Below are 55245 nucleotides of genomic sequence, written 5' to 3'. Positions count from 1 at the left end.
GTCCACTCCGGTTGGAGACAAGCCGGAGTACACCGCGCTGAAGGCAGCGCTCGGCGACCACGTTTCCAACGTTGCCGTCTCGGCGACCAAGTCGCAGACCGGCCACCTGCTCGGTGCCTCGGGCGCCGTGGAGTCGGTGATGACCGTGATGGCCGTCTACGAACGCCGCGCACCGGCGACGATCAACCTGGAAAACCAAGATCCGGAGATCCCGCTGGACGTGGTCACTTCCGCCCGCGACCTGCCGCAGGGCGACATCATTGCGTTGAACAACTCCTTCGGCTTCGGCGGCCACAACGCCGTCGTCGTATTCCGCAACGTCTAATCGCAACGCCTGATTGAGTGTGCCGCCCGCGGGCAGCACGAAAGGGAGGGCGGCCGGTATTTACCGGTCGCCCTCCCTTCTGCGTTGCTGGAGGAGGGTTCGAAAGCCCGCGGGCTAGCCGACCTGGTGCAGCCAGCGCACGGGGGCGCCTTCGGCTGCATGGCGGAACGGCTCGAGTTCCTCATCCCAGGCCTCGCCCAGGGCGAGGGACAGTTCGTGATAGACAGCGGCGGGATCTCCGGCACCGGCTTCGTAGGCGTAGCGGATGCGGTCTTCGCTCACCATGACGTTTCCGTGGACATCGGTCATCGCGTGGAAAATACCGAGTTCGGGCGTGTGCGACCAGCGGCCGCCGTCGACGCCGGGGCTCGGTTCTTCAGCCACCTCATAGCGCAGGTGCGCCCAGCCGCGCAGGGCAGAAGCCAGCATGGCGCCGGTCCCCTGGGGCCCGACCCACGACAGCTCGGCCCGGTACATTCCGGGCGCGGCAGGCTGAGCGGTCCACTCGAGATCCGTTCGCTTATCCACGACGGAGCCGACGGCCCACTCGATATGAGGGCACAATGCCGAAGGTGCTGAATGCACAAACAGCACGCCACGAGTCATCACAACAGACATCCCATCCTCCATTTGCTGTAGGTACGTCTTCCCCAACGACCTTCAGCCTTGAGACAGATGGAACTTGTCAGTACTGCTGTTTCCGACGCTTTCGATCCTCATTCTGCCGTACGGCGGCGAGTTGCGCCAGTGTAACTACCAATGTGCCATTCCGTGTCGGGATTTCTGGCCCAGCAGGCCTGTTCAGGGCGCGCGACTTCCCTCGATTAGCACCTGGTCTTGGCTCGCCGCACCCGCGGCCAGCGGCTTCCGCAACCCGGCTCGCCGCTCCCTCCCCCTTGGCTCGCCGCACCCGCGGCCAGCGGCTTCCGCAACCCGGCTCGCCGCTCCCTCCCCTTTGGCTCCCGCTGCCTGCGGCCTAAGCCCGCGGATGCGCCTGCTGGTAGCTGCGGCGCAACCGGTCCACCGAGACATGGGTGTAGAGCTGCGTGGTCGCCAAGGTGCTGTGTCCCAGAATTTCCTGCACGGCACGCAGATCCGCTCCCCCGTCCAGCAAATGGGTGGCAGCGCTGTGCCGCAGTGCATGTGGTCCGGTGGCGGAAGTATCCCCCAGCAGCGCGAAGAGGCTGGCCGCAACGGAGCGTACTTGGCGCGGGTCCACCCGCTTGCCCCGCTGGCCCAGGAAAGCCGCCGGGCCGCTCTTCGCGCCGGCGAGTTTGGGCCTCCCCCGGCGCAGCCAGTCGTCCATCGCGACGGCGGCCGGCAGCCCGAACGGTACGGTGCGCTCCTTGTTGCCCTTGCCCAGTACCCGGATGGTCCGCCGTTCGTTATCCACGTCGTCGATATCGAGGCCGGCGAGTTCGCTGACCCGGATGCCGGTGGCGTAGAGCAGTTCGATCATCGCCCGGTCGCGGAGCGGCAGCGGCTGGCCGTCCGCCGCTTCCTCCGCGAGGGTGCGGAACAACTCGTCCACTTGGGCCGGCCGCAGCACGGTCGGCAGCGAGCTGTTGCGTTTGGGTGCCTTCAACCGCAGCGACGGGTCCGTGGGGATGAGTTCCTCGCGCAGCGCCCAGGCCATGAAGCTGCGGGCGGTTGCGGTACGCCGAGCCAGCGTGGATCTGGCCATCCCTGCACTGTTCATCGCGCCCAGCCAAGAGCGCAGCGTTCCGAGAGTGATGTCCGGAAGGGCTCCGGCTCCGGCCTCCGCGGCGTGGCCGAGCAGATGCCTGACGTCCGCCAGATAGGCCCGGACGGTGTGTTCGGAGCGGGCACGTTCGGCGCTCAGATAGCGGGCGAAGCCATTTAGTGCCCTGTCAAAAGCCTCAGGGAGTGCGGGTATGCCCTGCTGTTCGGGTTTGTCTGCAGAGCTCATCCCTTCACTTTGCTGGCCGGGGCGGGCGAACTCAAGCAGGCGCACGGAGGTGCCCCTGAAGTTTCGGTCCCGTCCGGCCCCGCCCCGCCGCGGAGGGCACCCTGAGTCCCTTCGACTGGCCCTCAGCTCGTCCGTCCTCGTTCAGTCCCTCCTTCCGCGCCGCCAGCCGCCGGCATCCTGTACGGCGAGCCCTGCAGCCTCCAGCCGGCCGAGGCCAGCCAGCACCTTGCGGACCGGTAGCCCGGCGACTATGGCGAGTTTGTCCACGGTGCTTCCTCGGCGGACCGGCAGGGCGTCGAGCAGCAGCAAGTCGTCAACGCCGAGACCATCGTGGTCCGCGAGGACTTCCTGGTTATTAGCCTCCTGAACCGACCCGATCGGACCCGCGAGTTCGGCTGCTTCCGCAGCGTCGGTAATGGCCGTTGCGGTTCCCTCGCGTAACAGGCGGTGGGTGCCGGCCGAGTTCGCGCTGTAGACGGATCCGGGAACGGCACCCACGCCCCGGCCGAGGCCTGCGGCGTGGTGCGCCGTGTTCAGAGCACCGGATCGCCAACGGGCTTCCACAACAATAGTGGCCGCCGCCAACGCTGCGATCAGCCGGTTTCTCTGCAGAAACCTCCAACGCGTCGGTGCTGCGCCGGGCGGCACCTCGGCCAGCAGGATGCCCCGACTGGCGATGGCGCGGAGCAGTTCCTCATTACCTGCCGGGTAGTACCGGTCGAGGCCGCCTGCCATGACCGCCATGGTCGAGACGTGGTCCATCTCTGCGGCGAGGGCCGACCGATGTGCTTGGGCGTCAATGCCGTAGGCGCCGCCGGAAATGACGCAGTAGCCCCGCTGTGCCAGTCCGCTGCTGATGTCGCCCGTTACCTGGTTGCCGTAGTTGGTGCTGTCACGGGAGCCAACGACGGCAACCGTTGTTCCGACCGCCGGAACGCCGTCGGTGAACCGGCCCCGTGCCCAGAGGCAGAGCGGTTCACCGAGCCCGAGATCGGCCAAGGCTGCCGGCCAGATGGCATCTCCGGGAATGAGCAGCGCGCCGCCGAGCCTGCCCATGACATCGAGGTCGCGTTCCGGCGCCAGGTCCTTAACTCGCGGCGCCCACCGTTCCATGGCATCGGACAGCGGCTGCGTGCCCGTCGCGGCTTGGCGGTCCAGAGTCCTGAGCAACTCCGCCTGCAGGCCGTGCCCGGCGCTTACCTGTCCGCTGGCGATGCGCAGGGCATCGATGGGTCCGGCAACGGCAACCAATGCCAGTCCAATCCAGTCCGACGGTTCCATCAGCCGGGAAAGCGACGCCCTGGCCAGACGCTCGTCGTCGGAAGGCAATTGCGTCATTCTGGTCATCTCCTCGTAGCTGACTGGCGCTGATGGGGAAAGCACGCTCAGGCCGCCTTGACCTGTTGGCGGAAGGTCAGCGCGGTGCTGACTGCGTCCCGGTCCGGCCGCTCCAAACCGGCCAAGTCCGCGAGCGTCCACGCCACGCGCAGTACCCGGGTGTAGCCCCGCCCGGTCAGCACAGCGCTCTCCATTGCCCGGTCCAGGTCGCGGGTGACGGCCGGCGAAGGCCGCAATTTGCCGGTGAGCAGTTCCCCGCTGATCTCCGAGTTCAGCCCGATCCCCCACCGGCGCAATCGCTCCTGCTGGGCCGTCCGGGCGGTAGCGACCCGGGCAGCGACGGCCGCGCTGCTTTCACGGCTGGTGCCGGCGGTCATCATTCCCACCGTCAGCCGCTGCAAGGTCAGTTGCAGGTCGATACGGTCGGTCAAGGGATTGGAGAGTTTGCCAAAGTAACGGCGCTTCTGCTCAGCCGTGCAGGTACAGTCCAGCCCCTTTCCTCCGGAAAGCCCGCACGGACAAGGATTGGCGGCCATGACCAGTTGGAAGCGTGCGGGGTAGGCGGCGCTTCCGGCGGCCCGGTGCACCACCAGCTTCCCGCTCTCGAGCGGCTGGCGCAGGGCGTCGAGGACCTGCCGGTCGTACTCCGGTGCTTCGTCCATGAAGAGCACGCCCCGGTGGGCCCTTGAGGCTGCGCCCGGTCGGGGCAGGCCGGAACCGCCGCCGATGATGGAAACGGCGGTGGCTGTGTGGTGGGGGCTTTCATAGGGTGGGCGTCGGATCAGTTCGGTGAGCGGCCCTCCTGTGGCGCTCAAGGAGTGGATGGCCGTGACCTCCATGGCGTGATGGTCAAGGAGGTCGGGCAGGATACCGGGCAGCCGTTCAGCCAGCATGGTCTTCCCAGCACCAGGCGGTCCGACCAGCAGCAGGTGGTGGCCGCCTGCTGCTGCCACTTCCAACGCCATTCGGGCTTCGTGCTGTCCCGCAACCTCCGCCAGATCCGGTGCCGGACCGGCAGGGGCAGGGGCTGGGGCTGTGGATTCAAACGGCGGTACCGACGCGATGACATTGAGCCGGTCATGATCCGCTCCGAACGCCAGCAGCACCTGGGCCAACGTCTCAAAGCTGCGCACTTCTGCGCCCGGCACCAGCGCGGCCTCATCGGCATTGGCTGCTGCGACAACCACCTGTGAGTAGCCTGCGTCCACGGCCGCCATGACCGCCGGCAGGACCCCGCTCACCGGGCGGAGCCTCCCGTCCAGGCCGAGCTCGGCGAGGAACACCGTACGGCCGGAGGGGCGGATGTCACCCGCTGCTTGAAGGGCTGCCAGCACGATGGCAAGGTCGAATCCCGACCCCTTTTTCGGTAGCGAGGCCGGTACCAGGTTGACAGTGATCTTGCGCCGGCTGAGCGGGACGCCGGCGTTCTTGGCGGCGGCTTTGATCCGCTCCTTAGCTTCGGACAGGGACGCATCTGGCAAGCCCAAGAGCACAAACGCCGGGAGGGTTTGGCCGATGTCCGCTTCCACCTCGACGATGTGTCCGTTGAGCCCGACCAAGGCCACGGAGAACGTCCGCCCAAGTGCCATCAGCCGACGTCCCTCAAGTGCTCGATCACGGGCCACCGGGCCTGTCCGTAAAGCACTGCGACGGCGTCCACGCGCATGCAGGTGCCGGCCATTCCGTGGTCCCGAAGCCACTGGTGCCCCAGAGACTGGAGCCGCCGGACCTTGGCGGCGGTGATGGCTTCGAAGGGATGGCCATAGTCGGAGCTACGCCGGGTCTTCACCTCGGAAACCACAACGGACGCTCCGTCGACGGCGATGATGTCCAGCTCACCATCGGGGCAGCGCCAATTCCGGTCGATCACGCGCTGACCGGCGCCGGAAAGGTAGGCCGCGGCCATCTCCTCGCCGCGTCGGCCCAGTTCATCTTTCGCTCTCATGCCTCCAGCGTGGCGTGCCACTGTTTGAATGAGCAGGGCAGAGGCGACGGATGTGGACGCCACACCAGTGTGGGTTACCTGTGGAGGACTGCTTGCTTAGCGGCGCGCCGGCGGCCCTGCAATCGAGTGCCGGGCGGGCAGCCGGCCACTAAGCATCCAGTCAGCCGCCGAGGCCGTCCTTCGGCAGGGTGAGGTCGTCGTTCTTGGTGAGTTCCTCGACGTTGACGTCCTTGAACGTGATCACGCGGACGGACTTCACGAACCGGGCGGACCGGTAGACATCCCAGACCCACGCATCTTGCAGGGTCAGGTCGAAGTAGACCTCGCCGTCGGCAGAGCGGGCTTGCAAGTCAACGTGGTTGGCCAGGTAAAAGCGGCGCTCCGTCTCCACGACGTAGCTGAACAGGCCGGCGACATCGCGGTACTCCCGGTAGAGCTGCAGCTCCATATCGGTTTCATAGTTTTCAAGGTCTTCGGCGCTCATGTTCCCATCCTGCCCCAGATTGACTGGCGGTGTTTAGTTAGCAATATCTACAGCGGGCATGAACGGCTGCTCCGGGGTCAGCCGCCAACTCCGGCGGTGAAGGTCGGACGGGCCAACCCCTAGCAGGGCGGCGCGATGGGCGGGGGTGGCGTAGCCCTTGTTGATCTCCCAGGCGTACTCCGGATATTCCGTCGCATAGCCAGTCATCATGGCGTCGCGCTCCACCTTTGCCAGCACACTGGCGGCAGCCACGCTGAGGCACTGCAGGTCAGCCTTGATCCGGGTCAGGACCGGCGCGTCGCAGCCCGGGTGGGCGGCGTCGTCGAACAATGACGGCTCCCCGGCGGAGAGCCAATCGTGGTTTCCGTCCAAGATCACGATGTCCGGCCGGGCGGTGGCCACTACCTGGCCCCAGGCGCGGGCGCCTGCGAGCCGCATGGCCGCCATCAGGCCCAGCGCGTCGATTTCCGCTGCGCTGGCGTGGCCCACCCCGTAAGCCAGCGCCCACTTCTGGATCTTGGGCACCAAGGCCACCCGATCCGCCGGTGTGAGCAGCTTGCTGTCGCGCACGCCGCGGATCTGCTTGGCCGAGGTTGCGTCGATAGCGACCATCCCTACACTGACAGGACCGGCGAGGGCGCCGCGGCCCACTTCGTCCGCGCCGGCGACCAAGCGGTGTCCGGCCTCGACGAACGAACGCTCAAAACGCAGCGTGGGGGCTTTGCTGGTCACTGGGACTCATTCTGACGGGTGATGGCGGACGGTTCGGTGCCGATAGCCGCGGAAGGCGCCGGCACGCCGTCGAACACTTCGGGGTAGTTGCCCAGGAAGCCCAGCCGGTCCAGCGGCCACGCGATAACGCTGGCCTTGCCCTCGACGGACTCTACGTCCACGAAGCCCTTCGAGGCTTCGTCCTGGTGCTCGCGCGAGTCCGCGGAGTGGTTCCGGTTGTCGCCCATGACCCAGATTTTACCCTCGGGCACGGTCACGTCGAAGGGAACCCGTGTGTTGTCCGAGCCCGGCGCCAGGTAGGGGTCCTCGTCCAGTGGTTCGCCGTTGACCGAGACCCTGCCGTCGGCGTCGCAGCAGACCACATGGTCTCCGCCCAGTCCGATGACGCGCTTGACCAGGTGCTGCTGCGAGGCATCGGGCATCAGGCCCACGAAGGTAAGGAACTGCTGGAACCAGTTGCCGGCGTTATGCGCCCCGTTGGGCGGCAGCCAACTGAGGTCGTCCTGGAAAACCACCACGTCGCCGCGGGTCAGCGCAAACGGCTGCGGCACCAGCAGGTTGACGAAAATCCGGTCGTCCACCTCCAGCGTGTCCTCCATGGAGGTGGACGGAATGAAGAAGGCGCGGAAGAGGAAAGTCTTGATCAGGAAAGAAAGGACGACGGCGACCGCGACGATCGTGGCGATCTCCTTCAACCACGACACCAGGGAGTTCCGCCCGGTGTTGTTACGTTCACCGTTCTTGCGTTCGCGGTTCTTCCGTTCACGCTTCTGCGGCCCTGAGGCGTCCGGCTGGTACCCGCCAGTGTCCTTCGGGTCGTCCTGGTCCATGCTCACTATCCTCAATTCTCCGCGGGCTGGTCCGCCGGCTGGGAACCCAACTGTATCCGGTCCAACCCGGCCGCCCGGTCCAGCGGCCAGATGATGCTCAGCGGCCGGCCGATGACCCGCTCAACTGGAACCATACCCCCGCCCGGTGCACCCAGGAGCGCACGCGAATCGGCCGACGCGGAGCGGTGGTCCCCCATCAACCACAATCTATCTTTGGGTACCTGCACGGAGAACTGCACATCGCTGGGCGCGTCGCCGTCGAAAATGTAGTCCTCCTGCACAGGTTCGCCGTTGACCTGCAGGCGGCCGTCCGGCCCGCAGCATTCGACGGTGTCCCCCGGCAGGCCGATCACGCGCTTGACGTAAATGGTGTCGCTGCCGGCAACGCCCAGCCACTGGCCGGCCTGCTGCACGAGGTCGACGAACGGGGAGTTGCCGCTGTTGAAGGGCGCAAACGAGCCGCGGCCGTCGAAAACCACCAGATCGCCGCGCCGAATTTCACCGAAGTGGTAGTCGGTGCGCGAAACGAGCACTCGGTCGCCGGTCTCCAGCAGCGGTTCCATCGACCCCGAGGGGATGTAGTACACGTCCACCAGCGTGGCCCGTACGACGGCGCTGAGCACCACCGCACAGACCACGACGGCCAACACAAAACGCCAGCCCGGAAGTCCGGACCGGCGTCTTGGCGGTTCCCCGAAAGCGTCCGGGGAACCAGAGATTTGCTGCACTGCCTAAGTCAAGAAGCTGCTGGTGAGCAGCTTTACTTGGCGGTGCCGAAGTCGCGCTTCTCCTTGATGCGGGCAGCCTTGCCGTGGCGCTTGCGCATGTAGTACAGCTTGGCGCGGCGAACGTCGCCCTTGGTTACGACCTCGATGTGGTCGATGATCGGGGAATGTACCGGGAAGGTACGCTCCACGCCCACGCCGAAGGAAACCTTGCGGACCGTGAAAGTCTCACGGACACCATGGCCCTGGCGGCCCATCACGAAACCCTGGAAAACCTGGATACGCGCGGTCTTGCCTTCGATGATGTTCACGTGCACCTTGACGGTATCGCCGGCGCGGAACTCGGGAACGTCGCTACGCAGCGAAGCTGCGTCGACAGAGTCGAGGATATGCATTTCTCACTCCTGGTGAACGCCACAGGTCATTCACTTTGGTTACGGCGCAACGGTCAGGCCGGAGCCTGCAACAGTCGCTGCCGAAATTCAAGAACCGGCTCGTCCGGGAATCGGCGGCCGGCGAATCCAGCTGTTGGCAGCGCTCCCCCTGTGGCAGGATCGCGCCCAGCGGACACAATCCTCTATTTTGCCACATGGCGCGGCCGAAGCTCTAATTCCGCCGGAAACTACGGGGTCGCCTCGGCGCTAGCCCCTGACTGCGGCCCAGCCGGAAGGACCTGCGTGGGCGTGATGGTGTAGCCGAGCGAGCTGAGGGTGGCGCGGTCGGCCTTGTCCAGCGTCTCCGGATCCAGCGCCAGGATCAGGTCCGGGCGGCGTTCAGCAGTGCGGCGAAGTTGTTCGTCGCGGCGGTGCCGGGCGATCTTGGCGTGGTTGCCGCTGAGCAGTACCTCCGGAATGCCGCGCCCGCGCCAGTCCGACGGTTTGGTGTAGACGGGGTACTCCAGCAGCCCGTCCGAGTGGGACTCCTCCACCAAAGATTCGGGATTACCGACGACGCCGGGCACTAGCCGCCCCACGGCTTCAACCATGGCCAGCACGGCAACCTCTCCCCCGTTGAGCACGTAGTCGCCGAGGCTGACCGGCCGCACACGGAAGTGCTCGGCGGCCCATTCGAGGACACGCTCGTCGATGCCTTCATAACGGCCGCAGGCAAAGACCAAATGGTCCTCGAGGGCGAGCTCGTAGGCAAGCGCCTGGTTGAAGACTTCACCGGCGGGCGACGGGACGATCAGGACCGGGCGGGCGGCGGGAGGCTGTGCGGGGTTCAACGCGGGGGTCTCCACGCGTTCGCTGGCGCTCACTTGGTCGACCACCGGGGTGGAGCTCACTTGGTCGACCACCGGGGAAGCTGGCTCCGCTCGGGTCTCCACGCGTTCGCTGGCGCTCACTTGGTCGACCACCGGGGTGGCGCCCACTTGGTCGACCACCGCGTTTGTGACCACTGCTTCGAGGGCTTGGGCCCAGGGCTCCGGCTTCATCACCATGCCGGCGCCGCCGCCGTACGGGGTGTCGTCCACGGTGCGGTGGCGGTCGGTGGTGAAGTCGCGCAGGTCATGCACCTTCAGTTGCAGGAGTCCGTCCTGCCGGGCTTTGCCAATCAGCGACAGGTCCAGCGCGGCCAGATACTCCGGAAAGATGCTGACGACGTCGATGCGCACCTAGCGCTCCCCCTCGCCGTCGTCTGGGGTCTCCTGCGCTCCGGGAGCGTTCAGTTCAAACAATCCGGCCGGCGGCGTGAGCCGCACGAAACCGGCCTCCACATCGACCTCCGGCACGATGGCTTCGACGAAGGGCACCAGCACTTCCTCGCCGTCGAGGTTTTCCACCACCAGCAGGTCTTGGGCGGGCATGGTATTCAGTCCGGATACCTTGCCGACCACCTCGTCGCCCACGCGCACGGCGAGGCCGACCAGTTCGTGTTCGTACCAGGCGTCGTCGTCGTCCTCGACGTCGTCGGTGTCGATGAAGAGCTTGGCGCCGCGGAGTTCTTCGGCACCGTTGCGGTCCGCGACTTCATGGAAGCCCAGCAGCAAGATGTCCTTGTTCCAGCGGGCGCTGCGCACGGTCAGCGGCCCTAGCCGCGCCGGCTCCACGGTCAGCTCAACGTCGGGCACGAAGCGATCGGCCGGAGCATCGGTCAGCACCTGGACGGTGACCTCGCCCCGAATGCCGTGCGGTTTGCCGATCCGGGCAACTTGTAGCTGCATGCAGACTCCTTGGAAAAACGTCCGTCGGGGTGAAAAACGTCCGGCCCCTGAACCATTAGCTGGTACAGGGGCCGGAGGTTATGGAATGGGTGCCTGGCCTGAAGCCGGGCAGCGCCGATCCGGATCAGCGTCGGCGGTCGGTATCCACCACGTCGACGCGGACCTGCTCATCGGCCAAGGCGTTTACCACTGTGCGCAGTGCGCGGGCGGTGCGGCCCTGGCGGCCGATGACGCGGCCCAGATCCTCCGGGTGAACACGAACCTCGATGATGTCACCGCGGCGGCTGTTCTTCTGCGTGACCTTGACGTCCTCGGGACTGTCAACGATCCCGCGGACCAGATGATCGAGCGCTTCAGCCAGCATTACTCAGCCTTTTCGGCTTCGTCTGCAGCTTCCTCGGCCGGAGCCTCGGCAGCTTCTTCCTTCTTGGCCTTCGGGGTGATGGCCTCGGGGATGATGACGGAGTCCTTTTCGGGAGCCACGAAGGTTTCCTTGGCTTCCTTGGTCTTGAGAGTGCCTTCCTGGCCCTCAATACCCTTGAACTTCTGCCAGTCGCCAGTGATCTTGAGCAGGACTGCAGCCTGTTCGGTCGGCTGGGCGCCGACGCCGAGCCAGTACTGGGCGCGCTCGGAGTTGATCTCGATGAACGAGGGCTCTTCGGTCGGGTGGTACTGCCCGATCTCTTCGATGGCACGGCCGTCGCGCTTGGCTTTGGAATCCATGACAACGACGCGGTAGTGGGCAGAGAACTTCTTACCGAAGCGCTTAAGGCGAATCTTTACGGCCACTGTTGTGGTCACTCCTGGTTCTGAAAATGGGCGAACCCGTATGTCTGCTCCCGTGGGGCGGGCCATGGTTGGGGTTCAAAGGACAAGATGCATACACGGAGAGAGGGGCCGCGCAGATCGAGTACCTGACTATTGTGCCAGATGGAAACCAATCCGCGCGACTCGACGTGCGGTTTGGGTTTTGCGGCGGATCTCCACGCGTTAGCTGACGCTCACTTGGTCGACCACCGGAGGGCTCACTGGGTCGACCGCCGGGGAGCTTAGGCTTCGGCGGTGCTGGACCAGACGTAGAGCTGCTGGCGTTCGGCGTGTTCGGCCTGCGACGCGAGTTGCGCGATGCGGCGGACATGATCCTCGGCGATCTCGCCGCTGAACGGCATGTCCTCTTCGGCAGCCCACAGCGAGGCGACCTCCGGGATCAAGGAGGCACCGGCGTCGTCGGTGTGGGTCAAGAGTTCGGCCAGCGACTGGACCATGGCATCCGGGACCACCATCAGGTAGTCGCTGGAGACGTCGGCCATGTCCAGCGCCTCGCCGCCGGCGGCGCCGACGGCCTTGGCAGCAAGACCGCCAAGGATCTCAATCTCCAGGTCGGTGACCCCATTAAGGCGGAGGCTCGGGGCATCGCCGACCGCGGCCATGGGTCCGTCGGTTCCGCGGGATTCGACGCTGGCCTCAAGTTCTGCGGCGCGCCGGACGGCGACATCATGGGTGGCAACGAAGATTTCGGTGGTTCCGGACATGTGCAAGCCCTTCCGCGGCTAGACCGATGGTTCTCTTTCAGCCTAGCCGCACCGGGCGGGTTTCTGCTTAGCCGACGGCGATGCGCAGCTGGTTGCGCCACGGGTCCTCGAAGCGCAGCTCGGCACCGGTGTGGTGGTGCGAGATGCCGGCGCTGGTCAGCCGTTCCGCCAGGGCGCCCACCTCATCATCGGTCGGCACGTGGATCAGCACTTCGCCCAGGCCCAGGGTGTCCTTGCGCGGGCCGGCGCCGCGGCTGTTCCAGACGTTCATGGCCATGTGGTGGTGGTAGCCGCCGGCGGCGACGAACAGCGCCTGGCCGTGCCAGCCGGCGGTGCGCTCGAAGCCGAGGGTCTTCACGTAAAACTCTTCGGCGGTATGGGTGTCGCCGACCTGCAGATGCACGTGGCCGATGTCCGCACCGGACTGGCGCTGGCTGGAGAGCGCCTCCTCAGTTAGGTGGCTCTGCAGGTAGGTCTGCGGGTTCAGGGCCAGGCTGTCCATGTGGACTTCCTTGCCCTCGGCGGTTTCCTTCCACGACCACTGCTCGCGCGGGCGGTCCCAGTAGAGCTCGATGCCGTTGCCCTCCGGGTCAGTGAAGTAGAACGCCTCGCTGACCAGGTGGTCGGCGCTGCCCGTGAACCGGGACGGGTCGGTCTGCGCAGCGGTGGCAACGGTGGCGGCCAAGTCCGACTGGCTCTCGAACAGGAAGGCGGTGTGGAACAAACCGGCTTCGCCGCGGGACGGCAGCTGCAGCCCGGTGGCCGGAGCCAAGTGCAGCAGCGGCGTGGTGCCGCGGCCCAGGAAGACGCCGCCGAGTCCCTCGGAGACGGGATCCAGCCCCAGCGCCTGCTGGTAGTAGTTAATCATGTTCTTCATGTCCCCCACCTTGAGCATCACGGTGCCCATGCTGAGGTCGGCGGAGAGCAGGTCCTGGGCGTTTACTTGAAAGTTCATGTAAATAGAATACTTGAACCTTCACGTTTATTCCAGTCCCTTGTTCTGGGGCTGGTGGGACTTGCAGCCCATCTCGCCACCGCGCCGGCCGGTACGCTGATCCTTAAAGGGTCAGCACGAGTCAGGAAACGCATGCACTGGTGGGAACCGGTCCTCGCCGTGGCCGGCGGGCTGGCGCTGCTGTATGCCCTGATGCTGTTGGCCTTGTGGCGGTACGCGCGGCGCCATCCGGACACCGTCCGCATGCGCGATGCCTTGCGCCTGCTGCCCGATCTGCTCCGCCTGCTGCGCCGGCTGGCGGCTGATTCGGAGCTGCCGGTCCGGACGCGGGCGCTTCCGCTGTTGTTGCTGGTCTATCTGGCCTCGCCCATCGACTTGGTTCCGGATTTCGTTCCGGTTCTTGGCTACGCCGACGACGTGCTGGTGGCCGCCTGGCTGCTGCGCGCAATGGTCCGGTCGGCCGGACCGGATCCGCTGCGCCGGCATTGGCCCGGCACCGAGGCCGGACTCGCCGCCGTCGAACGGCTGGCCGGGGTGGATCAGCGGCGCCGCCGGTAAGCCAAGTAGCTGCCCAGCGCCACGTCACTGGCGGCCTGCAGCACCAGCCCCAGCGCGCCGGCGCGCAGCAAGCGGGCGCTGGCCGGCCGGCGGCCCGCGGCCCGGAACAGCAGCGCGGCACCGGTGGCCGCCGCGGCGGCGCTGCCGGCGAGCATGCCGGGGCGTGCGACGACGGCGCGCTGCCAGGCGGCGAGGGGCCCCCTCCCTTCGGCGGGGGCGCTGGCCAGTTCAAGCAGGGCCTTGCCGATGGATTGCGCCGGGAAGGTCTCCATCCCGGCGACCCGGTCAGGCTGCAGCGTTCCTTCGGCCAGCCGTGCGGCGACCGGCGGCAGTTCCAGGAGGTGGCCGGCCCGGGCCAGGATCCCCGGCTCATCCGGTGAGGCCATCAGCTCCTCGAGCCCCTTGACGGCGTCCGGTTCCAGACCGAGAACTTCACAAAGACGCCGCGGGTCGGGACCTTCAGGATGCACAATCCGGCCGAGCAGTCGCAACGCATCGGCGTCCGCGCGGGAAGTCGAGGGGAACGGCTTGGCCGCCCCCTCCCAGGCGTGCCAGAAACTGGTGTCAGGATCGCGCCGGGTTCCGGGCAGCCAGGCCTCGACCGCGCGGAAACCGTCAAAGTCCATCAGCGCCACGATGGGTTTGGCGGAGGCCGGCCAGTTGTAGAGCCCAGGCGCCGCCTCGCCGTGCACCAACACGACCCGCTGTCCAGGTGCAGGCCCGTCCGGGCTTCCGGCGCTGGGCTCCAGGACGTGGACTGCCACGCCGTTGAGGGCACCGAACATCAGCAAGTCCTCGCGCCGGAATTTCCCCACCAGTACCGTGCGCAGCTCGGCGGGGTCCGGCGCCTCAAGCTCCTCGGCATCCTCGGGCGACGGCACGGCGTCCAGTTCCAGCGCCGCCTCCGGTGCGGGCGCCTCGTATTCGATGCCGTCAATCTCGACGGCTGCGCCCAAATCGGCGGAGAGCCCGCGGACCAGGGCGGCGACGTCCGGGCCCGGGACTGCCTTGCCGGCGGTATCCAATACTGCCGCTCGCTGCTCCGGGTTCACCGCCAGCAGCACGGAGACCACGCTGTCGCCGGGCTGCGGGACTCCGCCGGCGAAGGCACCCAGCAGGGACCGGTTGGAGAGTTGTTGCTGCAGTGCTGCCACTCCAGCTTCGTCCAGCGGCCACGGCCACCACAGTTGTCCGGACGCCGGTTCCCAGCCTGTTTGGTTCATAGCTCAACGCTAGCAACACCTGATGGGTGCGGCAGCGCAGCCACAAGCGGAAATCCTCCGGTCAGTCCGGCAGGGCCTTTCCGGCCAGAAACGCTTCCAGAAGTGCATGGCCCTGGTCCGAATCCTGGGGGCGATGGTGGCCGCCCGCATGGCGGTGGATGGCGCCGGTGCCGGCCAGGTAGTGGGCCACTTCCTCGTACAGCGGTTCCCAGCCGCCGGTGATCACAAGCGTGGGCAGGCCCGGGACAATGTGCAGCGGCGCGTTCCACGGCGGCGCCTGCAGCCGGGCCCGTTTAGCTTGTGCCCGATCGGCCGCGGTGGCCAGCGGCAGCGCTTCGGCGCCGACCACCAGCCGGACAAACTCGCGCTGGTACTCCTCGTCGGTCAGCTCACGGCGGGCGGCGAATAAGGGCTCCAGCCGCTGGCGATACGCGCGCGTGGCAGGCAAGTCGGCGGTCAAGGACAAACACGCCGGCTCGAACAGCGTCAGCGAAAGCACCTTGTCCGGGTGCTCCACGGCGGCCATCATGGCAGCGACGGCGCCCTGCGCATGCGCCACCACGTGGGCACCGGCGCCGAGATGCCGGCCAACGATCCGGGCGTCTTCATCAAAGTCGGTGGGCAGCGGATCCGCTTGCAGATCAAACCCGTGGCGGCGGAGGAACAGGCAGTCGTAACGTCCGGCCAGTCGGTGCTGATGCGGCCAGGCCGCGGCCCCAAAACTATCGGTGCCGTGGACAAAGACCACCCGCTCTCCGCTGCCGATTGCCATGGGAGAAATACTAAACGCCGGACCCGACAGTCCCTTTGGACCCGCCGGCAGGCTCGGGATCCCAGACCTGCGGCGCCAACTCGCGTTCCGGCACGCGCGCCTGCGCGGTCCGCAGCACCTGCCCGTTGCGCAGTTCCACCACGGTGAGGAGCTCGTGGGCTCGGAGCCCGGCGGCCAACTGGGCGGACTGCGCGCTGTCCAGGACGGCTTCGGCCTGTTCGACCGGGAGGAAGACCGCCTGTCCCCCGGCACCCGCGGCGAGCTCACCGCCGTCGTACGTGCCGCCGTCGTACACAAAGGTGATGGCTTCGGCGGCCGCGGCAGCCACCGGCTGGTAATCGAGCGCCAGAATGCGCCCGGGCGGCACCGGCAAGGAGGATTCGGCGAGCACGCGGGCCGCGGCGGCGCGCGGGTCTTCACCGGGTCGGACCGCGGCGGCCGGAAGCGCGGGGCGGTCAGGACCGTCCACCAGCACCACGGAACCGCCGACGCTGCGTACGATGACCACGACGGCGCCCTGCCGCCTTCCGGCGGAGCAATCCACGCCGCTGTGTGCCTGCTCTGCCACAAAACTCCTTCGCTGCGCTGCCTCACCGGTGGGGCTTCAGACCCTCGTCGTCGTGGCCGTCGTCGTGCCTAATCGATTCAGCAACCCAGCTTACCTTCCGGTTTCACGGCAAGTGCCCCACCGGACAACCGACGGGGCACTCAACGCTGCAGGTGGAACTTGGCGGACTACTTGCCGAGGAACTTGTCGAAGCCCTTGGGCAGGTTCAGCGCTGACGGATCAAAGTCCTGCCCGTCCTGCGGGGCACCGAAGGCGCTTCCGGCCGGCACCGATGCCTTGTTCTTGCGCCGCTCCTCGGCCTCGCGCAGCTCCTGCGCCGCCTTGGCCGGGTTGCCGGAGCGGGCCTTCTTCTTGCCCTTGGCGGCCTGCTGCTTCTTGCGGGCGCCGCCGAAGCCGCCGGGACCAGCCATGCCCGGCATGCCCGGGATGCCGCCGCCCTGCGCCATCTTCTTCATCATCTTCTGGGCCTGGCCGAAGCGCTCCAGTAAACCGTTGACCTCGGAGACGTGGACGCCCGAGCCCTTGGCGATGCGGGCGCGGCGGGAACCGTTGATGATCTTCGGGGCAACCCGTTCGTGTGGGGTCATCGAGCGGACGATCGCTTCCACCCGGTCAATCTCGCGCTCGTCGAAATTCTCCAGTTGCTGGCGCATGTTGGCGGCGCCGGGCATCATCATGAGCATCTTCTTCATCGAGCCCATCTTGCGGATCTGCTGCATCTGGGCGAGGAAGTCGTCGAGCGTGAAGTCTTCCTGGTCGGCAAACTTCTGCGCCATCCGCTCGGCTTCGCCCTTGTCCCAGGACTTTTCCGCTTGCTCGATCAGGGTGAGGATGTCGCCCATGTCCAAGATGCGGTTGGCCATCCGGTCCGGGTGGAAGATCTCGAAGTCGTCCAGGTTCTCGCCGGTGGACGCAAACATCACGGGCTTGCCGGTCACCGACGCAACGGAGAGCGCGGCACCGCCGCGGGCATCGCCGTCGAGCTTGGAAAGGACGACGCCGGTGAAGTTGACGCCTTCATTGAACGCCTGCGCGGTATTGACGGCGTCCTGGCCGATCATCGCGTCGATCACGAAGAGGACTTCGTCCGGGTTGATGGCGGCGCGGATGTCCGCGGCCTGCTGCATCATCTCGGCGTCGACGCCCAGCCGGCCCGCGGTGTCCACGATGACCACGTCGTACAGCTTCTGCCGTGCTTCGGCGACGCCGTCGCGGGCCACTGCCACCGGGTCGCCGGTCACGGAGTCAAACTCCGACTGCACGCCCGGGTGCGGGGCGTAAACGGGCACACCGGCGCGCTGGCCGTTGACCTGAAGCTGCGTCACGGCGTTGGGGCGCTGCAAGTCCGCGGCAACCAGCAGCGGGCTGTGGCCCTGGCCCTTGAGCCACTTGGACAGCTTGCCGGCCAACGTGGTCTTACCGGCACCTTGCAGGCCGGCGAGCATGATCACCGTCGGCGGGTTCTTGGCCAGCTTGATGCGGCGGGTCTCGCCGCCGAGGATATTGACCAGTTCGTCGTTGACGATCTTGACGACCTGCTGGCCCGGGTTCAGGGCGCCCGAGACTTCCTCGCCCAGAGCGCGTTCCTTAACATGGGCGGTGAACGCGCGCACCACGGGCACGGCAACGTCGGCGTCTAGCAGGGCACGCCGGATCTCGCGCACGGTGGCATCGACGTCGGCCTCGGACAGGCGTCCCTTGCCGCGCAGATTCTTGAAGGTTGAGGTCAACCGGTCAGAGAGTGAATTGAACACGCGCCGTGTCTACTTTCGTCGATCTGGTTCACAATCCCCGGGCCACGCCGGAGTTCAGCTCTTAAGGGTATCAACTGGCGGTGGCCGCAGTCGCGCCCTTCTCGCTCGCCTTCTGAGGGCGCGGGCAGCACGTCGCTATGTTCGCAAGTTTCACGGCTAATTCCGAGTGGTACGGGACGGCGGGCGGCTGACAGCGCTGTCCGGTCCGTTTGCCGTGCCCGGCTGGTGCGGTTTCCAGATCCGTTTCCGTCCTGCCCGGCTGGTGCGGGTCCAGGTCCGTTCCGCCGTGCCCGGCTGGTGCGGGTTCCAGTCCCGCCTTCCTCGCAGCTGCGATAGGACCGTTCCCTCCGCGTCGCTGCCATGGCAAGGTGGGAAACGTGAGCGCTGAACAGACGGAGACCAGGGACGCTTCCTCCCCCTATGCCAGCGGGCCGATGCAGATCCGGACATTGCTGATCCTGGGGGCTTCCGGCGATCTAACCGGCAGGCTGCTGCTTCCTGGGTTGGGCAGGCTGATTGCCCAAGGCAAAACCACCGGGCTGAAACTGGTGGGCGCCGGCTCCGATGACTGGGACTCTGCACGCTGGCAGCAACGCGTCAGCGGCGCCTTTGATCCCTGCGCCGGCGCAGCGAACGACGACGGACGGCAGCAACTGCTCGACATCCAGCAAGACACCCGATACCACTCGGTCGACGTGACGGCCGAAGGAGCCCTGGCCAAGCTGCTGGCGGCACTGGACGGACCGGTGGCCGTATTCTTCGCCCTGCCGCCGGCTGTCAGCCAAAAAGCATGCGAAGTGCTCCAACCCGAGGATGTGCCAGAGGGGACCCGTCTGGTGCTGGAGAAACCGTTTGGCACGAGCCTTGAGTCGGCCGTGTTGCTGAACAAGACATTGCTGAAACTGGTGCCTGAGGACCATATCCACCGGGTGGACCACTTCCTGGGCAAGTCAACAGTCTTCAACATCCTTGGCCTGCGCTTCGCTAATCGCTTGTTGGAACCACTGCTCAGCAATGAACACGTAGCGAAAGTGGAGATTTTCTACGACGAAGCCCTGGCCCTGGAGGGACGCGCCCGCTACTACGACGGCGCCGGCGCGCTGCGGGACATGATCCAAAGCCACTTGCTGCAGGTCATGGCCCTGACGGCGCTGAACCCGCCGTCCACCCTTAAAGAGCGGGACCTGCGCGACCACATCGGCACCATAATGCGGGCCAGCAGCGTCGACCCTGACTTTGCCAAAAGCACCCGGCGAGCCCGCTATACTGCGGGCCGAATCGGCGATCGGGACATACCCGACTACACCGCGGAACAGGGCGTAGACCCCTCACGGAAAACGGAAACCCTTGCTGAGGTTGAAGTTTCGATCAACAACAACCGCTGGGCGGGCGTCCCATTCATCCTGCGTTCAGGCAAGGCCTTGGCCCAACCGAAGAAGGAAGTCATCATCACCTTCAAGCCGGTCAGCCACCTGCCCACGGGATTCAAAGGCATCGACAGTCCAACCCGGCTGAGGATCGGTCTGGGGCCAGAGACCCTGCAACTGGAGATCGATGTCAACGGCCCGAGCGACATCTTCACGCTGGACCGTGCGGTCATGGCAGCAGATCTTCACGCGGCTGACCTGCTGCCCTACGGCGAAGTCTTGGAAGGCGTGCTGCACGGCGACCCGCTTTTGTCTGTCCGCGGGGACATCGCCGAGGACTGCTGGCGGATCGTAGAACCAGTACTCAAGGCTTGGGAGAAAGACGTGGTGCCGCTGGAAGAGTACGAGGCCGGCAGCGACGGTCCGGCCGGCTGGGAGACATCCCGAAGCGACAACCCGCTCCCCGGGTAGGCGGCGCCGCAGGCCGCAGGAAGGCAGCGCCCCAAGTAGCAGGCGCCGCAGGTGGGCAGCCCGCGGCCCTTCCATCAGAACGGCGGCGTCGTTTCGTCGCATCGTTCGCCTTCCTCTCCGTCTTGGAATCCTCCTGTTGCGCTTCTCCCCTTGCCGGTTGGGGGTTCGGCGTCGTCTTTTGGTGTGGGGTAGGTGAGGGCCCAGCCTTCGTCGGGGGTGGTGGTGTGGGTGTGTCCGGAGCGGGTGGTGAAGTGCAGGGTGCCGTCGGGGTCTTGAACCGTACTGGGTCTGGTAGAGACTCTTTCCTCACCGGAGAATGAATCATGACCAGCGGAATCAAGTACGAACAGGAATTCAAGGACCGTGCAGTGCGCCTGTATATGGAGCGGCGCGCGGAGCACCAGGAGGAGTCCAAGGCGGCCACGATCAGGCACGTGGCCAAGATCGTCGGGATCCCGGACGACACCTTGCGGACCTGGTCGCGGAAGGCGGAGGTCGACGCCGGGGACCGCCCCGGGGTGACCAGCGATATGGCCGCCGACCTGCGCCGGCTGCGGCGGGAGAACGCGGAGCTGAAGCGGGCCAACGAAATCCTGAAAACCGCATCGGCTTTTTTCGCAGCGGAGCTCGACCGCCCACGGCAATAATCGTTGAGTACATCGATGCTTTCAGGCACCGCTTCGGGGTCGAGCCGATCTGCCGCGTTCTGACCGCGAACGCCGGAATAAAGATCGCCCCGTGCACCTACTACGCGTACAAATCCCGCCCGCTTTCCGCCCGGGCCGCGTCGGATCTGGTGATGACCGAAGTGATCACCGGCATCCATAAGCAGAATTTCAGCTGCTATGGAGTGCTCAAGATGTGGCACGCGCTGAACCGGCAGGGTCACCGGATCGGCCGCGACCGGGTGGGCCGGCTGATGCGCCAGGCAGGCCTGGCCGGCGCTGTCAGGGGACGGCACCGCACCGTGACCACCCACCGGGACCGGGAAGCGCCGCGGCACCCGGACCGGGTCAACCGCGGCTGGGACATCACCGTGCCGAACACCGTATGGGTCGCGGACTTCACCTACGTCTGGACGTATGCCGGATTCTGCTACGTCTCGTTCATCACCGATGTGGCCTCGCGGATGATCCTGGGCTGGAAAGCATCCACGTCGAAGGAAACGTCGCTGGTGACCGGTGCGCTGGCCCAGGCGCTGTTCGCCCGCCGCCGCGGCAAGGTCCGGTTCACGTCCAACGGACTGATCCACCACTCCGACGCAGGCTCGCAGTACACGTCCATCGCGTTGACCGAGAAACTGGCCGAGGCAGGGATCGCCGGTTCGATCGGAACCGTGGGAGACGCCCTCGACAACGCGTTGATGGAGTCGACCATCGGCCTCTACAAGACCGAGTTGATCGATGCCGGTCCGGCCCGCACATGGACGTCGCGGCAAGCCGTAGAGACCGCGACCGCCGAGTGGGTGCACTGGTTCAACCATCAGCGTCTCCATTCATCCATCGGCTACCAGACCCCGATAGAGTACGAACACCATTTCCACCTGAACCGCACCCGGGAACCCCTGAGTGCGTGAATCCCGAGCCTCTACGAAACCCAGCACGGTTCAGGCCGGTTGCGGCTGGTTCTGTGGCCGGTGCTGCGGTGGCGGGTTGGTAGGCGTGGTCGGGGTAGCGCAGGAGCATGTCGGTGAAGACGTCGGCGCGGAGCTGGCCGAGGGTGCGGGTCTCCTCGGCGGTTCGCAGTTTCCTGGCATGGGCCTGCATCAGGTTGTAGGCCAGCAGGGCTTTGTCCGCGGAGGTGCGGATGTAGAGTTCGGCCATGCCGTCCTCCTGCGGCAGGTATTGGACGGTGCGCCGTTGCATTGCGGCCCGGTGCCGGGTCTCGAGGGGTTCGGGGTGCAGCCGGTCGCGGGCGGTCCGGGCGCGGGCGTGGACGGATTCGAGGGTGATGGCCCCGGCACCGGGCAGCACCGCGTTCTCGAACTCGGCCAAGGTCTCCGGCGGGAGGTCGGCGCCTTTGCGGGCGATCGCGGCGGCGCGGGGCAGGTCGATCGCGCCGTCGTCGAGGGCGGCGAGGGTGGCGGGCAGGTGGGTGCCGATCTGGTGCGCGTCGGCCAGTTCCGCGGCGGCCTGTTTGCCGGGCACGGCGAGGATGGGGGCGAGTTCCTGGGCGGCGTGCCGGCTGATCCCGTCCGGCGCGCCGGCATCGGTGCCGGTGGCGGGCCGGAGCACGGACATCTGGTGGATGGCGCGGGTGCGGCGGGACTGGGTCCAGGCCTCGTGCTTGCGCACGGCCTTGAGGTATTCGAGCACGGACCAGTCATCGAGGCTGCCGGGGTCGGTGCCGGCGAGCAGCCCGGCCAGTTCCGCCGGTTCCAGCTCCCGCCAATCCTCCTCCCACAACTCCCGACACGCAGAAACCGATGGGGTGCTGTCCTCCGGTGTGACAGCATGGGCGCCAGCATCTACCGCGGCTTCTTCACCTGGAGTGGCGCTTGTGCCCGAGCCGCTGTCCGAGCGGGCGCCATTGTCCGGAGCTGCAGCCGCGTCATCCGGTGCGGCAGCACCGTCCGGCACGGCGGAGGCGCCGGAGTGTTCGTCCGGCTCCTGTGCCTCGTCCCACGGTCCCGCTGCCATACTTCAACGCTATGCAGCGCAAGCTCGGACTAGAACGGGCGTTCGACGTATGTGCACAACCATCGACCGGGGCGGCCCTGTGGAGGGCAAGACGCGTCTGTGCGGGAAGGAAGACGTCTTGCGTGGGAGGAGTCAGCCTTGCAGAGGACAGGACGCGTTTGTAGGGAGAGCTCCTTGTGCAGGAGGAGACGGCTTTGTTGAGGGTTTAGTGACGTCCGTGAGGAGGAGAGGGCCCTGTGGAGGGTAAGTGTCGCCTGTGGAGGACAAGACGCGTCCGTATCAGAGGATGCCGGCCTGCAAGGCCGGCGGGGGAGCTCGTACGGCCCCCGATGGTCCGAGCAAGAGGGGAAGGTGGGAGCGGAGACGCTGGCAATGGACCGCCGTCGCGCTGGGGAAGCGGTGTACGGCGGGCCGAGGACCTCACCGAGGACTCAACAGCAGGAGCCCGCCCCGCGAAGGGACAGGCTCCATAAGCCGTGTGTCACCAGCTCTGCCGGCTGCCCTATAGGGGCGCCTGGCTTAGAGGTTGCCGGTGGCGATCCGCAGCATGCGTCGCAGCGGCTCCGCGGCGCCCCACAGGAGCTGGTCGCCGACGGTGAAGGCGCTGATGTACTCGGGGCCCATTTCCAGCTTGCGGATGCGGCCGACCGGGATCTCCAGGGTGCCGCTGGCCGCCACCGGGGTGAGCTGCTCCATGGTGGCTTCCTTGGTGTTCGGCACCACGCGGGACCACTCGTTGTCGGCGTCGATGATCCGCTCGATTTCGGCCACCGGGAGGTCTTCGGTGAGTTTCAGGGTGAGGGCCTGCGAGTGGGATCGCATGGCTCCGATACGCACGCACAGACCGTCGAACGGGATGCGTTTGTCATCGCTGAGTCCCAGGATCTTGTTCGTCTCGGCAGGCGCTTTCCACTCTTCCTTGGACTGTCCGTTGCCCAGATCCTTGTCGATCCACGGGATCACGGAGCCGGCCAGCGGTACGCCGAACTGGGAGGAATCCAGCTCAGGATTGCGCTGCAGGGCCAGGACCTTGCGGTCGATTTCCAGGATGGCAGAGGCAGGGTCGGCCAGTTCGGCGGTCACGGCAGCGTTGAGCGAACCGAACTGGTTCAGCAGTTCGCGCATGTGCCGGGCGCCGCCGCCGGAGGCTGCTTGGTAGGTCATGGAGGTTCCCCACTCCACCAGGCCGTTCTTGAACAGCCCGCCCAGGCCCATGAGCATGCAGGAAACGGTGCAGTTGCCGCCGATGAATTCCTTGACGCCGCGCGCCAGGCCGGCGTCGATCACGTCACGGTTCACAGGGTCCAGCACAATGATGGAGCTGTCCTGCATCCGCAGCGTGGAAGCGGCATCAATCCAAAGTCCGTCCCAGCCGGCATCGCGCAGCTTCGGGTAGACCTCGGAGGTGTAGTCCCCGCCCTGCGCGGTGACGATGATCGGCAGCTTGGCGAGCGTCTCGACGTCGTACGCGTCCTGCAGTTTGCCCGCGCCTTCAGCGAAGGCCGGGGCGTCGCCGCCGGCGTTCGACGTGGAAAAAAAGACGGGGTTGATGAGGTCGAAGTCGCCTTCATCCTGCATGCGCTGCATGAGGACGGAACCGACCATGCCGCGCCAACCGATCAGGCCGACGGACTGTGCAGAGGAATTGGCTACCGGGGAAGTCATGCCATCTAGTTTACGGGCAGGGTCAATTCGGGCACTGGTGAGTTACGCGACTCCGGCGGCATATCAAGGGGTACGCGTACGACGGCGGTGCTCGGGTTGGGTGCCTCGCACGGCCTGAGTGCCATCCGGTCTCGGTGCCGCACGGCCCCGTGCCGCCCGGCGGTTGACCGTCCGCATTCACCCCGAGGCCAACCAGAATGTGCGCGTGGTGCTACTGCGCCCGGCTGTCCTCCCCGCGGACCCAGAGCGAGATGCGGTAGCGGGTGCCGTTGGCCGCGGTGCTCCAGCCTTCGGTGGGGGAGACGCCGTCGAACTTCCATTCCGGGCCCAGTTGCGGGGCGTAGGTGTCGCCGTCGGTCTCCATATCAATAACGGTGACCGACGCCGCGTTGGTATGCTGTGTGGTGAGGTTGAAGATCTCGCCGCCGCCAAGGATCCAGATTTCGTCGCTGCCTGGACTGGCTGCGGCCTCGGCCATCGCGTCCTCCACGGATTCGACCACCACCGCCCCCTCGGCCACAAGCTGGCCGCGCATTTCCGGCCGGCGGCTGATCACAATGTTGGTGCGTCCGGGCAGCGGCCGATATTTGTCCGGGAAGGACTCCCAGGTCTTGCGGCCCATCACCACAGGATGGTTGAGGGTGGTCCGCTTGAAGTGCGCCAGGTCCTCGGGCAGGTGCCAGGGCATGCCGCCGTCGCGGCCGATTACGCCGTTGGTGGTCTGCGCCCAGATCATGCCGACCACCGGGGCTGCCAGCCGCTGCGGCTGCCCGCCGCCGGTGACGGCTGCGGCGGACACTGCCTCGGCGACGCTGTCCGGATAGGGACGCGGGCCGTCGACGGCGTAGGTCGCGCCGGAGGAGCCGGCGTTGGCTGCGCCTGCATCAACGGCGCCTGCGTCAACGGCGCCCGCGTCAACGGCGCCCGCGTCAGCGAAACCAGGGATGTCGTCGGCGCTCATACGGCCACCGGCGCCTTGATGGCCGGGTGATGCTGATAGTTCGCCACGTCGAAGTCCTCCAGCGAGTAGTCGAAAATGCTCTCCGGCTTTCGCAGGATGTTGAGCGTGGGGTACGGGTAGGGTTCGCGCGAAAGCTGCTCGCGGACCTGGTCCACATGATCGTCGTAGACGTGCACGTCGCCGCCGGTCCAGATGAATTCACCTGGCTCCAGGCCCACCTGCTGCGCCAGCATCAGGGTGAGCAGTGCGTAGGAGGCGATGTTGAACGGCACGCCCAGGAACATGTCCGCGCTGCGCTGGTACAGCTGGCAGGAGAGCTTGCCGTCCGCCACGTAGAACTGGAAGAACGCGTGGCACGGCGGCAGCGCCATGTTTTTGATCTCCGCCACGTTCCATGCCGAGACGATGTGCCGGCGCGAGTCGGGATTGTTCTTCAGGTCTTCCACCAGGTTGGCGATCTGGTCGATATGCCCGCCGTCGGGCGTGGGCCAGGAGCGCCACTGCACTCCGTAGACCGGGCCGAGCTCGCCGTCGGCGTCGGCCCATTCGTTCCAGATCTTGACGCCGCGTTCCTGTAGCCATTTTGCGTTGGAGTCGCCGCGCAGGAACCAGAGCAGCTCCAGCGCCACGGACTTGAAATGCACGCGCTTGGTGGTGATCAGCGGGAAGCCCTGGGCCAGGTCATAGCGGATCTGGCGGCCGAAGACGCTGCGCGTGCCGGTGCCGGTGCGGTCCGATTTGGCCGTGCCGTTGGCCATCACGTCGCGCAGCAAGTCTTCATACGGGGTGGGAATGGCGTTCACAGCGTCCAGTGTAGTTGAGGGGTGCTTCGGCGGCCGCCGGCGGGCATGAAGCCTTGCGGCGCGTCCGGCCGGGGCACCTCAGGGCTGGTCCGGTGCGTCGGGTCGAGGCGGCTCATGGCTGGTGCGGCACCTCAGGGTGGTCCGGTGCCGGTGCCGGTGCCGGGGCCGGTGCCGGTGGCTTCTCGCGCTGCAGCTGGCCGCGGACCAGGTTCAGCACCGTCTCATCATCCAGTCCCGCGTCCCGGGCGGCGTGCACCAAATGTACGACGGCGAGGCCCACCTCGGTGGAGCGGGTTGCGGCTTTTTGCGTGGCGGCTGCCGTATCGGCCACCGTAGTGCCATGGCGACGCCGGCTGATGAGCAGGCCCGCGGACTCGAGCTCCTTGTACGCCCGGGCCACGGTACCTGCGGCCACACCCAGGTCTGCGGCCAGACTGCGCACCGGGGGCAGACGCTGCCCGGCCGCCAACGTGCCGACTGCTATGAGCGAGGCGATCTGGCCGCGGATCTGCTCGTACGGGGGCGTCGGTGCCGTCAGGTCCACCTGGATTTGGGTGCTCATGGCGTGCGGTCCCGGCGGACCGTGGACTGGTCGTGGTGCTGGTCGAGGCTGGCTGGAGCGCCGTCAGAGTCTCTGGAAGGGCGCGGGACAGGGTGGCCGATTTGGGCGGCCACGGACCGGCGCGGCCGCGATGGTCCCGGGAGAAGCGCCAGCACGATCGCCGCCGCGTAGAGCACGGCCGTGGTGATGCGAAGCGCGGTGTGCAGGCCGGGGGGAAGCTGGTATAGGGACAGCGAGATGCTGCCATTCAGGAACCAGCCCCAGGCCGCGGGGTGCGCCAATAACAGTTGGGCAGTCAGGGCAAACAGGCCGGCGGCGGTCATCCGCGCAAGGCGGAAGGCGGAAACGCGGCGGAGCAGGTCGTCGGCGTCTGGAGTCGCCTCGGACAAGGAAGGCCGGCGGTGTACCAGCGCAACGACGCCCGCGCCGAGCAAGAGCAGGGCGGCACCGGCCACAGCGAAGGCAGAAAGCAGATCCGGCTGGCGGCCGGGGGCGGCCAGATTTAAGCCGATGGTGGCGGCCAACAGCACGCTGCCGGCGGCCACAGCGGCCAAGAGCGGCCGCGGAACCAGTTGGACTGCAGGTGTGCCGGACGGTAGCCAACCGCGGGGCCGGGCGATGGACGGGGCAGGGGAAGACTGAAAACGGGGGCCGGTGTGGTCCCGCCAGAGGTGTATCTCGCCGGAGGCAATGGCGGCGAGGAATATGGCCGTTGGTATGGCGACGGCCAAGGGCATGAACAGCGGGGTGGTGGCTGAGTCGAAAGCCGTGAGGGCAGACAGCGGGATGAAGGCCAGCACAGTGACGATAAGACCAGCGGTCCGCGCCGACTCCGTAATCTCCTGCCCGGCGGCATAGCTGCCGCGGTAGATCATCGGCTGGGCGGTGCCGTCCGGGGGCATGCGGCCGTCGGAGATCAGCAGGGGAGGGCGCCACAGGGCCATGGTGATCATCAGGGCGACGGTAAGCCAGCCTGCAAGCTGCTGGACCGGTTCCCAGCCGGTGGCCGGTGCGGGGCCGTCGAGGATGAGGCCCGGCGACTGTTGATTGGCGAAGCTGACCGCCATGGTCCCGAGCGAAGCGAAGAGCAGGGTGGCGGTACGGAACAGTCGGTTGATCAGGATGCGGCGCAAGGTGTCGTTGTCCTGGCGGTTGAGCGCTTCCACGGAGCGCCTGCGCACGATGATTGCCGTCGCTGCGGCGACGCCGGCCGCGAGCGTCAGGATGCCGATCAGCAGGATTGGTGCGAAGTAGCTGCCGGGCTGGCGTCCGTTGTGTTCGCCGGATACTTCAACGCCGTCAAAGGTTTGCGTGCCGCTGAATCCGTCAATCCCCGGGAGCTCCCAGATGGCCGTCGCCGCGGTCACGGCTAGCACCGCTGCCGTGGCCATCACCACCAGCAGCGACCGCGGGATGTAATCGCGAATGCGCCTGATGGCGATGTCGGCACGGCGCACGCTGCCCCGGGGTCTTGGCCAGGTGTACTGGCCAATGATGTAGATCCCGGCCAGGCTTACCAGCGGAACCAGCAGGATCAGCAGTCCGGCCAGCCAGGACGGTTCCGGTTCGCGGCCCGGGGCGTAGTAGTACGCGGGGACAAGGCCTACGTCGGACGCCGCGGACAGGCCGCTCGCGAAGAATGCGATGAGGGCGGTCCAGAACGCGTGCATCCGGGCCGTACTCAGTGCCGAAGCATCGGAACCAAGCGAGGTGGCTGGCGCATCAGAGGCCGCGGCTGGATCCCGGGCGTCGTTCCGCGCCGCGATGAGTCGCAAGACCGCATAGATGATGACCGCCCCGATCAGCAGGCCGGTCAGAGTGCTGGTCACCGAGTCCACGTTCCCCCTCGCGGTGTATCAATGTATCAAGTATTTGATACAACCCCACAGGGGTCAAGGGGTCATGGTTGCCCGGCAGCACCAGCGCCGATCAGGTGCGGCTAGTCGTCGTAGGCGTCGAGGATCTCCATCGCAACAATCTTTCCATGCTGCTTTCTGGAGATGTGGCAGACCAGCACTGAACCCGGCCGCAGGTAGGGGTCCTCGGTGGGCAGTTTCGCGGCGAGCAGCGGGTCCATCCGGTCGGCCAGTACTTTGAACAGGTTCGGCAGCACGGGCCGGTGCGTGCAGACGGCGGTCGGCTTGCCCTTCTCCAGCAACTGGAACAGCGCGGCCCGGGCCTTCTTCGGGTTCCGCTCATTGTTGTGTTCGGTGATGGCCTCGACGGTCCGCAGCTTGGTTTGGGTGTGCAACACATACGGGGTGACGGTCTGCACGCAGCGCAGCCAGGGGCTGGAAACAATTCGTTTGGGTTTCCAGGCGGACAGCATCCGGCAGACTGCCAGTGCCTGCCGCCGACCGGTGGCCACCAGCGGACGCTCGCCCTCGGCCTGGGACCACGCTGAGCGCGGTTTGGCCTTGGCATGGCGGACGACGACGAACGGGTAGGTGTCGAGCTCGCCCCGCCGGTGTGCGGCCTCGAGCGCGTCCAGCGGTTCGACGTCGGAGGGGTTGGTCAGCAGTTCGCGCGCCTTGGCCGGCTGGCACCAGAGCACGCGGTCCACTTCGTTGCCGTCGGGAACCGGTTCCTGCTTTTCCAGCTTGGCCGCCCAGTACAGCACCTGCTTGAGCCCGGTGTTCACCCGGTAGTAGATGGTGGGCAACGGAATGCCCAGCCGGATCTGGACGCCTATTTCCTCGTCGACCTCGCGGACGGCGCACTCGGGAGTGGTTTCGCCGCTGTCCAATTTGCCCTTAGGCCAGGACCAGTCGTCGTAGCGTGGCCGGTGGATCAGCAGCACTTCAAGCCGACCCTGGCGGACGCGCCAACACAGAGCCCCCGCAGCGGTGACTTTGACGCCCGGGGGAGCACCGGCGTCGTCGGTTTTGTTCTGCGTCATCAGCGGCGGGTCAGGGTGCGCTGGCGGGATCTGGAGGCGAGCAGCCAGGACTGGATATCCGAGAGCGGGTTGCCGTCGTCGTCCTTGTGGTGGCGGGTCCAGTCGCCGTCGCTGTCCAGGTGCCAGCTGGCGGTGCCGGGGTCCATGTACCGGTCCAACAGGGCCAGCAGATCGTAAATGTCCTCGCGCGAGTTCAGCTGCACCAAGGCCTCCACCCGGCGGTCCAGGTTGCGGTGCATCATGTCCGCAGAGCCGATGTAGACCACCGGGTCGCCGCCGTTGGCGAAACCGAACACCCGGGAGTGCTCCAAGAACCTGCCCAGCACGGAGCGGACGCGGATGTTCTCGCTGAGCCCCGGCACTCCCGGGCGGACGGCGCAAATGCCGCGGACAATCACGTCCACCTTCACGCCGGCCTGCGAGGCACGGTAGAGCGAATCGATGATGGCCTCGTCCACCATTGAATTCACCTTGATCGCCACGCGGGCGGCCAGACCGGCCTTGCTGTTGGCGATTTCTTTTTCGATCCGGTCGATCAGCCCCGACCGCACCGACCGCGGTGCCACCAGCAGCCGCTTGAAGGTGGACTTCGGCGCGTAGCCGGAAAGCTGGTTGAACAGCTTGGAGAGGTCTTCGCCCACTTGGTAATTGGCCGTCAGCAGGCCCAGATCCTCGTAGTACCGGGCGGTGCGCGGATGGTAGTTGCCGGTGCCGATGTGGCAGTAGCGCCGCAGCCCGTCGCCCTCCTGGCGCACCACCAGCGACAGTTTGCAGTGGGTCTTCAGGCCCACGATGCCGTAGACCACGTGGACGCCGGCCTGTTCCAGCTTCCGGGCCCAGTCGATGTTGGCCTGCTCGTCGAACCTGGCCTTGATCTCCACCAAGGCCAGCACCTGCTTGCCGGCCTCGGCGGCGTCGATCAACGCATCCACGATCGGCGAATCGCCGGAGGTCCGGTACAGCGTCTGCTTGATCGCCTGCACCTTGGGGTCTGCCGCTGCCTGCTCCAGGAAGGCCTGCACCGAGGTGGAGAACGAGTCGTAGGGATGGTGCAGCAGGATGTCGCGCCGGCGCATGGCAGCGAACACGTCCGCGGCCTTGGAGGTTTCGCTCTCGTTCAGGTGGCGGCTGGTGTGGGCCAGCTGCTTGGGGTACTTCATGTCCGGCCGGTCAATCCCGTAGATGGCCTCCAGCCCGCGGAGGTCCAGCGGCGCCGGCAGCGCGTACACTTCGGATTCCTCGACGCCGAGTTCGCGCACCAGCAGTTCACGCACGCTCGGGTTGATGTCCGTGGCCACTTCCAGCCGCACGGGCGGTCCGAAGCGGCGGCGCAGCAGTTCCTTTTCCAGCGCCTGGAGCAGGTTCTCGGCGTCGTCCTCTTCAACTTCCAAGTCCTCGTTGCGGGTGACCCGGAACGTGTGATGCTCCAGCACTTCCATGCCCTGGAAGAGCAAATCCAGGTGCTGGGCGATGACGTCTTCCAGCGGGATGAACCGCGCGGTGCGGCCGGGCACCGAGCCGGCGCGGGGGCCGTCGACCGAGATCAGCCGCGGCAGCTGGTCCGGGACCTTGAGCCGGGCGAAGAGTTCCTTCTCGCTCACCGGGTTGCGCACGATCACGGCCAGGTTGAGTGAGAGCCCGGAGATGTAGGGGAACGGATGGGCCGGATCCACCGCCAGCGGGGTCAGGATCGGGAACACCCGCTCCCGGAACATGACGGACAGCTCGGTGCGGGCCGCTTCGTCCAGCTCATCCCAGCGCACAATGTGGATGTGCTCGTAGGCCAATGCCGGGCGGATCTGCTCGGCAAAGATCCGGGCGTGCCGATGCTGCAGCTTGTGCCCCGCGATCTTGATCTGTTCCAGTTGCTCGATGGGGGAGAGCCCGGCGGCGGAAGGCACGGCCAGGCCGGTGGCGATCCGGCGCTTCAGGCCGGCCACCCGGACCATAAAGAACTCGTCCAGGTTGGACGCAAAGATGGACAGGAAGTTCAACCGCTCCAGCAGGTAGAGGTCCTCGTCCTCGGCCAACTCGAGGACGCGTGCATTGAAGTCCAGCCAGCTGATTTCCCGGTCCAGGAACCGTTCCAAGGTGAAGTCCCCGTCGGGTGCCAGCGAGGGGGCGAACTCCGGAATGTCGATGCGGTCCTGGGTGGCGCGGGCAGGCACCATCTCGGAAGACCCTAAGCGGGGAATGGCTGCGGCTTCAGGTTCGGTGACCATGCTCTCTCCTGCTTACGTCGGCGGGCCGGGCTGCCTCCCACAGAGGCGCCCGGGTACCTCTAAGATTAGCGACTATTCGGCGCCAGCCTGAGCCTGTGCCGCATACATCACGTCCACATCCCAGCGGGTGAAGCCGAGCTTGCGGTACAGCCCCACCGCGGGCTCGTTGTCCGCGTCCACGTAAAGCATGATCGCCTGTTCGCCGGCGTCCTGCAGGTGCTTGATGCCGGCGATGGTCAGCGCCTTGCCCAGCCCGGTGCCCTGCGCCTGCGGCGTCACCCCGACGACGTAGACCTCGCCGATGGACGGGTGGCTGCCGGTCCGCGGATGGACTTTGGTCCAGTGGAAACCAAGCAACTCGCCGCCGTCCTGGCGCACGGCCAGCAGGAATCCTGCCGGATCGAACCAGTCCTCGGCCATCCGGGCCCGCAAATCGGAGAGGGTCATGGCACCTTGTTCCGGGTGGTCGGCGAAGGCGGCGGCGTTCGCGGCAAGCCATGCTTCCTCATCCTGGCCGGGCACGAAGGCGCGGATGACGACGCCGGCCGGCAGCTCGGCGTCGGGCATTCCCGCAGGATGGGTCAGCCGCATCCGCCACAGCTCGCGCACCGGCGCGAAGCCGAAGCGGGCGGCCAGCCGTCCCGCTGCCTCGTGTCCGCCGTGCGACCAGGCCCTCACATCGGGCAGTTCGGTGTGCTGCTGCACGGCTTCGGCCAACCGCAGGCCCACACCCTTGCAGCGGTAGGACGGGTGCACCACCAGTTCCAGGATGCTCTCGGCGCCGGCAACGGTGGCCAGGCTGACGACGGCGACGCCCGCCAGCGCGCTCGCGGTGGCGGGATCGGAGCGCTCTTCGCCGGCGTAGGTGGCCAGCACCAACAGGTCGGCGGAGTCCGCGGTGCGCAGGTTCACCCAGGTCTGCTCGGAGAGCGGCGGGTTCCCGTCGGATTCTTCGGCGGCGGCGGCCAGCGCCTTGATGTCCGCGAGGGTCTCGGTGTCAGGGGCGCCCTTGATGGTCAGCACGGGCCACAGGTCGGAATCCGATGCAGTCATGAGCACAGACTATCCGAGCAGGCAGCGACGGCGGAGAAGCGTGGCCCGCCGCATGACGAAAGCGCACCAAGCCGGGTCAGCCGGTGACGTCGGCGGGTGCTTCTTCCGCGCCGCGCACCAGGGTAAAGCGGTAGCCGACGTTGCGGACGGTGCCGATCAACTGCTCGTGGTCGGAGCCCAGCTTGGCCCGCAGCCGCCGCACGTGCACGTCGACCGTGCGGGTGCCGCCGTAGTAGTCGTATCCCCAGACCTCATGCAGCAGCTGGTCGCGGGTGAAGACCCGGCCGGGATGCTGGGCCAGGTACTTGAGCAGTTCGAATTCCTTATAGGTCAGGTTCAGCGGCTGCCCGCCCACACGCGCCGTATAGCTGGCCTCGTCGACCACCACCCCGGAGGCATGGATTTCCGTGCTGGTTTGCTCATCGTCGGCGTGCGCCCGGGCGATCACCAGACGCAGCCGCGCCTCCACTTCGGCCGGACCTGCGGTGTCCAGGACCACGTCGTCGGCCAGCCAATTGGCGCTAACGGCGGCCATCCCGCCCTCGGTGAGCACCAGCACCAGCGGTGCGCCCAGTCCGGTGGCCTTCAGCAGCTGGGTGAGCGAGCGCGCGCCGACCAGGTCCTTGCGGGCGTCTACCATGACCACGTCGGCCGGGTCGGTTTCCAGCAGCGCCGTGGGTTCGGCCGGCAGAATGTGGACCTTGTGGTTCAGCAGCTCCAGGGCCGGCAGCACGCCAACCGACGAGCCGTGGCTGTTGGTCAACAGCAGAATGTGCGGCATGGTTCCTCCAAGGGGGTTGCGGCGCACACCATCGGGCTGGGCCCGGAAGGTCCTTACAAGCAGGCGAATCCTGCCGGACGGTGGCACAAGTATAGCGCCCGCAGCCCGTGGAGGCGCGGGTTCTCGCACCGCCCCTGCGTCATAGGGCAGTATGACTAGCGTGAAAACGTGGATCGTCGCCGTAGCCGCGGCCGCCGTACTGTGCGCTGTCATCGGTGCCTCCTACCTGTCCCTTCCCGTGCTGACTGCCGTGGTGTGTGTTTCCGCTGTGGTGATCGGCTTCGGCTGGCCGGTGCTGCTGGATGTGCCGGCCAAGAAGACCTTGGCCGTGGTCATCTCCTTGGCAGGAATTGCGACGGCGGTGCTCGCCACTGTGGCGCCCGCCGGCATGCCGCTGCTGTGGATGGCGGTGGTGATTGCCCTCGGCGTGATGGCCGTTTTCCTGATCCAGTTGATCCGCGGCACCGGGCAGCCGCACCGGCTCGAATCCACCTTCGGCACAAGCACCGGTCTGGTGCTGACCTCGCTGGGCGCCGGCTGGGTGGCTGCCGAACGGCTGGCGGCCAATACCGCCAACACCGGCATGATGCTGGTGACGGGCATCAGCATGCTGCTGGCCATCGGCGCCTGCCTGCTGCCCTGGCCGGACCGCATTGTGGCGCCGCTGGGCGTGGTGCTGGCCACGCTGGCCGGTACGCTGGCCGCCCCGATGTTCTCCAGCGTGCCGATGGTTCCCGCAGCGGTGGTGGGCGCCGTCGTCGGCATCATCCTGGTCTGCTTCAGGCGGCTGATCCTGGCCGACGGCGGCCCCACCCGGCTGCCGGCGATGCTGGCGGCCGGCGCGGCACCGGTCATGTCCGCCGGTTCGCTGGTCTATTTCCTGGAACGGATGCTGCTGCGCTGATCCGGCCGTGACCCGGGAACATGCCGCGCCGGTGCCGTGAGATGCGCGCGGGTTTGATCGAGGTCACAGCGGGTGGTTACGTCGCAAGCAGGCATCCTTCCGCCCGGGCCGTTACTATGGAGCCATGTCGTATCTCGGTCTTGAAATCGCCTTCCTTTCCCTGCTGGTCCTCGCCGGCCTGTCCATCGCGGCTGTCGCCTCGCTGGTGGTTGTCCGCCTGTTCAAGGGCCAGAAATAAGCGGCCCGTCGCTTCATCATGCCGATTGAACTCCCCACGGAGCTGACCCCGGAACTGGTGCCGCTGTCATGGCTGCTCGGCACCTGGGAAGGCGCTGGCCGGTTGGGGGCGGGCGAGGAAGAGGACGAACACTTCGTCCAGAAGGCCACGTTCTCGCAAAACGGCCTGCCCTACCTGCAGTACACGGCCGAAAGCTGGCTTACCGATGAGGACGGCAACCGGTTGCGGCCGTTGTCGGTGGAAACCGGCTTCTGGGCGCTGGACCGCAAACTCAACGACGCCGACGTCGGTCCGGGCTTGGTCCCGGCGGAGATTGTGCCGGCGTTGAAGTCAGCGGACGAGGTCGAAGAGCTGCGCAACGCCGACGGCGGCTTCGACATTACGGCCACCATCGTGCATCCCGGCGGCATCTCCGAGCTGTACTACGGGCAGATCAAGGGCCCGCGCGTGCAGCTGAGCACGGACATGGTGATGCGCGGTTCGCAGTCCAAGGATTACAGCGCGGCCACCCGGATCTTCGGCCTGGTCAACAATGACCTGTACTGGCGCTGGGACGTGGCCGCAGCCAAGGGCAACGAGCTGGCCCCGCACGCCTCGGCGATCCTCACCAAGCGCCCCTAAACCAGTCGGGACGGCACGCCGCGCCTCCTCTGCCGGGCAGCACCGTCCGCGGCGCGGCCCCTCGGGAATTTGGCACCGCCGTCAGGAGTTGATGCCAGTATGACCTACCGCAGCCCCCTGCTCCTGCAGCACGGCGCCGTCGAAGCCTCAGGGCCCGACGCCGGCGTTGCCGCCCACTATTCCGACCCACTGCGCGAACAGCGTGCGCTGGCCCGTGGTGAAGCAGTGGTGGACCTGTCCCACCGCGGCGTGGTGACCGTGGCCGGCGAGGACCGGCTGAGCTGGCTGAACACCCTCTCCTCACAACTGTTGCTGAACCTGCAGCCGGGCCAGTCCAGCGAGGCGCTGCTGCTCACCGTACAGGGCCGGATCGAATACGATGCCCGCATTGTCGACGACGGCGAACGCGCCTGGCTGATCGTCGAATCCTTCGAGGCCGCGCCGTTGGCCGCATGGCTGGAGTCCATGAAGTTCATGATGCGCGTGGACGTCGCCGATGTTTCCGCCGACTGGGCCGTGGTCGGCTCGGTCAAGCCGGTGCCGGCGTTCGACGGAAGGACCGTCTGGCAGGACCCGTGGCCGCAGATCGGCGCCGGCGGCTATGCCTACACCGGAATCGATGAACCCCAGCACCCCGGCCTGGAACGGACCTGGTACGAATATCTGCTGCCGGCCGCCGAACTCGAAGCCGCCGTCGCCGGCCTGCAGCTGGCAGGCGTCTGGGCGGCCGAGGCGCTGCGGATCGCGGCCTGGCGCCCGCGGTTCGGCGCGGAAACCGACGAGAAGACCATTCCGCACGAGCTGGACCTGCTCCGCACCGCCGTGCACTTGGCCAAGGGCTGCTACAAGGGCCAGGAAACCATCGCCCGCGTGCACAACCTGGGCCGTCCGCCGCGCCGGCTGGTGTTCCTGCAGCTGGACGGCTCGCAGCACACGCTGCCTGCCCCGGGCAGCGAGGTGCTGCTCGGCGACAAGCGTGTCGGCGCCATCACCTCCGCGGCGCAGCACTACGAAATGGGGCCGATTGCCCTGGCCGTGGTCAAGCGCTCGGCCGATCCGCAGGCCCAGCTGACCGTGGTGGACGACGGCGAGAGCTATGACGCCGCACAGGAAGTTATTGTCACCACCGACGCCGGCCAGGTGGTCGGCCGGCAGACCGGGTTCCTGCGCGCGCCGCGCTGAGTTTTTGAGTCCGCGCTGAGTTGCTGCGTCCGCGCTGATTTTCTGAGTCTTCGCCCTTCGGGTCTTAGCCCTTCGGCAGGACCACCGACGTCTGTGTTCCGGCGTCCCAGAAGCCCAGGCTCGCGGCCAGCGCCCGGGAGGCCTCGTTCGCTTCGTGCGAGCGCCACTGCGGGATAAGGCCGGAGGAGAGCGCCTCGTGGCCGGCGATCGCCGCGATCAGCGCACCGGCGCCTCGGCGCCGGTAGGCGGGCGCCGTCAGTACACTCACGTTGGCCAGGATCTGCTGCCACTCCTTGTAACCGGCGCCGGCCATCGGCGTGCTTCCGTCAAGTAGCACGAAGGACTTGTCCATGCCGGCCAACCCCACTTCGTGGTTGTCATCCGGCGGGCACATTCCCTCCAGCCGAGCGACGTCGCTGCCCGCGGTAGACACGGTGACCTCCCGTTCGGGCTGCACTACCGGCAGATCATCGGCGTAGGACAACACCGCTTTGCCCAGTCCGTGGCCGCCATGCTCCCGGCTCAGCTGCATCAGCGTCTGGTACTCGGTCAGCTCGTCATCCGAGTAGGGGGCGGCCGCTTCAACCGCCCATTCCGGCCCGACCAGCGCGGATTTGTCGAACAAGCGCACGAAGGTGAGCGCACCGGCGTCGTTGTTGATCCTGGTCAGCCGGCCCGCGCCGGAGGCGAAGGCGTCGTCGGCAAATCCCAGCAAACGTGCCCACGCCAGCAGCACAATGTCGGCTGTTCCTGCGTCCAATCGCATACCGGCCAGATTACTGAAGGCTCAGCCGAAGAGAACCCTCGCCTCGTCGTAACGGTGCTGCGGAACCGTTTTTAAGTTGTTCAGTGCGGCCTCGAAACCCACGTGCGCGATGTCCGTGCCTTGCAGCGCCACCATGGTGCCCCAGCGTTGCTCCACCACAGAATCCACCACCGCCATGCCCAAACGGGTGGCCAGCACGCGGTCGTAGCCGGAGGGAACCCCGCCGCGCTGGATGTGACCCAGGGTAGTGGCCCGGGTTTCGATGCCGGTGCGCGCTTCAAGCTCCGGGGCCAACCGTTCCCCGATGCCGCCCAGCCGGGGCCGGCCGAACCGGTCCAGTCCGCGCTCGGCGTGCGGGCCGAGCTCGCCGTCCGGAACCCAGCCTTCCGCCACCACCACCAACGGGGCGCGGCCGCGTTTCTGCGCGTGCAGTACCCACTCGGAGACCTGGTCCATGGTGACGCGCTGCTCCGGAATCAGGATGGCATGCGCGCCGGAGGCGATGCCCGCGTGCAGCGCGATCCAGCCGACGTTTCGGCCCATGACCTCTGCGATCATGCAGCGGTGGTGCGATTCGCCGGTGGTGCGCAGCCGGTCGATCGCCTCCGTGGCGATCTGCACGGCAGTGTCGAAACCGAAGGTGTAGTCGGTGGCTTCCAGATCGTTGTCGATGGTCTTGGGCACGCCGACAATCTTCAGCCCGGCGTCGGTGAGCCGCTTTGCACCGGCCAAAGTGCCCTCGCCGCCGATCACGATCACCGCATCGACGCCCAGCTTGTCCAACGTCCGCTGGATGTTCTCCGGGCCGCCATAGGGGCCGTCGTAGGGGTTGGTGCGCGACGTGCCCAGGATCGTGCCGCCCTGCTTTGAAATACCCCGCACCTGGTGCCGCGGCAATTCCATGTAGTCGCCCTCCACCACGCCGCGCCACCCGTCGCGGAAGCCGATGAACTCATGGCCATGAACGGTGATCCCCTTGAGTACAATGCCGCGGATTACCGCGTTCAGGCCGGGACAATCCCCGCCGCTGGTCATGATGCCAATCCTCATGGGTACTCCTTCTCGGTGCCTTGCCGGTCTGCGAGCACCCCATTGAGCCCGCCTCGATTCTACGTAGGAACTTCTCCACAGTCACAAGGCGCTGCGCTTAACGTACCGGGAGCCCCCGCTTCCGCGGTGGCTCCCGGTACGTGCCTGCCATTGCTCGGTCGGATCAGAACTTGCGGAGCAGGTTCTCCAGCGCGATGCTGCCATCGTATTTCGGCAGCAAGAGCCAGAGCACCAGGTAGGTGCCGATGCCGATGCCGGGGAACAGGAAGATCAGCAGGGTGGCGATTCGCACCCAGGTCACGTCCCAGCCGAACTTCGCAGCGATCCCGGCGCAAATGCCGGCGACCCAGCGGTCGGGGCCGCGGCGGATGGGGCTGGAGCGGAGCATTCGGTAAAAAGTTTCCATGGAACCATGCTTTCGTTTTCGGGAGCTGTTGTCACGGCGGCTGCCTTGGGGCGGACCGCCGGCCAGGGGCCGGAATCGGCAGCCGGGGATTGTCGCGGGCCCAGGCTACCGGCCGCGGTTGCGGGTGGCGCTCAGCACGCCGGCCACCACCAGGGCGATGCCGGACCCGATCAGCAAGGCAATCATCACGTAGGCCCAGTTGAAGCTGATGTTCCACCAGGATCCGGCCAGCACCAGCAGGCCGACGGCCATGGCAATCAGTCCCCAGACGATGGTGCCCACGCGGGGCCGGCGGTCGTCGTCGTGATTCAGTTCAGTGCTCATTGGTTCTGCTCCAGTTCGCTAACGGTCAGGATGTCGACGCTACTGACCGCGCCTCTGACGGACAGGACGATCTGCGGCACACCGCCGTCGTCGTTGATGATGTAGGTTCCGGGCTGCCAGACGCCTGACTGCCGTCCGCTGTCTGCGGGGGTGGCGTATTCGACGTTGCCCAGCGCCATCTGTGTTTCGACCTTGACCGGCACGTCGTCAGGAATGATGACGGTGACGGACGCGGCGACGGCGTTGACCGGGACGACGGCGGGGCCGCCGACGCGGGAGCCGGACAGGCCGCGCAGGTCCACGGTGCCGTTGCCGGCCACCACGCTGTAGCCGTTGCCCGCAGCCGGAGCCGCGGTCGAGGTCCAGGTGCGGTTGGAGGCGATGGCGAAGTTGGACGCCGTCCACTGCATTCCGGCAGAGAAAACCAGCGACAGCACCAGTCCAACGGCGGCCAGGAACCCGAGGATTCCGGAGGTGCGGCCCATGGCACCGGTGACGACGACGCCGATGCCGATCACAATCAGCGCAGAGGCAATGGCGACGGGGACAACGTTCAGGCCTAGCTCAACGAATTCCAGTGCGTTCAGTCCCAGCACGGTGCCGGCGGCCAGCATGGCGGCGCCCAAGGTCAGCGCGATGGCTGCGCCCGAGGGGCCGCGGGGTGCACGCTTCGGCGGCAACGGTGCAGGCTGCGGGTACGGGCGCGGCTGCGGGTACGTCGGACGGGGCGGGCCTTGGTATCCGCCGGCGGTTGCGTGGCCATATCCGCTGCCGGCGCCGTATTCGGTGCCGGCGGCCGGCGTCGAACCGTAGCTGGAGGTCGAACCGAAGCTGGAGCCGGGGGAGTGGGACTGACCGGAGTGACTGCCCGGGGCCGACGCGGTGGAGGCGGCGGTGCCGGTTGCATTGGTAAAGGCGGAGGTACCTGGCCCGGAGGCAGAGGGTGCGGGCGGGAACGCCCCGGTCCCGTGCTGCGCTGTACCGGCGGGGGCACCGTCCTTGTTGCGGGTGGCGAGCCAGTAGACAAAGCACGCCACGGCGCCAACCCAGATGGCAGCCCAGACGAAACCGCCGAAGCCCCAGCCCCAATCGTTGGTGAACCAACCGAAGGGCCGGCTGAACACGCCCAGCACGGTGAAGATCACCGCGCCGGTCATGCCGGCCGTCCAGCTGCTGCGTCCTGCTTCTTCGGCATGGATGCGGCCGTCCGGCTCGGGCAGCAGCGCCCACGCGATGCCATAAAGCAGCACGCCGATGCCGAAGACGGCCAGCAGGATGAACAGCCCGCGGACCAGGATCGGGTCCAACCCGATCCGGTGCCCGATGCCGGAAGCGACGCCGCCGATCCAGCGGTCCTGCCCGCGGGGGATGCCGAGGTTGCGAAACCAGCTAAAAAACGGATTGCTCGGCGGCGGAACCGGCGCGCCGGGCGGCGGGGGAGGGAAAGCACCGGCAGCGCCCGACGGTGGGAGCGGCGGAAACCCCCCGTTGCCGCCGTCAAAGCCCGATCCGCCGGTGTGGCCGGAGCCAGCCGGCCCTCCGGTGTAGCTGGGGCCGATCGGCGTGGTGGGGTAGGTTACCGAGGCAAGAGGTTCGGTGGGGTTGGTCCCACGGTCGTCGCGGGAAGCATCGTCGGGCCGCGGTGTTTCTACGGGCTCTGCGTCGTCGTAGCGCGCAGCGTCGTCGGGGTGCGTAGCAGCAGCCGGAGCAGAGTCGGGCTCGGCGGCGTCGGGCTCGGCGGCGTCGGCTGCCGCGGTCGCCGGTTCGGCGGCGTCTGCTTCGACGATCTCCGGCTCGCCGGACGTGGACGCCGGGGCGGGCTCGGGAGTGGATTCGGGTGCGGCCGGCTGCTGGTCCGGTTCGCCTGGACGGTCGGTGCCGTCATTCGGGGTCGGTGCGTGTGAGGTCATAGTTAGATCATTCCAACTGGCGGCACCCTTCCTCTATGGGGTGCCACCCTGACCCTTCCCTGACCGCCCAGCCGGGGTTCCCCTGAATTCGCGCCCGATGGTAGGTCGGGGGCTGCGGCGCATGCTTGGATTAACCCATGCGAGAACCACTCATCCGGTCGACCGAGGACCGCATCATCGCGGGCGTGTGCGCGGGCCTGGCCCGGCACCTGAACGTCTCGGTTGGAATCGTCCGGGTGGGCATGGCTGCCCTGGCGCTCGCCGGCGGTGCGGGGGTGCTGCTCTACGTTTGGCTCTGGCTGCTGGTGCCTACCACCGCCGATCAAGCCATGGCCGCCGACCGCGCCTTCAACCCGCGCGACATCGCGGACAACTTTGCCCGGGGATTCGGCGCATCTGGCGCCGGCCGGGACGGCACCGTCCGGGACGGCAACAAAGCGGGGCCCGGCGGCTGGCCGCTCCCGCAACCCGGACCACCGGCCGGGAACGCCGGAGGCGCCGGCACGCCGCGGCTGCTGCAGCGCGGCGGCAAGGAAATTCTGATCGGCGCGGCCCTGGTACTGGCGGGCGGCGCCGTCGTCGCACAGCTCGCAGGCATCAACCTGCCGTGGGGAACCTGGCTCCCCGTCCTCGCCATTGCGGCCGGGGCGGTGATTGCCTGGATGCAGCTGGACGATTCCCGGCGCAGCGGACTGATGGACCGCGCGGGTGCCACCGGCGCGCAGGGTGCCGTGCGGTTGCTGGCCGGGCTTGTCCTGGTGGTGGCCGGCATCGTCACCATGGTGTCCGGGTCGATCACTTGGGAGGCCATGTGGCCCACCTTGTTTGCTTCGCTGGCCGTGCTGGCAGGGGTCCTGCTGGTCCTGGCGCCGTGGGTGCTGAAGTACTGGCGCGATCTGGAGACCGAGCGTTCCGGCCGCATCCGGGAAACCGAACGGGCCGAAATCGCCGCGCACCTGCATGATTCCGTGCTGCAGACGCTCGCGCTGATCCAGAACCGTGCCGGGTCGGAGCAGGACGTCACCCGATTGGCCCGCGCGCAGGAGCGCGAACTGCGGGAATGGCTGTACCGGGACAAGCGCCAGGAAGAAGGCAAGCTGGTGGACCGGGTGAAGGCAGTGGCCGCGGAAATCGAAGATGCCTACGGGCACCCGGTGGAAGTGGTGGCTGTCGGTGATGCCGAGATGACCGACCGGCATGAGGTCTTGGTCCATGCCACCCGGGAAGCGGTGCAGAACGCGGCTAAACATGCGGGCGGCGGCATCTCCGTCTATGTTGAGTGCACACCGGGGCGCAGCGAAGTCTTTGTCCGCGACCGCGGTCCCGGGTTTGAACTGGCGTCCGTGCCGCCTGACCGGATGGGCGTGCGCGAATCGTTAATGGGCCGGATGGAACGCCACGGCGGACAGGCCCAAATCCGCAACACCGGCAGCGGCACCGAAGTGCACCTCAGCTTGGACCATCCTCAGGAAGGAACCGCATCGTGACCGAACCCATCCGCGTGGTCGTTGTGGACGACCATGCCATCTTCCGCTCCGGCCTCAAAACCGATCTGGACGAGCGGATCGAGGTTGTCGCCGAGGCGGCGACCGTGGAGGAGGCGATTGCGGCCATCCATGAGCAGCGGCCCGCCGTAGTACTGCTGGACGTGCACCTGCCCGGCGGCCGGGGCGGCGGCGGCGCCGAGGTGGTTGCGGGCTGCGCGGCCCTTCTCGGTGAGACCAAGTTCCTGGCCCTGAGCGTTTCCGATTCCGCGGAAGACGTGGTCACGGTGATCCGGGCGGGCGCCCGCGGTTACGTCACCAAGACCGTCTCCGGGGCGGAAATTTCCGACGCCGTCCAGCGCGTGGCCGGCGGAGACGCTGCCTTCTCGCCGCGACTGGCCGGATTCGTGCTGGACGCCTTCGGCACGGCAGCGGTGGCCAACGTCGACGACGAACTGGACAAGCTCTCCGCCCGCGAACTGGAAGTCATGCGGCTGATCGCCCGCGGCTACCAGTACAAGGAAGTGGCCAAGGAGCTGTTCATCTCCATCAAGACCGTCGAAACCCACGTCTCGTCCGTGCTGCGTAAGCTGCAGCTCTCCTCCCGGCACGAGCTGACCCGCTGGGCCGTCGACCGCCGGATCCTGTAGGGCTGCCGGCGGCGCCTCCTGCCGGAGCGTGCGACCCGTGGGCCAGCTCGCTGCCGGCCGCGCGCTTCTGCCGGGGCGTGCGTCTGCTAGGTGTACTCCCTCATTGCTGCTCCGCCCTGAGCTCCCCGCCGTCTCGTCGGGGCGATGTACGTTATACGCCACATTGCCCTGGTGGACAGCACCACATTGCCGCACCTGCGCAGTAGAGTGCGCATGTGATCCGCAGATGCGGAAAGGTCCGGTTGGTTGAGCAAGCAATGTGGCGTATCCCGTACACGTCGCACGCACCGTAGTCCCGCTGCACTGAGCAAGCCGATGATCCAGTAGTCAATCCAGTAGTTATCCACACTTTCCGGCGAGTGCCGCCGCAACTACGCCCCGCCTAGCAGGCTAGTGCCATGGATCCGGTGATGGCTCTGCGGGAGCAAGGCGGAATTGCACGTTGGGGTCGGCTGCGGGACGCAGGTGTGGCGGCGCGAAAATTGAAGGAAGCCGTGGACGCTGGGACCGTCCACCGGATCCGTTTTGGCCTTTACGCTGTTCCTGATGTGGTCGCCGAATTCGCACAAGCCAAGGCGATCGGTGCCTCCGTCGGGTGTTTCAGCGCTGCGGCCTTTCACGGCTTGTGGGTGCACAGGCCGCTCCGCGGGATCCATCTGAGTGCTCCGCGCACCGTTGCCAAGCCGCGCTTCGGCAGGGTGCATCGGACACGGGAATCACACGGCTCAGTCGTTCCGATGGACCTTTGCCTCCGGCAGGTCCTGAGTTGCCTCCCACAAAGAGAAGCGCTCGTCGTCGTGGAGTCTGCCGTGGTCCAAGGAAAGGTAACGGTTGAGGGCGTTCGCCGGCTCAGTCGTGGCCGGGGGAGCAAGCGGGCCGACGAGGTTATCGATGCCTTGGATCCGGCATCCATGTCAGTTCCGGAAACGCTGGCCCGCCACGTACTGCGTTCGTCTGGCTACAACGTGGTTTGTCAGCGGGATCGAAGGCGTCGGCAGGATCGATCTGGAAGTTGAGGACCGCTTGCTGCTGGAAATCGACGGCAAGGCCTATCACTCCGACGAGGTGTCATTCATCGAGGACCGACGCCGCTGGAACGAACTGACGTTGCTCGGCCGCGATCTGTTAGTGCTGCCTGCCAGGGACATTCTCGATGATCCGGAGTCCGTCTTGCGGCCGGTCGGCCGCTACTTCGCCGCCCGTGCTGAGGTAGCTGCACGGGCGGGATAGTGAAGCATCGGAAACAGGGTGGCCAGGGCGGCCAGGGACAGAGCCCCGCAGGCCGCCCGGCCCCAAAACCTCGGAGGACTACTTGGCCGTGGCCAGGAACTCCTGCAGTCGGCCGACGCCGGTGGCGAGATCGTCGTCGCCGAGGGCGTAAGACAGCCGCACGAAGCCGGAGGGCCCAAACGCCTCGCCGGGGACGACGGCGACCTCGACCTGATCGAGGATCAGGGCGGCCAGCTCGGCGGAGGTCGCCGGACGGATGGTGCCGTCCGCCGTCGTAAATTCCTTGCCCAGCAGCCCGCGGACATCGGCGTAGGCATAGAACGCGCCCTTCGGCGTCGGGCATTCCACGCCGTCGATGGCGTTCAGGCCGTCGACCATGGCCTTGCGGCGCCGGTCGAAGGCGACCTTCATCTCGTCCACCGCGGTCAGCGGTCCGGACACGGCGGCCAGCGCGGCCATTTGGGACACATTCGCCACATTGGAGGTGGCGTGCGACTGCATGTTGGTGGCGGCCTTGACCACGTCGTTCGGGCCGATCATCCAGCCCACGCGCCAGCCGGTCATTGCGTAGGTCTTGGCGACGCCGTTCAGGATGACCACCTTGTCGCCCAGTTCCGGTGCAGCGGTGGCGATGGAGGTGAACGGCATGCCGTCGTAGGTGAGGTGCTCGTAGATCTCGTCGGTGATCACCCACAGGCCCTTGGCGGCAGCCCAGCGGCCGATCTCTGCCACCTGTTCCGGCGCGTAGACCGCGCCGGTCGGGTTCGACGGGGAGACAAACAGCAGCACCTTGGTGTTTTCGGTCAGTGCCGCTTCGAGTTGGTCGATGGTAACCAGGTAGCCCTGCTCCGGTCCGGCGAATACTTCCACCGGAACGCCGCCGGCCAGCCGGATGGCCTCCGGGTAGGTGGTCCAGAACGGCGTGGGAACCAGGACCTCGTCGCCCGGATCCAGCAAGGTGGCGAACGATTCGTAGACGGCCTGCTTGCCGCCGTTGGTCACCAGCACTTGGGACGGGTCCACCTGGTAACCGGAGTCACGCAGCGTCTTCTCAGCGATCGCCTGCTTCAGCTCCGGCAGCCCGCCGGCGGGGGAGTAGCGGTGGAAACGCGGCTGCCGGGCGGCTTCGATGGCGGCCTCAACGATGTACTCGGGGGTGGGGAAATCCGGCTCGCCCGCCCCGAAACCGATCACCGGACGTCCGGCTGCCTTCAGCGCCTTGGCCTTGGCGTCGACGGCGAGGGTGGCGGATTCGGCGATGGACGCGATGCGCCGGGAGACGCGGGCGTTGGCAGGCATGGGATTCCCGTCTTCAGTAGCGAGTAGGACTGTTCCATAGTCTAGGTGCAGGCCGTCGGCCATGTCCTGTCTGGCCATGCACCGCGGCCGGGCGCACGCCAAGCCTTCGCCGCCCGGGAGTCCCCGGGAGCCCAGGGTGGTCAAGGGGCCGGCGGAAATGTTGCATAATGGATCAGTCGCCTTTCCGGGCGGCGAACGGGCTCCGGTTCGACGTCGGCGCATCGCTGGCGTAAACTAGATCTCCGGTGTTGAAAACGCCATGATGTTCCATGCCCGCCCGGCGGGACCATCAGGCGGTATTCGGCTCCATAGGGTAGTGGCGCAATTGGTAGCGCAGCGGTCTCCAAAACCGCAGGTTGCAGGTTCGAGTCCTGTCTGCCCTGCGCAGAACCGTCGCAGATATGACTGCAGCAGTTCAGCATCCCAGCACGAAGCAGTGGTTCAGGCCGGCCGAGGCCGTCCGGGGCCGGACACCGGACAGAATGAGTGAGGCCAGGTTGACCGATACGGCTGCCAATAGTCCCAAGGGGCGCCCCACCGGACGAAAGACCGACAAGCGCGGTTTCTTCGCCCGGATCATTTTGTTTGTCCGCCAGACCATCGCAGAACTCAAAAAGGTCGTCACGCCGACCCGCCGGGAACTGGTGAACTACACGCTGGTGGTGATCGCTTTCGTGGCCATCATGATGCTGCTCGTTACGGTGCTGGATCTGGTTTTCGGCCAGGCCGCGTTCTTCGTCTTCGGAGACGGCATACCCGAACAGTAACGCCCGCGTATGCGGCAGCCGTACGGATGGATGACGACGGCGGCGGAAAGCCGGCGCGAGCCAAGTGAGCTGAAGAAGAAAGCAGGAAGCCAAGTGTCCGACCAGGAACTCGAAGCCCAGAACTCCGAAGAGAACGTGGAGCTGGAAGCAGACGAGCAGGTTACCGAGACCGACACCGACGAGGTGTCGGCTTCTGGCGTTGAAGCCGCAGAAACTGCCGGTACCGATCTGGCCAGCGAGCTTGACCAGGCCGCCGAAGACGCTCCGGTTCTCGACGGGGCAGCCGAAGCCGCTGCCGAGGCAGGCATGACCGAAGCCGCCGCTGCCGAAGAGGCAGCAGAAGAGGCCGAGCAGACCGAAGAAGCAGCAGAAGAGGTCGAGCAGACCGAAGAGGAAGCGCTGGAAGCGTTCCGCGCCAAGCTGCGCCGCCAGCCCGGCGACTGGTACGTCATCCACTCCTACGCCGGCTACGAAAACCGCGTGAAGGTCAACCTGGAAACGCGTATCCAGACCCTGAACATGGAGGATTTCATCTACGAAATCCAGGTCCCCATGGAAGAGGTCGTGGAGATCAAGAACACCACGCGCAAGCTGGTCAAGCGCGTGCGCATTCCCGGCTACGTGCTGGTCCGGATGGACCTGACAGACGCTTCCTGGGGCGCCGTCCGCCACACGCCGGGCGTGACCGGCTTCGTGGGCAACGCCCACAACCCGGTGCCGCTGAGCCTCAAGGAAGTTGCTTCCATGCTGGAGCACACCATCACCGGCACCAAGGCGGAGGCCGGTGGCAAGGCAGCTGGCAAGGCAGCAGCCTCGAGCACGCCGATCACCGTCAACTTCGAGGTCGGCGAGTCGGTTACCGTCAACGACGGGCCGTTCGAAACCCTGCCCGCGACGATCTCCGAGATCAAGCCGGAATCCCAGCAGCTGGTGGTGCTGGTGACCATCTTCGAGCGCGAAACCCCGGTAACGCTCTCGTTCAGCCAGGTCACCAAGATCCAGTAACCCAAAACTTCGTGCGGATACGGACCCGCTTTGTCCGGACCCGCGCGGGCGGCCGCCACGCCATGGCGGCCAACCACCGCAGGCACGCTCCTGTGCCGCGGTACGTAATGTGAGAGAAGGACCCGATATGGCCCCCAAGAAAAAGGTCACCGGCCTCATCAAGCTGCAGATCCAGGCAGGCGCCGCCAACCCGGCACCGCCGATCGGTCCGGCACTTGGTCAGCACGGTGTCAACATCATGGAATTCTGTAAGGCGTACAACGCTGCGACGGAATCCCAGCGCGGAAACGTGATCCCGGTTGAAATCACGGTCTACGAAGACCGCTCCTTCACCTTCATCACCAAGACCCCGCCGGCAGCCGAGCTGATCAAGAAGGCCGCAGGCGTGCAGAAGGGTTCGGCTACCCCGCACACCAACAAGGTTGCCAAGCTGACCCAGGCACAGGTCGACGAGATCGCCAGCACCAAGATGGATGACCTCAACGCCAACGACATCAAGGCTGCTGCCAAGATCATCGCCGGCACCGCCCGCTCCATGGGCATCGAGGTCGAGTAGCGAGGAGCTCGCGCACGGTGAGGGCCGAGGAACGAGGCACTCGCCGGAAGCAAGCACCGCAGCTGCTCGACAATCGAGCACTGTCGGAGGGCTAAGCACCCTCAATGCGGAGGCCGCCAGGACAGACGTCCAGCAAGGCCTTCACCAAGACAATTCAAAGAACGACGGCGACATGGCTCGCCAAAGGTGGGAACACCGCCGTCGTTGTGGCAGGGCCGAGCGCGGTCCGCAGACCACAACTGCACAAGGAGAAAAAGCAGATGGCAAAGCGCAGCAAAGCATATGAGGCAGCTGTAGCCAAGATCGAGGCGGACAAGGTTTACGCCCCGATCGAGGCAATCACCCTGGCCAAGGAGACCAACCCGTCGAAGTTCGACGCGACCGTTGAGGTGGCTTTCCGCCTCAGCGTTGACCCGCGTAAGGCTGACCAGATGGTCCGCGGCACGGTCAACCTGCCGCACGGCACCGGCAAGACCGCCCGCGTGCTGGTCTTCGCCACCGGCGACAAGGCTGAGGCCGCAATCGCCGCTGGCGCCGACTTCGTCGGCTCCGACGACCTGATCGAGAAGATCCAGGGCGGCTGGACCGACTTCGACGCCGCCGTGGCGACGCCGGAACTGATGGGCAAGGTCGGCCGCCTGGGCAAGGTCCTGGGTCCGCGTAACCTGATGCCGAACCCGAAGACCGGCACGGTGACCCCGGATGTGGCCAAGGCTGTCAACGACATCAAGGGTGGCAAGATCGACTTCCGCGTCGACAAGCACGCCAACCTCCACTTCATCATCGGCAAGGTGTCCTTCGACGCCAACAAGCTGGTGGAGAACTACGCCGCCGCTCTGGAAGAGGTGCTGCGCCTGAAGCCGTCCGCTTCCAAGGGCCGCTACATCTCGAAGGCAACCGTCGCCACCACCTTCGGCCCCGGCATCGCCGTGGACCCGAACGTGACCAAGGTATCTGTGGAGGCCTAGTCAGGACTTCAGGTTCGCCGGCAACGGCGTCCACCGGCAATGGCCGCAGCTCGATGCTGAGGCCATTGCCGTTTAAGCCACCGGTTGCCGGCTTGAGCAACGGGTGCCGGCGGAGAGCTTCAGTGCGTCTTGTCGGCTTCCGGAACGTGCACGACCACGACGGGGCAATGTGCGTGAGCTACGCAGGCCGAGCTGACCGAGCCGATCAGCAAGCCGCCGAAGCGGCCGTGCCCGCGGCGACCGACCACCAGCATTCGGGCACCTTTGCTGGCCTCGATCAGTGCCTGCCGGGCGGCGCCCCGCACCAGGCGGGTCCGGACGTTATTGTCCGGGCCGAGCGCCTTGTCCACGGATTCCTGCAGGATCTGACCGGCCCGCTCTTTGAACCCGTCGATTCCCATGACCGTATAGCCGTCGTACATCTGCGGAAACTCCCAGACGGCGATGGCTTCAAGGTCGACGCCGAGCGGCTCGGCCAGGCGTTGAGCCTCGCGCAGGGCCTCGAGGGAGGCTTCGGAGCCGTCGACTCCTACGACGACTGTGCCGGTAGCGCTGTCGCTGGCCATGGCTGTCTCCGATCGCTATGTCCGCTGTGCTGGTCTGGTGGAGGCTCCCATCCGGCCTCGGGCCGGTCCTGTGTTTGGACAGCCTACGCCGGAGCACCGGACCCTTCCATCCCGTGCCGGTGGACGTGGTCCGCGTGGTGCCGGTTGCCCGGGCCAGCGGCGTGACCGTCGGTCTGGTGGACTCCGGGCGCCATGCCGTAAGGTGATTGGTAAGGCTCAATCACTCGTGTGCAGTCGAGGAGCAGGCATGCCCATCCCATCGATCACTATCGCGCCGCTGCCGATCCCTCAGTCACTGGAAGGCTCAGCCGGTGCAAACTTTGCCGCGTCCGCGGAGTTAGCCAACCTGGTCAACAGCCTCACATGGGGGAACAACGACTTCTGGGTCAGCCCGGCGGCCAGGCTGGAGGGGTCCCGTGCCACTGACTACGCGGTCACCTATCTCTGGGCGGCCAAGGACGGCAACCGGCATGTAGGCCGGGCCCTGCTGGAACTGTCGCTGCAGGACAATGAAGAGAACGGCTACGTTTTTGTGGCCGTGCACCCGGAGTACCGCCGCCGGGGGATTGGCAGGCGGCTGCTGGCCGAAGCCGAAGCACTTGCCGGCAGCCGCGGGCGGACCACCCTGCGGGCCGGGAGTGAACACCCTGCCGGTTTCACGCTGGAGGGTCCTGGCGTCGTCCAGGCCGGAACGGGCGTCGGCTCACTTCCCGCGGCAGCGCCTGCCGTCCGGTTCGCCACGGCCAGCGACTTCCGGCTGGAGCAGGTGGAGCGGTGCGGCCGGCTGCCGCTACCCGCCCCATCCGGCCGGCTCGCCGACCAGGTGGAGGCGGCCGCGGCCAGGGCCGGCGACGGTTACCGGCTGGTGGAGTGGGCAGACAACTGCCCGCCGGAATACCTGCACCACTATGCCGCCCTCCGCCAGCGGATGAGCACCGACGTTCCGCTCGGAGAGCTCGACTACGAGGAGGAAGCCTGGGACGCGGTCCGGGTGCGCCACAAGGAAGAGCACCTGAAACGCCTGAACGGTCGGAGCCTGGTGGTGGCAGCCCAGCACGTCCCCACCGGTGACCTGGTGGGGCATACCGTCCTCGAGTGGTTTCCGGAGCAACCCGAGGTCGTGTACCAAGAGGACACCTTGGTGCTGCGTGCCCACCGCGGCCACCAGTTGGGCCTGTGGGTCAAGGCCCGGAACCTGCAGCGCATCGCGGAGGCATGGCCACAGGGCCGTCGGCTGTATACCTGGAACGCCGCGGAGAACAGCCACATGCTGGACATTAACGCGGCCCTTGGCTTCGCTCCGGTTGGCTACGAAGCCGCTTGGCAGAAGAAGTTGCGCGCCGCCCCGTAGCTCAGACGACGGGCCGTCTGTGACGTCACAATGCCCGTGTGGCGCGCCGCCGTAATGCTACCTCTCGGTAACCCCGGTGCGCAGTTACGATGACTGCGCACCGGCATCCGCGCCGGGAGTGACGGGAGCGTGCCCATGGAACACAGGACACTGGTGGATACGGTGGCGGAGAAGCTGCTGGAGGAAATCGTCGCCGGCCGGTTGGCTCCGGGCGACGCCTTGCCGCCGGAAGCCGACATCGCCGCAGAGTCCCAAGTCAGCCGGCTCACCGTTCGGGAAGCCCTCACCATGCTGCGGGCGATCAACGTGATCAGCGTGCAGCGTGGCCGCGGCACCTTTATTACCCCGCCGGACCAGTGGACCTCCGTCGAGGCCATCGTCCGGGCTGCCGCTGCCAGCGCCGGCGATTCTGTGGCGTCGCGGCAGTTGCTGGAAGTGCGGCGGCTGGTTGAAGCCGGAGCGGCCGAGCTCGCTGCCGTCCGCCGTACCGACCATGACGTGGAACAGCTGAACCGGGAACTGGAATCAATGGCCACAGCGGACGTGGCCGGTGACGCGGATGCGTTTGTGGAGGCCGACCGGTTGTTTCACGCGGTGATCCTCAAAGCCTCCGGCAATGTGCTGTTTCCAGCGGTCTTCGTGCCGATGGGCCGAGTGCTGGCCGGCGCGCGGCGCCAGGCATTTGCCGCACCGACTGTCCGCGCCCGCACGCTGGCCATGCACCGCAAGGTGCTCGCCGCCGTCGCAAGCGGAGACCAGCACGCTGCCCGCCGGGCCATGGAGGACCATGTGGGCCAGGTGCAGGATGATCTCGACGGCGGGACAGCCGGCCAGGCAGCGTTAGCCGGCGAGGCGGAACTGGCCGCCGAAGCACGGAAGGCCACCGCCGTCTGAACGGCCGGCGGTGGAGCATCCAGCAGAGCATGCAGCGGGCCAGGCCGCACCGCAGCGGGCCAGGCCGCGCCGGCGCCGGGTGCCGATTTGGAGTCCGGCCGAAGCATCCCGTAACCTTGAAGAACCAAAGACCGTCGGTCGTTGAAATCCTCCATGTTTTCAACCGAAAGTCCCGTGCCGGGACGGCCTGCGCAGGTGAACGAAGCATTGCCCCGCCACTGGACTGCCAGTGAGGGGACGAAGCCCCGTGCATCTGCATGGGGCGTTTTTTATGCATGCGACCCGAACCACCGGCACTATTCCCCGGAAGGAGGGTTATGGCAACGCCAACAAAGGTGGCAGCCGTTGAAGAAATCACCACCGATTTCAAGGAATCCAGCGCTGCAGTCCTAACCGAATACCGCGGGCTTACCGTTGCACAGCTCAAGGAGCTGCGTGTTTCTCTGGGCCAGGACACCAAGTTCTCGGTCGTAAAGAACACCCTGACTGGCATTGCAGCCAAGGAAGCCGGCATCGACGCGTTCGAAGGCCAGCTTGCCGGACCTACTGCTATCGCCTTCATCAAGGGTGACGCCGTTGCAGCCGCCAAGTCCCTGACGGATTTCGCAAAGTCCAACCCGCAGCTCATCATCAAGACCGGTATCTTCGAGGGCAAGGCCCTGGACGCTTCCGCTGTTGCTGCGCTGGCCGCTCTCGAGTCCCGCGAGCACCAGCTGGCACGCGTCGCCGGAGTCCTCAAGGCTCCGATGTCCGCGCTGGCCCGCACCATCGATGCGCTGCGCATCAAGCAGGAGGAGAACGGTGGCGCCGCTGCCGAAGCTCCGGCCGAAGCTGCCGAAGCTGAAGCTCCCGCTGCCGAAGCAACCGAGGCCCCGGCCGAGGCTGCTGCCGAAGAGCAGTAAGACTCTTCACCCACCCCACTCTTGGTGCGGACACACCAGCCGCATCACCTATCAGGAAGGACGCCAACCATGGCGAAGCTCACCAACGAAGAGCTCATTGAAGCTTTCAAGGAACTGACCATCATCGAGCTCTCCGAGTTCGTCAAGCTGTTCGAGGAGACCTTCGAGGTCACCGCTGCTGCTGTTGCTGTTGCAGGCCCCGCCGGTGGCGGCGCTGGCGAAGCTGCTGCTGAGGAGCAGACCGAATTCGACGTCGTCCTCGAAGCTGCCGGCGAGAAGAAGATCGCAGTGATCAAGGAAGTTCGTGCCCTGACCTCGCTGGGTCTGAAGGAAGCCAAGGACCTGGTTGACAGCGCTCCGAAGGCCGTCCTCGAAGGCGCCACCAAGGAAGCTGCCGACAAGGCCAAGGAAGTTCTCGAGGCTGCCGGCGCTACCGTCACCCTCAAGTAAGCTTTTTCAGCTTCTGCAAAGCCCCGCTGCCCCCACAGGGCAGCGGGGCTTTGTCTTTTCCGAAAGCACGACGGCGACGGGTCAGGCCGGGTCGGAGATGTCCGCGACGGTGGCGCCCAGCGCCGAGGTGAGCGCATCGGCGTCGACAAAGGCGGAGTAGCCATGCTCACCGGCACCCAGCGAAATCCGCCGGCCGCGGATGGACTGGTCGGCGTAAACCGGCCAGGCAGTGCTGCTGCCCAGCGGGGTGATGGTGCCGCGCCGGTAGCCGGTTGCCTCAAAGGCGACGTCGGCGTGCGGCAGCGAGAGTTTGTTGACTCCCAGCAGCGAGCGGAGCTTGGGCCAGGAGATCTGTCGGTCCCCGGGAATCAGGGCGAACAGGAACGAGCCGTCCTTATGCTTGACCACCAGGGTCTTGACGATGTCCGCTTCGGCGATGCCCAGCAGCTCGGCTGCCTCGGCCAGACTGCGGGCGCCGGACCGCTCAGCCACTTCCACCGGCAGCGAGTGCGCTTCGGCGCCGGCCAGGAAACGTTGCAGGCCAGCCGGCAGGGCAGGGGCACCGGGTTCATTGCTCATGTCCGGTTCAAGTCCCGGCGCCCTGCCGGTATTCCCTGGCTGTCCCGAAGGGTACAGCGTGGGAATCTAGTCGCGGTAGAGCAGCAGCGCTTCGCCTTGGCCGCCGCCGCCGCACAGCGAGACCGCAGCTTTTCCGGTTCCGCGCCGGCGCAGCTCAAGCGCGGCCGTCAGCGCCAGTCGGGCACCGGATGCGCCGATCGGATGGCCCAGGGCGATGGCGCCGCCGTGGATATTGCACTTCTCCAGCGGGTAGTCCAGGTCCTGTAGCGACTGCACGGCCACAGCGCCGAAGGCTTCGTTGATTTCGATGAAGTCCAACTCCGCGGTGCTCCAGCCGGCCCGTTGCAGGGCCTGCGAGATGGCGTTGGAGGGCTGGGACTGCAACGAGGTGTCCGGTCCGGCCACCTGCCCGGACCGGCCGACGACGGCCAACCAGTCCAGCCCGTTGTCCTCCGCGAAACCGCGGGTAGCCACCACAACGGCGGCGGCGCCGTCGGAGAGCGGAGATGAATTCCCGGCCGTGATGGTGCCGTCCTTGGCAAAAGCGGGGCGCAGCGGAGCCAAGCTCTCCACGGTGGTTTGCGGGCGCACGCCCTCGTCGCGGTCCACCACCAGATCGGCACCCTTGCGCTGCGGCACCTTGACCACGACGATCTCGTCGTCGAATACGCCGTTTTCCGCCGCGGCCGCGGCCCGCTGGTGGGAGGCAGCGGCCACTTCATCCTGCGCTTCGCGGCCAATACCCAGCTCGCCGTTCCGGCGTTCGGTGGAGGCGCCCATGGACTCGTGGTCGAAGGCGTCGGTGAGGCCGTCGTGGGCCGTGGAATCCAGTGCGGTCATGCTGCCGTAGGTCCAGCCCTGACGGGAGCCGGGGAGCAGATGCGGGCCGTTGCTCATGGACTCCTGCCCGCCGGCCACCACCACCTGGGCCTCGCCGGAGCGGATCAACCGGGCGGCGTCGGTGATGGCAGCCAGTCCGGACAGGCAAACCTTGTTGATCGTTACGGTGGGCACATTCCAGCCCAAGCCCGCGGCAATGGAGGCCTGGCGCGCAGGGTTCTGCCCGGCTCCGGCCTGGATGACGTGCCCCATGATGACCGCGTCCACCTGTGCTGCGGCAACGCCGGCCCGCTCCAGTGCGGCAGCGATGGCCTTGCCCCCAAGCTCGACGGCGGTGAAGGATGCCAGCTGGCCGTTCAGTCGTCCATTGGGCGTCCGCGCGCCGGCCAGGATGACCACGTCGTCGCGGCTGCTGATGTTCTGGGCCATGGTGTACGTGCCTCTCTCTGTGTCGCAGATTAGGCCGTAAACAGGCCGTGAAACTGCGGCTGGCGGTTGCTGCGCTGGATATGATCTGCTTCACAGATTACCCGCACCGAGGAACTCGCCTGAAGTGAAGGCCGGAAAATAGCGGCAACGGGGTATATGCTGGTGGCGTTGTCCCGGGGAAGACAACCGCGAAGACGCCTTTCGCACTGCGTTTGCACCGCCGTCAGCTGTGGTTTGCATCGCGCGGCGCATGGCGGTTCGCCCAACGCGTGCCGCTCGGATCCCGATGGCGGGGGAGCGGGTAACTCGGCCTGCCCTGCATGCTGGACAATCCGCGACGCCGTCCCGTACACTTAGTATTTGCGTCTTCCCTCAAAACCTTCGGCCTTCATATAGCGGTGGGCTTCGCCACGCCCTATCTGTATTTAACTGCAGATCGTGCGGCGGGCAAGGATCATATAGCGGATCCAGGTTGTGTCCGGACCTCACCAGGGGTGCCGGCAGTGCGGAAGCGCAGAAACAAGCCTGAAGGTCTGTGGAAGGATCCCTCTTGGTCGCCTCGAGCACCTCTAATACCGATACCGCTAACAGCCTGCTGGACGCCTCGTCGAACGAC

General features: G+C 66.7%; 57 protein-coding genes, 1 tRNA gene and 1 other annotated feature (1 of these 59 only partly in view). Of the genes, 19 read left to right on the top strand and 39 right to left on the bottom strand.

The genetic code is table 11. The features are described 5' to 3' along the window. On the top strand, positions 1 to 325 hold the 3' portion of the coding sequence (fabF, locus tag AC5RW2_RS03255; protein WP_493962259.1) for a beta-ketoacyl-ACP synthase II. It extends 911 nt beyond the left edge of the window; the window shows 325 of its 1236 coding nt (coding positions 912-1236); the start codon falls outside the window, past its left edge; it ends in the stop codon at positions 323 to 325. 114 nt (positions 326 to 439) lie between these two features. Here the strand turns inward: fabF and AC5RW2_RS03250 are convergent, their stop codons facing one another. The 16 genes from AC5RW2_RS03250 to AC5RW2_RS03175 form a co-directional block, all read right to left on the bottom strand. Beyond that, entirely contained in the window at positions 440 to 943 is a 504-nt protein-coding gene (locus tag AC5RW2_RS03250) for a DUF3145 domain-containing protein (RefSeq protein ID WP_353918298.1), read from the bottom strand. A 358-nt stretch (positions 944 to 1301) separates the two neighbouring features. Continuing rightward, entirely contained in the window at positions 1302 to 2255 is a 954-nt protein-coding gene (locus AC5RW2_RS03245; RefSeq protein WP_493962260.1) for a tyrosine recombinase XerC, read from the bottom strand. A gap of 141 nt (positions 2256 to 2396) precedes the next feature. Continuing rightward, positions 2397 to 3602 (bottom strand): DNA-processing protein DprA, encoded by a 1206-nt coding sequence (gene dprA, locus AC5RW2_RS03240; RefSeq protein WP_493962301.1) that lies wholly within the window; start codon positions 3600 to 3602, stop codon positions 2397 to 2399. 38 nt (positions 3603 to 3640) lie between these two features. After that, entirely contained in the window at positions 3641 to 5182 is a 1542-nt protein-coding gene (locus tag AC5RW2_RS03235; RefSeq protein WP_493962261.1) for a YifB family Mg chelatase-like AAA ATPase, read from the bottom strand. After that, positions 5182 to 5538: a YraN family protein gene (locus AC5RW2_RS03230; RefSeq protein WP_493962262.1), complete on the bottom strand. Its 357-nt coding sequence runs from the start codon at positions 5536 to 5538 to the stop codon at positions 5182 to 5184. The genes AC5RW2_RS03235 and AC5RW2_RS03230 overlap by 1 nt, the downstream gene beginning before the upstream one ends. Before the next feature lie 160 nt (positions 5539 to 5698). Further along, the gene (locus AC5RW2_RS03225; protein ID WP_127514805.1) at positions 5699 to 6022 is read right to left on the bottom strand and encodes a DUF2469 domain-containing protein; all 324 of its coding nucleotides are present in this window, start codon (positions 6020 to 6022) and stop codon (positions 5699 to 5701) included. A gap of 33 nt (positions 6023 to 6055) precedes the next feature. Beyond that, positions 6056 to 6754 (bottom strand): ribonuclease HII, encoded by a 699-nt coding sequence (gene rnhB / locus AC5RW2_RS03220; RefSeq protein WP_493962263.1) that lies wholly within the window; start codon positions 6752 to 6754, stop codon positions 6056 to 6058. Beyond that, complete coding sequence (gene lepB, locus AC5RW2_RS03215; RefSeq protein ID WP_493962264.1) at positions 6751 to 7584, bottom strand: signal peptidase I; 834 nt, start codon at positions 7582 to 7584, stop codon at positions 6751 to 6753. Before lepB (AC5RW2_RS03215) ends, rnhB begins: the two co-directional genes overlap by 4 nt. Before the next feature lie 11 nt (positions 7585 to 7595). After that, a complete protein-coding gene (gene lepB, locus AC5RW2_RS03210; protein WP_493962302.1) occupies positions 7596 to 8303 on the bottom strand; it encodes a signal peptidase I in 708 nt (235 codons plus the stop codon). 41 nt (positions 8304 to 8344) lie between these two features. Then, the gene (rplS, locus tag AC5RW2_RS03205; protein WP_493941266.1) at positions 8345 to 8704 is read right to left on the bottom strand and encodes a 50S ribosomal protein L19; all 360 of its coding nucleotides are present in this window, start codon (positions 8702 to 8704) and stop codon (positions 8345 to 8347) included. A 227-nt stretch (positions 8705 to 8931) separates the two neighbouring features. Beyond that, the gene (gene trmD, locus AC5RW2_RS03200) at positions 8932 to 9924 is read right to left on the bottom strand and encodes a tRNA (guanosine(37)-N1)-methyltransferase TrmD (RefSeq protein ID WP_493962265.1); all 993 of its coding nucleotides are present in this window, start codon (positions 9922 to 9924) and stop codon (positions 8932 to 8934) included. Beyond that, complete coding sequence (gene rimM, locus AC5RW2_RS03195) at positions 9925 to 10473, bottom strand: ribosome maturation factor RimM (RefSeq protein ID WP_493962266.1); 549 nt, start codon at positions 10471 to 10473, stop codon at positions 9925 to 9927. 124 nt (positions 10474 to 10597) lie between these two features. Next, a complete protein-coding gene (locus AC5RW2_RS03190) occupies positions 10598 to 10837 on the bottom strand; it encodes an RNA-binding protein (RefSeq protein ID WP_136786938.1) in 240 nt (79 codons plus the stop codon). Further along, on the bottom strand, positions 10837 to 11262 hold the full coding sequence (rpsP, locus tag AC5RW2_RS03185) for a 30S ribosomal protein S16 (RefSeq protein ID WP_493950029.1): 426 nt from the start codon (positions 11260 to 11262) through the stop codon (positions 10837 to 10839). The genes AC5RW2_RS03190 and rpsP overlap by 1 nt, the downstream gene beginning before the upstream one ends. A 260-nt stretch (positions 11263 to 11522) precedes the next feature. Further along, a complete protein-coding gene (locus tag AC5RW2_RS03180; RefSeq protein ID WP_493962267.1) occupies positions 11523 to 12005 on the bottom strand; it encodes a hypothetical protein in 483 nt (160 codons plus the stop codon). Between the two features lie 67 nt (positions 12006 to 12072). Continuing rightward, complete coding sequence (locus tag AC5RW2_RS03175) at positions 12073 to 12960, bottom strand: VOC family protein (RefSeq protein ID WP_493962268.1); 888 nt, start codon at positions 12958 to 12960, stop codon at positions 12073 to 12075. Positions 12961 to 13092: 132 nt separating this feature from the next. Here AC5RW2_RS03175 and AC5RW2_RS03170 point away from each other — a divergent pair, with 132 nt between their 5' ends. After that, entirely contained in the window at positions 13093 to 13518 is a 426-nt protein-coding gene (locus tag AC5RW2_RS03170) for a YkvA family protein (protein ID WP_493950026.1), read from the top strand. On the opposite strand, the gene AC5RW2_RS03165 is transcribed toward AC5RW2_RS03170, so the two are convergent. From AC5RW2_RS03165 to ffh, 4 genes are all read right to left on the bottom strand, one after another. Next, positions 13500 to 14741: a hypothetical protein gene (locus AC5RW2_RS03165; RefSeq protein ID WP_493962269.1), complete on the bottom strand. Its 1242-nt coding sequence runs from the start codon at positions 14739 to 14741 to the stop codon at positions 13500 to 13502. The genes AC5RW2_RS03170 and AC5RW2_RS03165 overlap by 19 nt on opposite strands. Positions 14742 to 14802: 61 nt before the next feature. Beyond that, on the bottom strand, positions 14803 to 15513 hold the full coding sequence (locus AC5RW2_RS03160) for an alpha/beta fold hydrolase (protein ID WP_493962270.1): 711 nt from the start codon (positions 15511 to 15513) through the stop codon (positions 14803 to 14805). A 10-nt stretch (positions 15514 to 15523) separates the two neighbouring features. Beyond that, positions 15524 to 16081, bottom strand: coding sequence for an NUDIX hydrolase (locus AC5RW2_RS03155; protein ID WP_493962271.1), 558 nt, complete (start codon positions 16079 to 16081; stop codon positions 15524 to 15526). Between the two features lie 167 nt (positions 16082 to 16248). Next, complete coding sequence (ffh, locus tag AC5RW2_RS03150; protein WP_493962272.1) at positions 16249 to 17835, bottom strand: signal recognition particle protein; 1587 nt, start codon at positions 17833 to 17835, stop codon at positions 16249 to 16251. A gap of 434 nt (positions 17836 to 18269) precedes the next feature. On the opposite strand from ffh, the gene AC5RW2_RS03145 reads away from it, so the two are divergent. Next, on the top strand, positions 18270 to 19673 hold the full coding sequence (locus tag AC5RW2_RS03145) for a glucose-6-phosphate dehydrogenase (RefSeq protein ID WP_493962303.1): 1404 nt from the start codon (positions 18270 to 18272) through the stop codon (positions 19671 to 19673). Positions 19674 to 19996: 323 nt separating this feature from the next. Further along, positions 19997 to 21249 (top strand): IS3 family transposase gene (locus AC5RW2_RS03140; protein WP_494073691.1). Its coding sequence is split into 2 segments (ribosomal slippage): positions 19997 to 20282 and positions 20282 to 21249, totalling 1254 coding nucleotides; the frame shifts between segments, so codons are not numbered across the junction. Further along, positions 20281 to 20412: a sequence feature (AL1L pseudoknot), on the top strand. It overlaps the preceding gene by 132 nt. Here the strand turns inward: AC5RW2_RS03140 and AC5RW2_RS03135 are convergent. From AC5RW2_RS03135 to AC5RW2_RS03090, 10 genes are all read right to left on the bottom strand, one after another. Then, positions 21149 to 22312, bottom strand: coding sequence for a DUF222 domain-containing protein (locus AC5RW2_RS03135; protein ID WP_494073690.1), 1164 nt, complete (start codon positions 22310 to 22312; stop codon positions 21149 to 21151). The genes AC5RW2_RS03140 and AC5RW2_RS03135 overlap by 101 nt on opposite strands. A gap of 519 nt (positions 22313 to 22831) precedes the next feature. Further along, a complete protein-coding gene (asd, locus tag AC5RW2_RS03130) occupies positions 22832 to 23977 on the bottom strand; it encodes an aspartate-semialdehyde dehydrogenase (RefSeq protein WP_493949425.1) in 1146 nt (381 codons plus the stop codon). A 211-nt stretch (positions 23978 to 24188) separates the two neighbouring features. Then, complete coding sequence (locus AC5RW2_RS03125; RefSeq protein WP_493963164.1) at positions 24189 to 24713, bottom strand: dihydrofolate reductase; 525 nt, start codon at positions 24711 to 24713, stop codon at positions 24189 to 24191. Positions 24714 to 24934: 221 nt separating this feature from the next. Then, positions 24935 to 25696, bottom strand: a complete 762-nt coding sequence (locus AC5RW2_RS03120; protein ID WP_241915276.1) for a thymidylate synthase — start codon at positions 25694 to 25696, stop codon at positions 24935 to 24937. Between the two features lie 157 nt (positions 25697 to 25853). Continuing rightward, a complete protein-coding gene (locus AC5RW2_RS03115; RefSeq protein ID WP_493963147.1) occupies positions 25854 to 26303 on the bottom strand; it encodes a GntR family transcriptional regulator in 450 nt (149 codons plus the stop codon). Continuing rightward, on the bottom strand, positions 26300 to 28132 hold the full coding sequence (locus AC5RW2_RS03110; RefSeq protein WP_493949427.1) for a hypothetical protein: 1833 nt from the start codon (positions 28130 to 28132) through the stop codon (positions 26300 to 26302). Before AC5RW2_RS03110 ends, AC5RW2_RS03115 begins: the two co-directional genes overlap by 4 nt. 110 nt (positions 28133 to 28242) lie before the next feature. Beyond that, the gene (locus AC5RW2_RS03105) at positions 28243 to 29202 is read right to left on the bottom strand and encodes an NUDIX hydrolase (RefSeq protein WP_493949428.1); all 960 of its coding nucleotides are present in this window, start codon (positions 29200 to 29202) and stop codon (positions 28243 to 28245) included. After that, positions 29202 to 31424 (bottom strand): RNA degradosome polyphosphate kinase, encoded by a 2223-nt coding sequence (locus AC5RW2_RS03100; protein WP_493949429.1) that lies wholly within the window; start codon positions 31422 to 31424, stop codon positions 29202 to 29204. The genes AC5RW2_RS03105 and AC5RW2_RS03100 overlap by 1 nt, the downstream gene beginning before the upstream one ends. Positions 31425 to 31496: 72 nt before the next feature. Next, entirely contained in the window at positions 31497 to 32477 is a 981-nt protein-coding gene (gene mshD / locus AC5RW2_RS03095; RefSeq protein WP_493963146.1) for a mycothiol synthase, read from the bottom strand. A 76-nt stretch (positions 32478 to 32553) separates the two neighbouring features. Then, a complete protein-coding gene (locus tag AC5RW2_RS03090; protein ID WP_493963145.1) occupies positions 32554 to 33258 on the bottom strand; it encodes a winged helix-turn-helix transcriptional regulator in 705 nt (234 codons plus the stop codon). Between the two features lie 160 nt (positions 33259 to 33418). Between AC5RW2_RS03090 and AC5RW2_RS03085 the strand changes: the two genes are divergently transcribed. From AC5RW2_RS03085 to ygfZ, 3 genes are all read left to right on the top strand, one after another. Beyond that, complete coding sequence (locus AC5RW2_RS03085) at positions 33419 to 34162, top strand: hypothetical protein (RefSeq protein WP_494073689.1); 744 nt, start codon at positions 33419 to 33421, stop codon at positions 34160 to 34162. Between the two features lie 256 nt (positions 34163 to 34418). Then, complete coding sequence (locus AC5RW2_RS03080) at positions 34419 to 35021, top strand: nitrobindin family protein (protein ID WP_493949433.1); 603 nt, start codon at positions 34419 to 34421, stop codon at positions 35019 to 35021. A 99-nt stretch (positions 35022 to 35120) separates the two neighbouring features. After that, a complete protein-coding gene (gene ygfZ / locus AC5RW2_RS03075) occupies positions 35121 to 36203 on the top strand; it encodes a CAF17-like 4Fe-4S cluster assembly/insertion protein YgfZ (RefSeq protein WP_493963143.1) in 1083 nt (360 codons plus the stop codon). Positions 36204 to 36267: 64 nt separating this feature from the next. On the opposite strand, the gene AC5RW2_RS03070 is transcribed toward ygfZ, so the two are convergent. From AC5RW2_RS03070 to AC5RW2_RS03050, 5 genes are all read right to left on the bottom strand, one after another. After that, positions 36268 to 36969, bottom strand: a complete 702-nt coding sequence (locus AC5RW2_RS03070) for a GNAT family N-acetyltransferase (protein ID WP_493949435.1) — start codon at positions 36967 to 36969, stop codon at positions 36268 to 36270. Positions 36970 to 36990: 21 nt separating this feature from the next. After that, a complete protein-coding gene (locus AC5RW2_RS03065; protein WP_493963142.1) occupies positions 36991 to 38019 on the bottom strand; it encodes a 6-phosphofructokinase in 1029 nt (342 codons plus the stop codon). A 163-nt stretch (positions 38020 to 38182) separates the two neighbouring features. Continuing rightward, the gene (locus tag AC5RW2_RS03060; protein WP_493963141.1) at positions 38183 to 38425 is read right to left on the bottom strand and encodes a PspC domain-containing protein; all 243 of its coding nucleotides are present in this window, start codon (positions 38423 to 38425) and stop codon (positions 38183 to 38185) included. Positions 38426 to 38530: 105 nt separating this feature from the next. Then, positions 38531 to 38749 (bottom strand): hypothetical protein, encoded by a 219-nt coding sequence (locus AC5RW2_RS03055; RefSeq protein ID WP_493963140.1) that lies wholly within the window; start codon positions 38747 to 38749, stop codon positions 38531 to 38533. Next, complete coding sequence (locus tag AC5RW2_RS03050; RefSeq protein ID WP_493963139.1) at positions 38746 to 40659, bottom strand: PspC domain-containing protein; 1914 nt, start codon at positions 40657 to 40659, stop codon at positions 38746 to 38748. The genes AC5RW2_RS03055 and AC5RW2_RS03050 overlap by 4 nt, the downstream gene beginning before the upstream one ends. A 137-nt stretch (positions 40660 to 40796) precedes the next feature. Between AC5RW2_RS03050 and AC5RW2_RS03045 the strand changes: the two genes are divergently transcribed. The 3 genes from AC5RW2_RS03045 to AC5RW2_RS03035 all read left to right on the top strand — a co-directional run bounded on the left by AC5RW2_RS03045 (position 40797) and on the right by AC5RW2_RS03035 (position 44023). Continuing rightward, entirely contained in the window at positions 40797 to 42146 is a 1350-nt protein-coding gene (locus tag AC5RW2_RS03045) for an ATP-binding protein (protein ID WP_493963138.1), read from the top strand. Continuing rightward, positions 42143 to 42793, top strand: coding sequence for a LuxR C-terminal-related transcriptional regulator (locus AC5RW2_RS03040; protein WP_493963137.1), 651 nt, complete (start codon positions 42143 to 42145; stop codon positions 42791 to 42793). The genes AC5RW2_RS03045 and AC5RW2_RS03040 overlap by 4 nt, the downstream gene beginning before the upstream one ends. Positions 42794 to 43816: 1023 nt before the next feature. Further along, on the top strand, positions 43817 to 44023 hold the full coding sequence (locus AC5RW2_RS03035; RefSeq protein ID WP_494073688.1) for a putative endonuclease domain-containing protein: 207 nt from the start codon (positions 43817 to 43819) through the stop codon (positions 44021 to 44023). A 78-nt stretch (positions 44024 to 44101) separates the two neighbouring features. Here the strand turns inward: AC5RW2_RS03035 and AC5RW2_RS03030 are convergent, their stop codons facing one another. Beyond that, positions 44102 to 45322, bottom strand: a complete 1221-nt coding sequence (locus tag AC5RW2_RS03030) for a pyridoxal phosphate-dependent aminotransferase (RefSeq protein WP_493949442.1) — start codon at positions 45320 to 45322, stop codon at positions 44102 to 44104. Positions 45323 to 45632: 310 nt separating this feature from the next. Here AC5RW2_RS03030 and AC5RW2_RS03025 point away from each other — a divergent pair. The 5 genes from AC5RW2_RS03025 to rplA all read left to right on the top strand — a co-directional run bounded on the left by AC5RW2_RS03025 (position 45633) and on the right by rplA (position 48618). Then, positions 45633 to 45705 (top strand) — tRNA-Trp (locus AC5RW2_RS03025). A 99-nt stretch (positions 45706 to 45804) separates the two neighbouring features. Beyond that, positions 45805 to 46089 (top strand): preprotein translocase subunit SecE, encoded by a 285-nt coding sequence (gene secE, locus AC5RW2_RS03020; RefSeq protein WP_493940585.1) that lies wholly within the window; start codon positions 45805 to 45807, stop codon positions 46087 to 46089. A gap of 93 nt (positions 46090 to 46182) precedes the next feature. After that, entirely contained in the window at positions 46183 to 47094 is a 912-nt protein-coding gene (nusG, locus tag AC5RW2_RS03015) for a transcription termination/antitermination protein NusG (protein WP_493963135.1), read from the top strand. Positions 47095 to 47221: 127 nt separating this feature from the next. Next, a complete protein-coding gene (rplK, locus tag AC5RW2_RS03010; protein ID WP_136784957.1) occupies positions 47222 to 47650 on the top strand; it encodes a 50S ribosomal protein L11 in 429 nt (142 codons plus the stop codon). A 260-nt stretch (positions 47651 to 47910) separates the two neighbouring features. Continuing rightward, positions 47911 to 48618 (top strand): 50S ribosomal protein L1, encoded by a 708-nt coding sequence (gene rplA / locus AC5RW2_RS03005; protein ID WP_493940564.1) that lies wholly within the window; start codon positions 47911 to 47913, stop codon positions 48616 to 48618. 119 nt (positions 48619 to 48737) lie between these two features. On the opposite strand, the gene AC5RW2_RS03000 is transcribed toward rplA, so the two are convergent. Then, positions 48738 to 49184: a universal stress protein gene (locus AC5RW2_RS03000; RefSeq protein ID WP_493963134.1), complete on the bottom strand. Its 447-nt coding sequence runs from the start codon at positions 49182 to 49184 to the stop codon at positions 48738 to 48740. 247 nt (positions 49185 to 49431) lie between these two features. Here AC5RW2_RS03000 and AC5RW2_RS02995 point away from each other — a divergent pair, with 247 nt between their 5' ends. The 4 genes from AC5RW2_RS02995 to rplL all read left to right on the top strand — a co-directional run bounded on the left by AC5RW2_RS02995 (position 49432) and on the right by rplL (position 52781). Beyond that, entirely contained in the window at positions 49432 to 50535 is a 1104-nt protein-coding gene (locus tag AC5RW2_RS02995) for a GNAT family N-acetyltransferase (protein ID WP_493963133.1), read from the top strand. A gap of 135 nt (positions 50536 to 50670) precedes the next feature. Then, positions 50671 to 51429, top strand: a complete 759-nt coding sequence (locus AC5RW2_RS02990) for a FadR/GntR family transcriptional regulator (protein WP_493963132.1) — start codon at positions 50671 to 50673, stop codon at positions 51427 to 51429. A gap of 317 nt (positions 51430 to 51746) precedes the next feature. Beyond that, positions 51747 to 52331 carry a 50S ribosomal protein L10 gene (gene rplJ / locus AC5RW2_RS02985; protein WP_493940560.1) on the top strand — a complete coding sequence of 195 codons (585 nt, stop codon included), beginning with the start codon at positions 51747 to 51749 and terminating at the stop codon, positions 52329 to 52331. A 69-nt stretch (positions 52332 to 52400) separates the two neighbouring features. Continuing rightward, positions 52401 to 52781: a 50S ribosomal protein L7/L12 gene (rplL, locus tag AC5RW2_RS02980; protein WP_493963131.1), complete on the top strand. Its 381-nt coding sequence runs from the start codon at positions 52401 to 52403 to the stop codon at positions 52779 to 52781. Between the two features lie 81 nt (positions 52782 to 52862). Here the strand turns inward: rplL and AC5RW2_RS02975 are convergent, their stop codons facing one another. Both AC5RW2_RS02975 and AC5RW2_RS02970 read right to left on the bottom strand, forming a co-directional pair. Further along, complete coding sequence (locus tag AC5RW2_RS02975; protein ID WP_493963130.1) at positions 52863 to 53360, bottom strand: aminoacyl-tRNA deacylase; 498 nt, start codon at positions 53358 to 53360, stop codon at positions 52863 to 52865. A gap of 66 nt (positions 53361 to 53426) precedes the next feature. Next, positions 53427 to 54629 (bottom strand): acetyl-CoA C-acetyltransferase, encoded by a 1203-nt coding sequence (locus tag AC5RW2_RS02970; protein WP_493963129.1) that lies wholly within the window; start codon positions 54627 to 54629, stop codon positions 53427 to 53429. Positions 54630 to 55245: the final 616 nt, after the last annotated feature.

This window comes from Arthrobacter sp. B0316-1-20 (genome assembly GCF_059091865.1).
This window is presented reverse-complemented; position numbering and strand designations above follow the sequence as displayed.

Bases quoted from the DNA above. Each gene is read 5' to 3' on its own strand.
- AC5RW2_RS03250 (WP_353918298.1), bottom strand. From the start codon at position 943: ATGTCTGTTGTGATGACTCGTGGCGTGCTGTTTGTGCATTCAGCACCT.
- AC5RW2_RS03245 (WP_493962260.1), bottom strand. From the start codon at position 2,255: ATGAGCTCTGCAGACAAACCCGAACAGCAGGGCATACCCGCACTCCCT.
- dprA (WP_493962301.1), bottom strand. From the start codon at position 3,602: ATGACCAGAATGACGCAATTGCCTTCCGACGACGAGCGTCTGGCCAGG.
- AC5RW2_RS03235 (WP_493962261.1), bottom strand. From the start codon at position 5,182: ATGGCACTTGGGCGGACGTTCTCCGTGGCCTTGGTCGGGCTCAACGGA.
- AC5RW2_RS03230 (WP_493962262.1), bottom strand. From the start codon at position 5,538: ATGAGAGCGAAAGATGAACTGGGCCGACGCGGCGAGGAGATGGCCGCG.
- AC5RW2_RS03225 (WP_127514805.1), bottom strand. From the start codon at position 6,022: ATGAGCGCCGAAGACCTTGAAAACTATGAAACCGATATGGAGCTGCAG.
- lepB (WP_493962264.1), bottom strand. From the start codon at position 7,584: ATGGACCAGGACGACCCGAAGGACACTGGCGGGTACCAGCCGGACGCC.
- rplS (WP_493941266.1), bottom strand. From the start codon at position 8,704: ATGCATATCCTCGACTCTGTCGACGCAGCTTCGCTGCGTAGCGACGTT.
- rimM (WP_493962266.1), bottom strand. From the start codon at position 10,473: ATGCAGCTACAAGTTGCCCGGATCGGCAAACCGCACGGCATTCGGGGC.
- AC5RW2_RS03190 (WP_136786938.1), bottom strand. From the start codon at position 10,837: ATGCTGGCTGAAGCGCTCGATCATCTGGTCCGCGGGATCGTTGACAGT.
- AC5RW2_RS03180 (WP_493962267.1), bottom strand. From the start codon at position 12,005: ATGTCCGGAACCACCGAAATCTTCGTTGCCACCCATGATGTCGCCGTC.
- AC5RW2_RS03175 (WP_493962268.1), bottom strand. From the start codon at position 12,960: ATGAACTTTCAAGTAAACGCCCAGGACCTGCTCTCCGCCGACCTCAGC.
- AC5RW2_RS03170 (WP_493950026.1), top strand. From the start codon at position 13,093: ATGCACTGGTGGGAACCGGTCCTCGCCGTGGCCGGCGGGCTGGCGCTG.
- AC5RW2_RS03165 (WP_493962269.1), bottom strand. From the start codon at position 14,741: ATGAACCAAACAGGCTGGGAACCGGCGTCCGGACAACTGTGGTGGCCG.
- AC5RW2_RS03160 (WP_493962270.1), bottom strand. From the start codon at position 15,513: ATGGCAATCGGCAGCGGAGAGCGGGTGGTCTTTGTCCACGGCACCGAT.
- AC5RW2_RS03145 (WP_493962303.1), top strand. From the start codon at position 18,270: ATGCAGATCCGGACATTGCTGATCCTGGGGGCTTCCGGCGATCTAACC.
- AC5RW2_RS03135 (WP_494073690.1), bottom strand. From the start codon at position 22,312: ATGGCAGCGGGACCGTGGGACGAGGCACAGGAGCCGGACGAACACTCC.
- asd (WP_493949425.1), bottom strand. From the start codon at position 23,977: ATGACTTCCCCGGTAGCCAATTCCTCTGCACAGTCCGTCGGCCTGATC.
- AC5RW2_RS03125 (WP_493963164.1), bottom strand. From the start codon at position 24,713: ATGATCTGGGCGCAGACCACCAACGGCGTAATCGGCCGCGACGGCGGC.
- AC5RW2_RS03120 (WP_241915276.1), bottom strand. From the start codon at position 25,696: ATGGCCAACGGCACGGCCAAATCGGACCGCACCGGCACCGGCACGCGC.
- AC5RW2_RS03115 (WP_493963147.1), bottom strand. From the start codon at position 26,303: ATGAGCACCCAAATCCAGGTGGACCTGACGGCACCGACGCCCCCGTAC.
- AC5RW2_RS03105 (WP_493949428.1), bottom strand. From the start codon at position 29,202: ATGACGCAGAACAAAACCGACGACGCCGGTGCTCCCCCGGGCGTCAAA.
- AC5RW2_RS03100 (WP_493949429.1), bottom strand. From the start codon at position 31,424: ATGGTCACCGAACCTGAAGCCGCAGCCATTCCCCGCTTAGGGTCTTCC.
- mshD (WP_493963146.1), bottom strand. From the start codon at position 32,477: ATGACTGCATCGGATTCCGACCTGTGGCCCGTGCTGACCATCAAGGGC.
- AC5RW2_RS03090 (WP_493963145.1), bottom strand. From the start codon at position 33,258: ATGCCGCACATTCTGCTGTTGACCAACAGCCACGGCTCGTCGGTTGGC.
- AC5RW2_RS03080 (WP_493949433.1), top strand. From the start codon at position 34,419: ATGCCGATTGAACTCCCCACGGAGCTGACCCCGGAACTGGTGCCGCTG.
- ygfZ (WP_493963143.1), top strand. From the start codon at position 35,121: ATGACCTACCGCAGCCCCCTGCTCCTGCAGCACGGCGCCGTCGAAGCC.
- AC5RW2_RS03070 (WP_493949435.1), bottom strand. From the start codon at position 36,969: ATGCGATTGGACGCAGGAACAGCCGACATTGTGCTGCTGGCGTGGGCA.
- AC5RW2_RS03065 (WP_493963142.1), bottom strand. From the start codon at position 38,019: ATGAGGATTGGCATCATGACCAGCGGCGGGGATTGTCCCGGCCTGAAC.
- AC5RW2_RS03060 (WP_493963141.1), bottom strand. From the start codon at position 38,425: ATGGAAACTTTTTACCGAATGCTCCGCTCCAGCCCCATCCGCCGCGGC.
- AC5RW2_RS03055 (WP_493963140.1), bottom strand. From the start codon at position 38,749: ATGAGCACTGAACTGAATCACGACGACGACCGCCGGCCCCGCGTGGGC.
- AC5RW2_RS03050 (WP_493963139.1), bottom strand. From the start codon at position 40,659: ATGACCTCACACGCACCGACCCCGAATGACGGCACCGACCGTCCAGGC.
- AC5RW2_RS03045 (WP_493963138.1), top strand. From the start codon at position 40,797: ATGCGAGAACCACTCATCCGGTCGACCGAGGACCGCATCATCGCGGGC.
- AC5RW2_RS03030 (WP_493949442.1), bottom strand. From the start codon at position 45,322: ATGCCTGCCAACGCCCGCGTCTCCCGGCGCATCGCGTCCATCGCCGAA.
- secE (WP_493940585.1), top strand. From the start codon at position 45,805: ATGAGTGAGGCCAGGTTGACCGATACGGCTGCCAATAGTCCCAAGGGG.
- rplK (WP_136784957.1), top strand. From the start codon at position 47,222: ATGGCCCCCAAGAAAAAGGTCACCGGCCTCATCAAGCTGCAGATCCAG.
- rplA (WP_493940564.1), top strand. From the start codon at position 47,911: ATGGCAAAGCGCAGCAAAGCATATGAGGCAGCTGTAGCCAAGATCGAG.
- AC5RW2_RS03000 (WP_493963134.1), bottom strand. From the start codon at position 49,184: ATGGCCAGCGACAGCGCTACCGGCACAGTCGTCGTAGGAGTCGACGGC.
- AC5RW2_RS02995 (WP_493963133.1), top strand. From the start codon at position 49,432: ATGCCCATCCCATCGATCACTATCGCGCCGCTGCCGATCCCTCAGTCA.
- AC5RW2_RS02990 (WP_493963132.1), top strand. From the start codon at position 50,671: ATGGAACACAGGACACTGGTGGATACGGTGGCGGAGAAGCTGCTGGAG.
- rplJ (WP_493940560.1), top strand. From the start codon at position 51,747: ATGGCAACGCCAACAAAGGTGGCAGCCGTTGAAGAAATCACCACCGAT.
- rplL (WP_493963131.1), top strand. From the start codon at position 52,401: ATGGCGAAGCTCACCAACGAAGAGCTCATTGAAGCTTTCAAGGAACTG.
- AC5RW2_RS02975 (WP_493963130.1), bottom strand. From the start codon at position 53,360: ATGAGCAATGAACCCGGTGCCCCTGCCCTGCCGGCTGGCCTGCAACGT.
- AC5RW2_RS02970 (WP_493963129.1), bottom strand. From the start codon at position 54,629: ATGGCCCAGAACATCAGCAGCCGCGACGACGTGGTCATCCTGGCCGGC.